Source organism: Agarivorans sp. D1326, from assembly GCF_056958115.1.
In genome coordinates this window covers 345,844-403,514 of sequence record NZ_JBTWEN010000003.1, presented here as the reverse complement: position 1 = coordinate 403,514, position 57,671 = coordinate 345,844, and the positions used below count along the sequence as shown (strand labels likewise).

Genomic DNA, 57,671 nt, shown 5'->3' with positions numbered 1-57,671 from the left:
CTCCATACAAAAGAACACTGCAGCACTGCAAAGCGCTTTGGCTAACATCAACTTACAGTACCCAGAATTGCAAACCGCCAACTTAGAACAAAGCGTGCAAAGCGAGCAAGTAAAAAACCTTTGCTGGCGTTGGTTAGAGCTGCTACCACTGCCCATTTGCACCAAACAGCGCTTGCTTAAATCACCTTCTGCTTCTTTGTGTATTCGTTATTTAGGATTTATTTTGCGACAAAGTGATCGTTTTACACACCTTGCTCGTTAACTTGTTATCAATCCGCAAACGATTTTGGCAATATGGAAATACACAGTTCAGTATCAAAAATCGGTGGACCCAAATCACCTATGGCTAGTCAAGTAGCTCAGCCCAATAACGACGATGATATCGCTTTGTTATTGGCAAACATTGCCAGTGAGCAATGTCGAAAAAGTTATGACTTATTGTTCCGCCAAGTAGCACCACGTTTATTGAATTTGGCCAGGAAGCAATTTGTTGATGAATCTCTCGCCCTAGAAATGGTTCAAGAAACCATGCTTAAACTTTGGCTTAAAGCGGGTCTTTACGATTCGTCCAAAGGTAATGCAATGACTTGGATATTTTCGGTATCAAGAAACGTTAAGTTTGATTTGATGCGAAAAGGCAAACATCAACAGAGCTGGGTACAGGGCGATGACTTATGGCCGATTCTTAGTGAAGAAGAAGACGCTGATAAAGTGTCGACCGAAGACCAAGAGTTGGTGACCAACGAGCTAAAACACTTAATTGCCAAGTTGCCAGAAGAACAAGCAGATATCGTAAGGCGGGTTTACTTACACGGTGAATCACAACAGCAAGTGTCTGAAATATTAAACCTACCGCTTGGCACTGTAAAAAGTCGCCTAAGATTAGCGCTGAAAAAAATGAAGGAGGCATTGGATGACTAACATTCAATTTCATCCGGCTGATGAAAGCCTTGAACTTTACGCCGCCGGTCAACTGGATCCAGCCATGAGCATTATGGTTAGTGCTCACTTAGAATACTGCCCAGAATGCCGCCGCCGTGTAGAGGCTGCAGAGCAAAAGATGGCCACTCAACTTGAGCAAGCCCAGCCCGAAGCCATGAATGGCGAACTCGATTCGATGTTAGCGATGATTATGCAGCAAAGCCCTGACAGCGTGATTGAAAGCCCTCAGCCCGCCTTGCAACAAGAAATCACCCTCGGCAATAAGCGTTTCCCAATGCCGCGAGCCTTGCAAGCTCACCCGCAACATATTGGTCCTTGGGGTCGTTTACCGGGTAAAATTCAACGTGCTCGAGTGGATGCGGTAAGTGACAGTAAAATGAACTTCATTTACATGGATCAAGATAGCGCACTGCCAGAGCATACTCACCAGGGGCAAGAAATAACCTTGGTACTAGCAGGCACCTTCATTGATGACGCTGGAACCTACGTACCGGGTGACTTCATCATTCAAGATGCGCAAAACAAACATACGCCGCGAACGGCCGCTAACCAAGATTGCTTATGTTTAACTTTGTTGGATGCACCTTTGCATTTCACCTCGGGCTTAGCATCGCTACTCAATCCATTTAGCCAACTGTTCTTTAAATAAAGAATGCTAAAAAGCAAAAAACCAGCCTAATGGCTGGTTTTTTATTGGCTGTTATTTTAAAGATTCGCGCATTCGCTGCTGCACTACGTCGACTAACAAGTCTGGTTGGAACTTAGAGATAAAGCGATTACAGCCCACCTTTTCCACCATGGCGTCGTTAAAGCTGCCACTAAGCGAGGTGTTTAAGGCTATAAACAGTTCGCTCATGCGTTCATCACCACGTACTTCTGCGGTTAAGCGATAACCATCCATCTCTGGCATTTCGGCATCGGTAATCATTAGTAAGATTTCATCGTAAACTGATTTACCTTCATCGGCCCAAGCTTTTAGCATGTTCAAGGCCTGTAGCCCATTCTCAGCTTCTATAATCTCCATGCCGAGCTGGCCTAGAGTGGCTTTTACTTGACCGCGGGCGGTTGAAGAATCATCCACCACCAATACCCGTTTTCCATTAAGCAGATGTGAGACTTCTTCGTCTAAGGCTTCGTCTGAAATTGCGATGTTGTAACTAACGATTTCTGCCAGCACTTTCTCTACGTCAATAATTTCTACAATTCGGCTGGCTTCTTCATGCTCGATACGGGTGATTGCGGTGAGGTAGTTACTGCGCCCTACCGAGCTTGGTGGAGGTAAAATATCTTTCCAAGATGTATTCACAATGTGCATTACTTCGCCCACCATGAAACCTTGCACGCTGCGATTATACTCAGTGATGATCAAGTTACAGTCGACTTTGGCTTCTTCTTTGGCCGGAGGCATTTTTACTGCAGCACGTAAATCGATAACCGGAATGGAATGACCACGAATGGTTACTACCCCACTAATGTGCGAGTGAGAACCCGGTAGTTTGTTCATGCGAGGTAACTTAACTACCTCTTTAACTTTAAATACATTTATCGCAAACAACTGCATAGAGTTGAGTTTAAAAATCAACAGTTCTAAACGGTTCTCGCCGACAAGTTTGGTACGTTGATCCACTGTGGCTAAAACACTAGACATACTACTCAACCTATTCCATGTTAGATAATTACTTCATTATAGACATCTCATACCACTGAGCAAAAACGCAAGTAGCTGTAGAGACTTGATTTAGCGGGCTAGAACACAATTTTAGCTGTTTTTCTGGAAAAAGCTCACAACAAAAGCTCAACAAAGCACCACAAGATTGCTGCATCTTTTAGCATTTTCATTACAATGGCCTTCTTTAAAAATCATGCTCTGGGATTACGCCCCAAAAGGCAGGAAGCTAAGTCTATGAAAGAAATAACTATTTGCGCCCTTTATAAATTTGTTCGCCTAGATAATTATAAAGAGCTTCAAGAGCCCTTGTTAGCTTTAATGAAACAACAACAGGTGCGAGGCACATTATTACTGGCCGAAGAAGGCATAAATGGCACCATTGCCGGTCCAGACGCTGGCATAAGCACGGTGCTAACTTGGCTTAAAAGCGATAGTCGATTAAGCCAACTTACCGACAAACGCTCGTACAGTGAGCAGCAGCCCTTTAACCGCTCTCGGGTTAAGCTTAAAAAAGAGATTGTAACCATGGGTGTGGAGGGTATAGACCCAAACCATGTGGTGGGATCTTACGTTAAACCTGAAGACTGGAACGCCTTAATTGCTGATCCGGAAGTGATGGTGGTTGATACCCGCAACGACTACGAAATTCAACTGGGTAGTTTTAAGCATGCGGTTAATCCACATACCGATACCTTTCGTGAATTTCCAGACTATGTCGCTGAAGAACTAGACCCAGAAAAACACAAAAAAGTAGCAATGTTTTGTACTGGTGGCATTCGCTGTGAAAAATCCACCGCTTACTTAAAAGAGCAGGGTTTTGAAGAGGTATATCACTTAGAGGGAGGCATTCTTAAATACTTAGAAGAAGTGCCTGAAGAAAACTCCTTATGGCAAGGTGACTGCTTTGTATTTGATGAACGCGTAACAGTTGATCATCAATTACAACCAGGTGACTACGAACTATGCAGTGGTTGCAGAATGCCCATTTCACCCAGTGATAAGCAAAGCGCCAAGTTTGAACAAGGCGTTAGCTGCCCGCACTGCCATGACAAGCTAAGCGATGAGCAAAAAATGCGTTTTAGAGAGCGTGAAAAACAAGTTCGCTTAGCTAAGCAGCGTGGTGAGCAACATGTGGGAATGGAAGCGGCAGAGCATAGCCAACAGCGCCGAGAGCAAAAGTTGCAACTGCGCCAAGCGCAACGAGCCGACAAAAAATAGCGAGTAGTTGGGGCTTGTTAGCTATCGACTAACAAGCCTGACTTTATCACTTAGCCTTTAAGCGGTTGTTCACATCGCGGCTGCTACGAATAAGAGCCTCGCCACCGCTGGCTTTATCTGATTTTGCTAAGCGATCGTAGAGCACCACATTCACCGTGGCGGCCAAGTTCAAACACCCTTTGGTGGGAACATAAACCACCTCATCAGCTTTATCGACTAACGCTTGGCTAATTGAGCCATCTTCAGGACCAAACACATATAAAGCCTGCTCTGGGTGAACAAACTCCGGTAAAGGCGTAGCCCCTTCGGCTAGCTCGATACACACTAGTTTTACCTCATCGCCAGCTTGCTCAGCAAGCTCATCAACCCCGGTTAGCGGTATGTTCAAACTTTGGTTTTTAGTATCGGTATTAAAGCGGGCTGCACGCGCATAACGCTGGCCAGTGTAATACACCGCCGCAGCACCAAAACACCCAGCGGCACGCATTACCGAACCCACATTGCTAGGGCTTTTAGGATTAACTAATCCAATTTGAACAGACTTTTGAGACATATTTATCGATAAAACCTATAAGAGAGCGCAGTATTAATTACAGCAAAATCAACGAGGCGAAATTGTAACTGACTTTACTGCCTCGCCCCACTCACTAGAGCAAACTATTTAATCTGAGATCAGCTTATTTAGGCGAATTAGCCCATGGGTCTGCACTATCAATCGGATTAGATTTCTCAGCTTTAGGTTTTGCGCTAGGAGCTTTAGCAGGACGGCTAGGTCTAGCTTTTGGCTTCGGCTTGTTTTGCACTTGAGGCTTGGCAGTAATATCTATCACTACTGGTGCCCGCGGCTTTTGATCTAAAGGCACTAAACGGTCGCGAGGCGGCAGCGCATATTGAACATCATCGGGACGCGGTAAATGCTTAAAACGATAGAGATAAAAACTCTCTACCTTTTCGCGTGCCCAGTCAGTTTTGCGCAGAAACTTTAGGCAAGATTTAGTATTTGGGTTATTGCGAAAGCAATTCATATTCAAGGCAAACGCTAAGGTTTCCCAGCCGTAATGCTCAACAATTTCATCGAGCAGCACTTCCAGCTTTAAGCCGTGCAAGGGGTTGTTTTGTTGCAAATCTTTCATCAAGTTTTCCAATATATAGCGCTTGAATTAAACGGTAATTGTAGCAAAGCCATGCCAGTCACATTTAGACCTTAGCCATTCTTCGCTTTGCCCAACGCTCATTAATCGCCAGTGCTGCTAATATAATAGCGGCACCAATGCTTAAGCGCATAATGTCGGCATCGTGATTCCAAATCAACAGATTCACCGCAATGCCCGCTGGAATAAGCAAGTTATTAGCAACGGCTAATGCACCAATGTTGACTAAGGTAGCCCCCTTATTCCAAGCAAAATATCCCAAGCCAGAGGCTATTGTGCCCAAATACACCAATACTCCCCATTGGGTTGCAGTGGTTGGCAAACGCTCTGAATTACCCATCGCCAAATAGGCAATCACAGCCACTACCAAAGCACCGACAAAAAACCAAGCAAACACGGTTTGCTGGGCTAAGCGCTTAGGCTCATTAGCCATGATCCGTTTGTAAGCAACTTGCCCGGTAGCAAAACATAAGTTGGCCCCTTGCACCAATAAAAAGCCAGTCACAAAACCTTGGTCTATCCCTTCATAACGGATCGCCACCGCACCTAAAGTAGCGATAAAAGCACTTAATAAAAACTGCCAATTAAAACGTCGCTCAAAAGCATCGTTCACCAAGGTGACGTAAATTGGAGTCATCACTGTAAATAGCAATACTTCAGGAACCGACAAGAACAAGAATGACTGATAATAAAAGCCATACATGCAGCCTAATTGAATAGCTCCCACTAACATTAGTTTTAAGGCTAAGCTCCGGCTAACTTGTTTAGGCTTCAAAAACGGCAGAAAGACCAGTGTTGCCAGTGCAACTCTCATTAACACAGAAAACCACGCGTCTACTTGGCCAGCTAAATACACGCCAATTAAACTAAAAGAAAAAGCCCACAATAAAGTGATAGATAGTAAGTACTGCATACAAATCTTTGATAATAAACAAAGTCTAAAGTGTAATGGCTATTGGCTGTAAACCAAGTAAAAGATCAAACAATTCAGCGTTAATATAAACCTAGTTCTTTCAGTAGTTTTTTGGTTAGGCCAAGAGAAACAATGCGATGAGACTCTGTGAGGGACTATCTTAGCTGCTCATCTATTGTGGAGGTTCTACATTAGGTGTTTTAATTGAAGAATGACTAAATCCATTTACCCCTCTCTCAACAGCAAGGCAAAGAAACCATCCCTTGCCGTGAAAGAGCGTAGCGACTCAAGCTAAATGCCTAGAACCTGCATTAGCTAGCAAATAGCAATTAGATCATTACCTAGAAGCGATAATCTAAAGAAACAGTGTAAGTATTGCTATAAGGTAAAGATAGCGATGTAGATTCTCCACTTTCTCTAGTGAAGCCTTCAGAATAACTCTCAAACATATGACGATACTGAACATCTACAGATAGGCTTTCAGTTAACTTGTACTGCATGCCAAGCTGTAAGCCGTAGGTAAAATCGGTTTTACTTGATTGATGAGAATAACGCGAGCTTGGATTACCATCTTGCGGCTTGTGTTCGATCGATAACTTAGCCTTGTTATTCACTAGCCCCACTGTAGCGCCACCAAATAAAGAGAAGTTTTCACTCAATGGATGAAGATAGTCATACGAAAGTAAGTATTCGTTCTGCGCCAATTGGGCTTTAGAATCAAAATGGCTTGGGTACTCTCCTAAAGCATTGCGATAGACAGTAGCGTCGCTCATGTAGTTTATCGTTGCAGTAACACGGTGGTTCTCACTTAAATACACACCACCACGAACGTGGATAGCAGCTCGCCCAGCATCAGCCGAATAATTACTTAACAGTGTGTCTGAAGCATCAACTTTCACATTTTGATAGCCAGCACCACCACCAATGAAAAAATCATTGGCCAATACAGAATGGCTGGTCAAGCCGCCAATTACTAATGCCAATAACGTATTTTTCATAATGTTTCCTAATTAACTCAGTAAATTGGCGACATTATTATTTGATACATTTTGCAGTTCTAATTAGTAAATCAAATTAAGATCATAAGCTATACTTATCACAAAACTAAAGCTCATAAGAGAACCTAAGTTCCGGATGAAATGAAAATGAATAACAACCTTTACCAGCAATTAGACTTAAACCTACTGAGAACTTTTTTGATCTTATATGAAGAATTAAACATGCGTAGAGCAGCTGAACGCTTGTTTATATCGCAACCGGCCGTCAGCCAAGCCTTAAAAAAATTACGCTACCACTTCAATGATGAATTATTTGTAAAAGTATCTGCTGGCCTTGAAGCCACTGCATTTGCAGATGAGCTAAAAGCTGATATTTATCCACACCTGTCGGGCTTAGAGAGTGTTATAAACAAAAACATCGAACTTGATCTTCAATCACTAAATCAAACTCTCGAAATAGCTCTTTCGCCAGTTGTAATGGCTTGCCTTTCTGGCTCTCTGTATAAAGCCATAACCAAGCAAGCCCCAAACGCCAAGCTAGTATTAACTGCGTGGTCTAGCTCAACACTTGAAGATATAAGAAAAGGAAAAACGCTACTTGGTGTGAACTACGATCTAAAACATCCCAAAGAGCTATATAGTAAGCGCCTTGTTCAACTCGAAGGACGAGCAATTGTTAGACAAGGTCACCCCTTAGCAGCTCAAACTGTCACCCTAGCTGAATTAGCAAAGTACGACATTGCGTCAATGATCATCCCAGGCTGGAACGATAATTTTGTTTGGTTACAAAAGGTTATGGAAGAAAAAGGCTTAACTAGTAGGGTCGGCTTTCGTTCTGAAATAATGATGGCACTGATTGATGTTGTACTACACACGAACATGTTTTTACCTCATTCAAACTTATTTCCTCAGGAGTTTTATCCCAACTTAAGAGTCTTAAAGATAGAACAAAGCCAGTTGATTTATAATGAAAGCATACAAAGCTTGTATCACATCAAGAACCGTAACAACCCAGTACAACTATGGTTAAGCCAACTCATTAAAAAGGTTCTCGAAGAACAATTGCTAGCTAACAAAGACTAAATTTGATGGTGAATAATTGATGCTGATTAAGCTCAAATTCGAGTTTTAATTTAGTTAAAAACCTGCCAAAGTAGCGCTCTAATTTTTGCTGAGGTTTTACCATGTTTTACAGCCCATCTGAGGCATTTAACGCCTATTTAAGCATTCCTGAGCGTATGCCTAAAAATGTTCCGGTAGAGAAGTGTCAAACCATTAACAACATTACTGACATCGTAGACGATATTGATGTTTTCTTATTTGATGCCTACGGCGTATTAAATGTTGGTGGAACAGCGATAGATGGGGCTAAACAGCAAATCGATAAGTTACGACAAGCTGGTAAAGTAGTAATGGTGGTCACCAATGCCGCCACCCAAAACAAGCAGCAACTGTTTAACAAGTTTGTTCGACTTGGTTTTGATTTTAGTGACCAAGAGATCGTAAATAGCCGAGAAGTATTGTTGCAATACATGGATTTACACAGCAACTCACGCTTAGGGGTAATCACCCTCCCTGAGTTTCGCTTAGATATTCAACGCCCTTGTTTATACCCAGAGGACCAAGAGTTTTGGCAAGCCGAAGAGTTTTTGTTTTTAAGTGGGCAGGCTTGGAACGAAGGCTTGCAACAGCGTTTTATTACCGAGCTTAATCATAACCCCCGCAGAGTGTGGGTGGGCAACTCTGACCTAATTGCGCCTCTAGAAGATGGTGTATCACAAGAGCCGGGTAGTTTTACCCTTACCCTGCCTAAAGAGCTGTACCCTAACGTTCGTTGTTTTGGTAAACCTTATGCGCCAATATTTGAAGAAGCACTCAGCCGAATAAAACAAAGCTATGGTGAAGTAAATCCGCAGCGCATAGCGATGATTGGCGATACTCTGCATACCGATATACTGGGTGGTAATGCGATGGGCTTTAAAACCGTACTGGTCACACAGCACGGCTTTTTACGTGGTTTAGATGTTGCCGAGCATATAGCAAAAAGCCAAATTACCCCGCACTATCAGTTAGCCTCTATCTAAGTCTTACTGCCCGTGAGTGCGAATTGGCTAAGCGGGCCTTACTCTCAACTTAGTGAACAGTAGCCTCTGCTTGAGTAAGAAAAGCCTGCAAGGTTTGGCATTTTTGCTGACGCTGTTGGCTATCAAGCTGGCCCCACTCCTGCTCCGCAACGTGAACTAGGTTAGACACCACCGAATCCATCGGTTTATCCTGCTGTTTAGCCATAGCGGCAACTTCTTCTCGCCCTAATTTAATTGCTTCTCGATTACCCAATCGCCAGGCTTGAAAGTCACCTGTTAAACTTTTGTTTCCCGGTTTTGCTGCGCAAAGGCCACTTAGTGAATGATAAATAATCGACTGAGCAAATAATTGCTGATTTGAAGACACCGAAGCTTGTGGAAATGCTGCCGCTGGCAAACTCACTAGCACACAAAGCATTGCAACAACACTTGGGCAAAATGGCTTAATCATTGGTTTATCCTTTTCCAAACGCGATTTAGCTAGACTAGGTGAATAATCGAGCGCTTGCAGCAGAAACACTGGTTCTCATGATATGCATCAACTGAGAAGTGATTTTAAGCGCTGCAACTGCTCACTCGCAGCTTCAAAGTCATACTCAGCTGCGGCCTTGTTAATACCCAACAATTGCTTTTTCACCTCGGGCGGAAAAGCAAGCTCTGCTAGTTCGTCGATTCGCTCTACTGCATCAACGTCGCACTCTTCCAACTGCGCTTCTAGGGTAGTCAGTTCAGCCTTAAGTTGCTGCAGGTTGTTTTGCTGTTGGCTGTCGTCTTCAGCTATCTCATGAGTAGTGCCTTTAGGCAATAACAAGTCTATTTCTTGAAAGACCAGCTCTAGCAAAGTACTTACATCTGACAATAAAGACTGGATCCGCTCGTGACTGTTTTTATAGCTGTTGCTGCCCTCTGCCGACAAGATACTGGCAGCAACTGCTTCAAGTTCGGCAGCTGCGGCTTGCAATGAAAGCGCTCCAATATTCCCAGCGTTGCCTTTTAGAGTATGAATTAACCGGGTAGCTAATACCCAGTCGGACTCACCGCAAGCTTGCTCAAATTGTTCAGCAAAACTGCGCTGGTTAATACTAAACTTATTCAGCAGTTTGAAGTACAAGTTGGCGTTGCCATTACACGTTGCTAAACCGGCAGCCTGATCAATAATCTCAGGATTTAACCCTTCGGTAATCCCCGAAGGCACTGGCTCTTCTTGCGCACTAACAGGTGCTGTTTGTTGCAAACCAGAAGCGCTAATCCACTCGGCCATGGTGTTTATCATAGCTTCTACATCAATAGGTTTGCTGATGTAGTCATTCATGCCAGCGCTTATCACTCGCTCTCTATCGCCACTCATGGCGTTAGCGGTCATGGCGATAATCACCAGTTCTAAATCAAACTCTCGGATCTTTTGAGTGGCAGTGTAGCCATCCATAACCGGCATTTGGATATCCATCAATACCCCATCAAAAGCGCTTTGATGCAGCTTCTCTATAGCTAACTTGCCGTTTTCTGCTAACTCGCAACTTACCCCTATGCTGTTAAGTAGCTCTATAGCTAAGTCTTGATTTAACTCGTTATCTTCCACCAGCAGCACATGTGCGCCCTGCAACTTCTGTTTGGCTAAAGTGAGTTTGTCGCTAAGTTTGGCCAACGGCGTATACAAGGCAACATCACGCCCACTTACTTCAGCTATGGCGTTAAATACTTCCGAAGCCGTAATCGGTTTAGCTAAATATGCGCTAACGCCAGCGTCTTTACTTTGCTCTTTAAAGCGCGCATGGTCATACGCCGACACCATAATAAATTTAACCGGATGGCTGCCCGCTTCTTGGCGAATTGCTTCACAAGTGGCCACGCCGTCCATATCTGGCATGTTCCAATCAACAATGGCTACATCAAATTTATTAGGGTGTTTCGCCACTAAGGCCTGCGCTTCTGAGCCAGCATGTACCACGCTAACTTCTGGGCCAAAAGACGACACGATAGAGGCCATAATTTCAGCCGCACTTTCATTATCATCCACCACTAAAATGCACATATTTTCCAAGCTGGTTGGGCTAATTGCACTGCGCATGGCAGGCCGTTCATGGTTTAGCTTAAACCACGCAGTAAACAAGAACTCGGTGCCTTCACCCAAGGCGCTCTCTAGCCAAATGTCACCTTCCATTAGCTCAACTAATCGCTTACAAATAGTTAAACCTAAGCCGGTTCCGCCGTATTGACGAGTGGTAGAGGCATCCGCTTGAGTGAACGATTGAAACAGTTTTTGTTGTTGCTCGGGCGAAATACCGATGCCCGTGTCGCGCACCGAAAACTGCAACTTGGCACGGTTGGTTTGCTGTTCCAATAATTTAACTGAGAAAGCAATTTCGCCCTGCTCTGTAAACTTAATCGCATTACTGGCCAAGTTAGTGAATATTTGCCCTAAGCGAAGCGGATCGCCCATTAGGTTATGCGGCACCGAAGGCTCGACCACTGTGAGCACCTCAACCCCTTTATCCTGAGCCTTTAACTCGATTAAGTTGAGCTGATTTTGCAAGATATCTTGAATGCTAATATCTAAGCATTCCATGTCTAGTTTTCCAGCTTCTATTTTCGAGAAATCGAGAATATCGTTAATGATCCCAAGCAAAGAAGCCGCAGCATGGGAAACTTTATTTAGATAACCGCGAGTTTTGCGGTCCAGCTCAGCATTTAGCGCCAAGTGCGTCATGCCAATAATGGCGTTCATTGGGGTACGAATTTCATGGCTCATATTAGCCAAGAAATCTGATTTAGCTTTGTTGGCATTGTCGGCTTCATCAATGGCCAAGCTCAGCTGATTATTCAGATCTTTAAGTTCACTAATGTCGTAACACCAAAACAATACCGCTGGTTGGTCTTTAAACTGGGTATTTAAGTAGTTAGCCGAGCCGATAAATTGGCTACCATCGGTGCGTTTAAAGTTCATTTCGACATTGGCAACTTCCTCTCCCAAGGCCAATTTTCTGTAGCATTCATCGCGCTGGCTAATATCACAATAAATATTGGTAACTTGAAAATCATCTAGCTCGTTTGCTTCCACGCCAAACATGTCACGGCAGGTTTTATTAGAAAAAACGGTTTTGTTATTTTGTACAATGGCTACCCCAATCGGCGCAGCATTGAGCATATCGAACAGCAGCTGCTCGCGTTGTTGGATTTTTTGCTCTGCTAACTCTCTGGCTTTGATATGTGAGGCCAGCTTTCGGTTCCAGAACAGCGTTAAAAATATTAATACCAAGGCACCCATAGAAATTTGAGTAACCAAACCGTAGTCTACTTTTTCAACCAGTTTGTTAGGTACCCAGCTTAAAGTAATGTCATCACTTTGCTGTTGGGTTACTGCATCAATCGCTTTATTAATGATGCTATGTAACAAAGGCTCTGACTTAATCACAAACAACGTAGATACAATCTCTCGGTCAAAGTCAGCCGCGATCGCCATCTGGCTGTAACCACGTGTTTGAATCAGGTAGTTAAGCACCAACAAGCTATCGACCATGCCGTGATATTCACCATCGGCCACAGCGATAAAACCTTGCTCGGTGTTCTCTGGGTATTGCCAGTCAATATCGGGATAACGATTAACAATACTGCGGGTTTGCGAAGCTCCTTTTATAATGCCTATTTTCTTACCCGCCAACTGCTCAGCTGAACCAAAAAAGCCATCTCGCTCTAAGCCCATGTAGGCCAACTCGCTTTCCACCAAAGGCAGCGCAGGGTGATAATCTAACTCTAACCACTTATTATTAAGTGCCGCAGATACCAGCTTTACCTCGCGATTTTGAATCAACTTAAGAGAATCTTGCCAACTCTCGACAGGCACAGGTTTAAGCGTTAAACCAGTGCTCACACTTAATAGCTGCAAATAATCAGCCACTATCCCAATGTAGTTGCCATCTTCATCAAAGGCTTCATAGGGCAAGGCAGAAGGATCAACAGCTACCGCAACTTCAGGATTATCAGCCATCCAGGCTAACTCTTCTTTGGTGAAATTTATCTGCTGACCAGACAATTGATGGCGCTCGTAACTATCTCTTAGATCGGCTGTTTGCTCTTCGTTTAATAAAGTAAATCGACTGATATTTGGAATGCTGGGGCTACCAATTTGCGAGGAGCTTGTGGCTTCAAAATACAGAATAACCTCTCCCACTTTATCGGGGTTGTTGTTATGCACAAAGTAGCTCTCTTTAGACAGCTTACTCAGGTGGCTAATCTGCAGCACGTCAACCTCTTTGAGTTGACCGTCTATTTCTTGAGCTTTAAATATCACCTTAGGTGGGGAGTCTGAGCTAACAACAATGGCTTTTATATTCGAGTTCTTCTGAAAAACACCCGCGATATGTTTAATGATTTTAAGGTCATCATTAAAAATGTATGGCGCAAGCACATCACTCAATAAACTGGCGCGCTTTATTTGATTACTAAAGTCTGATTTAGCGTATAAGTCATTCAGTTTGGAGTAATCAGCACTTTGCTTAAACTCCTGTAAAGCTTGATTAAAAATGTCGCGATAATATTCATTTCTAAAAGCAACGGCATAACCCACGTCGGCTTGCTCAAAAATGTCGTGAACCACAAAATCACTTTGCAGTAAGGCCGTTAAGCCCGAATGTTTTATCGTCCACTCCAGCAAGCTTTGGTCTGCGATAATCACTTGAGCATTTCCAGAAAAGAACTGCTCCAAGGATTGCTCTTGAACACCATATTCTTGATAGCTCGAGGATACCTTAGCAACGCCGGCTAACGACTTACCTAGCACCTCAGATGCGCCCTCAAAGGCGGTTACGCTAAACTCAGCAAGCTGAGAGACCTTAGTAATATTGAGCTGATCGGTTTTACGGGTTAATGCCACATTGTGAAACTGCACAATGTTATCTGAATAAAATAACTCATCATCCTTTTTTGCCACCAAGCCGGCCGAAAAATCTAAGCTTTGATCCTCACTTAATATTTCATGAGCCCGCACAGTAGGAATTTGTTCTATGTCCCCTAGTTGATAACCTATAGAGGATAAGACTTCGCGAACAATTTCCAGCTCTAGGCCCACTTCAGAGCTTTGATCATACATGTAGGGGGGGCGACCAAAACCAAATGCTCCCGGCAGCAATTGCTGAGACGAACTGTCTGTTAACCAACGCCCACGAATTTTGTTGCGGGTAGCTATGTCTATTTTTTTGATTGACTTGTCGATGATGGATAGCAATACAGGAGAGTGTTTAGCCAAGCCCATATGAATAGGAATGTTTTTCCGCCCCAACACCACAGAGTTATTTTTAATGTTGCTTAAACGCAACTTGTTTTTGATATACAGCGCGGAACTCAGCTCGGCAATAGCAGCATAGGCTTCACCGTCGGCGACTGCTTGTAGTGTATGTGATAGCTCTGGATAGGTTTTAAACTTTAGCTGGGGAAAGTTTGTTTTTAACCAATTTACTTGCTCAAAGCCTTCAACAATGGCAACCACTTTTCCGGCTAAATCATCAACACTGGCAATGGTAGGAACGTCGCTTTGGGTAAAGACATATTCGGTATGTAGCAAAAATGGATGTGAGTAATTAACAAAGTCTTGTTTGGCTGAGTCTAAGTACATCATTGGAATCAACGAGAACTCGCCGCTTTTTAGGCCTTGCAACATGTCTTTCCATTGCATACCCAATTTGTAATCGAAACGAAGCCCAGAAATTTCTTCAATAACATCAAGGTACGAGCGAGTCACTCCATCAAAATCACCTTGAAGGTTTATAAATGCATAGGGGTAAAAGTTTGCATCGGGGGCTACTGATACAACCGTATTCTCAGCAATCCACTGTTTTTCTTGTTGAGTAAACTCTTCAACTTGAGATTGAGACCAAGCGTTAACAGTTAGCAGTAAACTTAATATCGCTCCAATTGCAGCGGTGATTCGGCTCAGCATATTCCTTTATCCAAGTCTGATGTGTAATTTCAACGGGCATTTAAGCTGATGATTTACTGTAAGAAGTAGAGAGCTACTTGGCTTAAATACTCACTAAAAGAGTAGTCTATTACTTGGAAGCTGCCGAATAGAAAGTGAGATTTGCGGCGATACAATTCACATTAATGATAAGTATAGAAATATGGCAGCTGGCGCTGCCATATCAGTCAATATCGTTTAGTTTGCGGGAGAGATTTTAATCCAATTTAGATTAAAGTTACCCTGCAAAACATTAAAACGAAGGGTTTGGGCACCACCGCTTAGCGCTATGTTGGTTTTGTTCTGGCTCACCCAATTTTGCCAACCACCGGTAGCCGCCACGTCACTAGCCGAGACTACAGTTTGACCATCGGCCTCTAAGCTATAACGCCCGCCACCTGGATTAGAAGCTACTCTAAACTCGATGTTATAGCGGCCTGCAGGCAAATCAACCGAATACTCGAGCCACTCCCCTGCTGCGGTCCAACCAAGGTTATAACCGCCACCTACATCGGAAGTGATTTGTAGATCTACATCGTCACTACGGTAACTGCCACCCGCATTGCCACTAGTGGTATCGTAATATTGGTTATAGTTTTCTGCTTGAACGAGCACTTCACTAGGAGTGCTTGGATTACCTCCACCAGTGCTGCTGCCGCTATATAGCTGGTACCAATCGAGCAAGGTATCGTTTTGCCCAACATCGGTTTCTAATACAAATTTAAGTGAGCTTGCTGCACTAGTTAAACTAAAACCAATCGTTTGCTCGGTTCTGCTGGTACCAATAAAGCTAGCTGTCCCTACTTTTACATTGTCGGCATAAACACTAATACCCGCAGCTGTGTTATTGCTGGATGAGCCATTAATCACCAAGCTATAGTCGCCTGCTGCTAAGTTGCTGCTGCTAACCGTTACCGCTTCACCATTTCCGTAAAGAATAACGCCAGCGTATGGTGACGTAATAGGTTGGCGATAAGACGGTGTAATCACTCCAGTTTCCAACTCAACTTGCTCAAGTAATTCTCCCTCTGTAGGCGGTGTGCCTCCATTATCATTAGCTGTAACAGTTATAGTCACCGTTGCGCTAGCGCTGGCTTGGCCATCACTAATGGTGTAACTAAAACTATCGCTGCCAACAAAACCACTGTTAGGAGAATAATTTAATGAGTCACCAACTTGGCTAACGCTACCGTTGCCCGCTTGGGTATAGCTGGTAATAGATAAAGCATCACCGTCGGCATCGCTATCATTTTGCAGTACCGCAATGCTTACCGCGGTATCCTCGGTGGTCGTGCTGCTGTCGTTATTGGCGGTTGGAGGGTTATTTCCTCCGGATGGTGGAGGGGTAACTACATCACACTCACCCGCTGGACAAATAATTCGATAGTTGCCGCTTAGTGCTAACATGCCAAACATATACAAGGTACCGTCGTAGTAGCGGTATTTTCCGCTAGGTACTGGGGTATCCCAAAAAGCTTGAATAAACTCCCATGAGCGTTGGTTGTTAGAGGCCAAACTCGCCATCGCATTCATGGCTACTAAGCCTGGGGAATGATCAGAATTGTTTTGATAAGGCGTTCCATCTAATTCATACAAACTCGCGTAAGAGTCGATGCCTTCACTCTTAAAGAAGCTCTGCAGACTATTTACGTAGGTAGTTTGCCAAGGGTCGGCTTGCCACCAAGCGAAGTCCATTGCTGCGTTGCCCACGGTGCGCCAAGCATCATATTGGAAGGTATCTTTCCAGTTTTGGAAATCACCATGTGGCGTACCATCAAAGTAAGCATAATCGGGGCTTAAACCGTTAGCAGGGTTAACCGTTGTTTTTAAGAAGGCGCGACTGGTCACCGCTAAATCAGCCCAAAACGCATTGTTATTGTCGGCCCAACGCGCCCACAACTCATAAAATGCTGGCAGATGATATGAAGGATCGGTCCAGTTTCTGTCGGTTGGTGTAGCCGGAGAAAACACTATTTGTTTTTCCGCATGGTTGAACAAACTAAACTCTTCTAGCTGACCTTGATTGTTGTAGCGGGTCTCACCGTTACCATACATGTCTTTTAAGATTTGATTCGCTTGCGCGCTGTAGTTGAAAATACCGCTGCCATCTCCCCATAAGTGAGAGGCAAAAAATAAGGCGGTTACAAAATACTCTTCACCATCGGGGGCCGGATTCGCATCTTGAATATTGCCTGAAGTGCTCACCTTCCAAGCAAAGTAACCTTTGTTGTTACCCGATTTATTGAGCGAATAGGTGTGCGCCCACTTCCACAACTTGTCAAAGTCATCCTGACGGCCCATTTGTACTGCCATCATCATGCCGTACGACATGCCTTCACTACGCACATCGTTGTTGCCCACATCCCAGATATAGGCCATGTCGTTGCCAACCGGAATAAAAATCGCTTGGTTAGTCGTATCACTGCTATGGAATAGCTGATCGTAGACCGCTTGTACTTTGGCATCTACTTCAGCTTTGGAGTAACCAAGCTCTTGGAACATGTTGCGGTATACACCGGTGTCGTAAGCGCCTGCGCTAGGTAAAACGGGTGCATCGGGCAGCGGTGCAATGTCACCAACTCGGTGTAACTCATACCAGTCGAGAAAGGTGTCATTACTTCCGTTATCGGTTTCTAGTCTAAATTGAAGATTAGCCGAACTTGGCTGAGTTTCGAGCTTAAAATTGATGCTATTTACTGAGGCGCTCGTCCCCGAAAATTCTGTAGCACCGATTTTTTGGCCGCCGAGATAAACGCTAATACCAGCAGCATTATTGGCACTACTTGCTCCTCGAATATCAAGGCGAAACTCGCCCGGAATATTTGATATTTGAGCCGATGTTTCAAGCCCATCATTATTGGCATAAGCAGCTACACCATTAAATGGGCTGTCAATTAGCCCCGAATAACCAGGCAGTAAACTGCCATTCTCCATTTCGAATTTTTGTAGTACTTCGGCCGAACATACTGGAGATAACACCCCAATACTTAACAGCGTTAATACTGTTCTTTTAAAGATCATTCCTTTTATCCTCATCTATGCAATAACGCAGTTCAGCCATCGAATATTATTTGGTTTTTAAACGATTAAATCACCCATATTAGTATTGGTAACTAGAGCAAAGGCTGAATGCAGCACAAACCATAGCAGCGCTCAAAAATTATCCAAGGCAGAATGAAAGTGATCATGAAAGAGAAAAGAAATAACGTACAAATTTCATACAGAACTGTGAACAGGGTTAACAAAAAGTTAACGTTAACATCCACAAAATTATGATAAGGATTTTTACATTAAAGCGCTAAAAACCAAAAGAGAGGCTAATGCCTCTCTTAAATTGTTTTGCTTTAATCAATTGGCTTAATTACAGCTTGAGCCACCAAGTGTGACTACTTCAGCTGGTGTGTTTACTGTGCCTTTAGAGCCTTGAAAACCAAAGGTCACCGATTGCCCAGGTTGAATGGTCGAGTTCCAAGATAACGAGCTAGCCACATAAGGCTGGCTACCGGTTAGCGTGCTATTCCAGCTGCTAGTAACGGAAGACCCGTCACTGTATGCCCAGCTCACTTGCCAGCCATTTATCGCAGTTGTGCCTTGGTTGCTAATAGTAATACTGGCCACAAAGCCACTATTCCAATCATTATCTACCGTGTAGCTACACACCGCACCGCCAGGGCCATTATCTGAGTTGCTAACATCAATGCTTACACTATAAACATCACTAGCACCCTTACCATCGCTTACCGTTAAGCTTGCTTGATAAGTACCAGCAGCACTGTAACTGTGGCTAGCTGTAGCCCCTGTGGTGCCGTTGCTATCACCAAAGCTCCAAGCATAACTCAGCACATCACCGTCTACATCGTTTGCGCAACTAGCGTCAAAATCAATTGACTGACCAACTGTTACCGCGTCACTGCTCACAGTAAAACAGGCACTAGGGGGATTATTCACCGTAGTGTCTGTTACCGTAACAGACACAGTAGCACTTGCCTCTAGTTGCCCATCGCTAATGGTATAGCTAAAGCTATCGCTGCCCGAGTAATTGCTTTTTGGCGAGTAACTTAAACCGTCACCTACTTGGCTAACACTGCCGTTGCTTGCTTGGGTAAAACTCACAATGCTAATAGTATCGCCATCCGGATCACTGTCATTTTGCAAAACACTAACCACTAGCGGCGTATCTTGAGCAGTTGTAACACTGTCATTTACCGCCACCGGAGATCGATTCTCGGTAGGTGGAACTACCGCATCACATTCTCCAGCAGGGCAATAAATCTGATAGTTACCACTTAATGCCAGCATGCCAAACATATATAAGGTGCCATCGTAATAACGCCACTGACCACTAGGCACTGGAGTATCCCAAAGGGCTTGCACAAACTCCCAAGCTTGTTGATCGTTAGCCGCTAAGCTAGCTAAAGCATTCATGGCCACTAAACCAGGTGAGTGGTCGCTATTGTTTTGATAAGGCGTACCATTAAGCTCATACAGGCTTGAGTAAGAATCTATCCCTTCGCTCTTAAAGAAGGCTTGCAAGCTATTTACATATTGAGTTTGCCAGGGATCTTTTTGCCACCATGCAAAGTCCATTGCGGCATTACCAACGGTGCGCCAAGCATCATATTGGAAAGTGGTTTTCCAAGCTTGAAACTCGCCATGCGGAGTGCCATCAAAATAAGCATAATCGGGGCTTAAACCATTGGCTGGGTTAACGGTGGTTTTCAAAAATGCGCGACTGGTAATAGCAATGTCCGCCCAAAATTGATTGTTGTTGTTCGCCCAACGCGCCCACAACTCGTAAAATGCAGGAAGGTGGTAGGAAGGATCTGTCCAGTTTCTGTCATAAGGTGTGGCTGGAGAGAACACAATTTGTTTTTCATTGTGATCAAACAGACTAATTTCTTCTAACTGACCTTGATTGTTGTAACGCATCTCGCCGTTACCGTACATATCATCAAGGATCTGATTAGCTTGCGCGCTGTAATTGTAAATACCTGTGCCATCACCCCAACGGTGAGAAGCAAAAAACAGAGCTGTGGCAAAGTATTCTTCGCCATCGGGCGCTGGGTAGGCATCTTGTACATCACCGGCGGTGCTTACCTTCCAAGCAAAGTATCCTTTGTTAACACCCGATTTGTTTAGTGAGTAAGTGTGCGCCCATTTCCAAAGCTTGTTGAAGTCGTCTTGACGGTTCATTTGCACCGCCATCATCATGCCGTAAGACATGCCCTCACTACGAACATCGTTGTTGCCTACATCCCAGATGTAGGCCATATCATCACCCACCGGAATAAATATCGCTTTATTGGCGGTATCAGTATTATGAAATAGCTGGTCATATACCGCTTGAACACGTGCTTCAACCTCAGCTTTTGAGTAGCCAAGCTCGGCAAACATATTGCGGTATACGCCGGTATTGTATGCGCCATCACTTGGCAATACTGGCGCCGCAGGCAAGGCAGCTATATCGCCTACGCGATGCAGCTCAAACCAATCTAAATAGGTATCGTTACTGCCATCATCGGTTTCTAATTTAAACGAAAGGCTCGAGTTAAGCGGCATCGTGTCTAGTTTAAAACTAATGCTAGCAAGCGATGCAGCAGTGCCCACAAACTCTGTTGCACCTATTTTTTTATCATCAAGGTAAACACTAATACCCGCTGCATTATTGGCGCTACTTGCGCCGCTAATATCTAAACGAAACTGGCCGGGTGTATTACTAATTTGCGCTGTTGCTTGCACCCCATCATTGTTTGCATAAGCTGCAACACCGTTAAACGGACTATCAATTGCGCTTGAGTAACCGGGTAACAAACTTCCATTTTCCAGCTCAAATTTTTGTAGTAACTCTGCTGAACTTAATGGCGACCATAGCGCTAGGCTCAATAAAGCCAGCACGGGTTTATTTGAGATCATTCCATTTATCCTCTTACATAGTTGGCCCTGAGTGGCAGGTGTTGGCTAAGGCTATGAACACCCCTCACCTAACAGCTCAAGTTATTGTTTGTTGTTTGCTGTAGTTGCTTTTATATGCAGCGCAACCATAGCAGTAAGAGGAAAAAGCCCAAGTTAAAATGTAATCTATCATTATGAGTGGTGAAAAATTGTACGTTTTTATGTTTTTTTTGTGAACAAGATAAACATATGTTAACGCTAACATAGCCTATATATAAGGGTTAAACTAAGAAATAGATATTACTTAATGGATAATAAAATCTGCCAATTACGCGGTTCAGGCACTGGGCAAATCAAACCAAAGCGCTTCTAGGGCGTAGCTTTCCGTTTTTATACTTAAGGCTTCTTCACCTGATACACCTACCCCATCGCCGGGCCGAACCGTATAAGCACTGCCAGAAGCTTGCTGCAAGTTTGCTGCACCGCTTACCACATGCAAATAGCCACACGCTTTCATCACTTCTAATTCAAACTGGCTATTCGGCTTAAGTGCAAGACGATATAGAGCGGCGTCTTGATTCATAATTAGCGAACCATCGCGGCCATCAGGAGTAACAAGTGGGGTTAGTAATTCCCCTTGGCTAATCCGTGCTTGCTGGTAGGCAGGAGCCAAACCAGTTTGCTGCGGTTTTATCCAAATTTGCAAAAACTCTAAGTCATCAACATCAGAGCAATTAAACTCGGAATGACTAAGCCCAGTGCCTGCACTCATGACTTGAATATCACCGGCAGGAACTTGATAGCGATTACCCATGCTATCTTTATGTTCAACGGCGCCATGGGTTACGTAGGAAATGATTTCCATATCTTTATGCTGATGGGTGTCAAAACCCTTACTGGGCGCAACACTATCTTGATTAATAACTCGCAATACTGAATACCCCATGTGTTTGGGGTCGTAATAATTGGCAAAGGAAAAACTGTGCTGGCTTTTAAGCCAACCTAAATCAACAGATCCGCGTTCACGTGCGGGTCGAAAATAATGCATACCCTACTCCACTTCTCTTGCTCGTGTTAGTAATTAAGCTTTAATAAGCTATACGCAGTTATTCATAAGATCGTTTTAAACAGTGTGGCTGTTAAGCCTTAAAGATCCAAGACCTGATTTGTCTCAATAGTTATTCAAGTAATTGTGGGGTTCGCCCACATCATTTGCTATTATTTAGCCGATTTTTAGTCAATAGCGAGGATACAAAATGATTGTAATCACACCTTCTCGGGCTCAGGAACAAGCGTAACTCTGTTACTCCTGCTCAGCCCGGTTATTACCGGGGCGTAACAACGACCCCTATATTCTTTTTATAGCACAACTGTGCTTGGGGTAATCTCAAATGGGTATTTCTTTTTCTCTATCTCAACTTGGATGGAAACCCTTTTTTCAACAACAACTTAATTTAAACGAACTAAGTTCGTACACTGCTGCGCGCGTATTTGAACAGCACCGCAGTGAATATTTGGTCGCCAGTGAACTTGGCTTACAACGCATCACCATTCACCCCAATATGCCTAAAATGGCCGTAGGTGACTGGTTATTGTTAGAGCAAGCCAATACACCCGAGGCTAAATTTGTAAAGCATCTCGAACCCGCTACCTTATTTAGCCGTAAGGCAGTAGGTACCCGTGCAGAACTACAGCTAATTGCCGCCAATGTAGACACGGTATTTATCGTATGTTCATTGAACAATAACTTTAATCTAAGCCGTATTGAACGTTATTTGGCCTTAGCTAATGAAGCTAAAGTAGACCCAGTGGTGGTGCTAACTAAAGCCGATACTTGTGACGACGTACCCAGCTTTATCCAGCAAGTACAAAAGCTTGATCCCATGTTAATGGTTGAAGCAGTCAACTCGCTGGATGCCAACGAGGTGGCCAAACTTAACCCTTGGTGTAAGCAGGGCCAAACGGTTGCTTTTATGGGCTCTTCAGGGGTGGGAAAATCTACCCTAATTAATACGCTGTTAGGTGAACAAACTAGCCAAACAGGGGAAATTAGAGAAGCCGATAGTAAAGGTAGGCACACAACCACGGCGCGCTCAATGCATCTAATGGAGAACGGTGGCTTACTGCTAGACACTCCCGGTATGCGTGAGCTACAACTCAGCGATTGTGAAGAAGGGGTAAATGCCACCTTCAACGATATTACTGAGCTCGCCGAGCATTGTAAGTTCGCCGATTGCCAACACAACAGTGAGCCCGGCTGCCAAGTGCAACAAGCCATAAGCCAGGGCCTACTGGATGAAAGGCGCTTAGTGAACTACCACAAACTAATGCGTGAGCAACAGTTTAACGCCGCCAGCGTAGCTGAGCGACGAGCCTCCGATAGAGACTTAGGCAAGTTTTATCGACGTGTTCAAAACAGTGTTAAACAGTTGAAACAACGCGGGTAAACCTTATAGGCGATAGCGTATTGCTATCGCCTATCTTTCAACCATCCTATCTATCAATAAGTCACCTAAAACTGTGTACTAACACTGATTTTTTCTATCGATGCTCAGATAAACTCTTAAGCGATGGCGTTTTAGCTTGAGGAAATAGACTGTGAAACGAGTATTACTCAGTGTGTGTTTAATTGCTAACGGCAATGCCCAAGCGGGCGATTTGCAAATCCCTTCTGCCCAGCGTTGGCTTGATAGCGTAGAGAACGAGCTGGCTCCTTTTTGGTTACACCAAGATGCTCATGGTTCACCGATAGGTAACTTTCCAACTTATCGTTGTAACGACGGCTCCGCTTTTACTCAGGCTAGCCCCTGTTCTGAGCTCAACGCGGCTCCCAGCTGGATGAAGCCCCATTTGGGAGAAAGCTACACCCGCATGCAGGCTAGGCACACCTTTGTTTATGGGGTGATCTTTCACCTCACTGGTGATAAGCAGGCCTTGCAACTCGCCAAGGCTGGCGTTGACTACTTGCGCACGCATTTATTAGAAGAGCAAGGCTCGGTAGTGAGCGTGACCGAAAACGGACAATCAAAATTTTCAGCTAAACAACGTACCACTCAAGACCTTGCCTACGCTCAATTAGGCATGGCCTTTTACTACTACTTAACTGGCGATAAAGCAGTACTCAATGACTTACTAAAAGTTAAAGATTACATATTTGATAAATATTGGGACGAGCAACAACAGCGCTTGCGCTGGGTAAATGCGGCATCCACCAACGGCACTGGAGAAGAAGTTGAGCTTGTGGCACAACTCGACCAAATAAACGCCTATATGTTGCTAATATCGCCATTACTACCAGAACCTCACAAAAGCCAGTGGGATAATGATCTTTCTAAACTGCTTAACACCATCACGCAGCAGTTTTTGCGCCCCGATGATTTTCGTTTTTGGGGCACCAAGCATGGCGATAATTACCAACCAGACTCTGCTCGGCATAATGATTTTGGTCACACGGCTAAATCTTGGTGGATGAGTTGGTTAGCCGCCGAGTATTTAGGCCAACAGCAACTTGTTAGCCAAAGTAAGCAAGGCCTTCAGGCTACCTTGCAAGCCGCCTTTATTGAACAAGGCGAAGGCGGATGGCGTCGCCTGCCCAATGGCGCTCCAGCTATTTGGTGGGAATATGCAGAACTCGATCAGGCGGCGGCAAGCCTAGCTTTAGTTGAACCTAAGGCTAAACGCTACTTAGCTAATACCTATCCACAATGGTTTGAGCGCTTTATCGCCGAAGATGGCGGCACCTATCCGGTTGCCAATCAGGGGCTCAAAATTCATCTTTGGAAAAGTGATTACCACGCGCTCGAGCATGCACTCGTCGCCTATCTCACTAGTGCTCAACTAAATGGCGAAAGTGCCCGTTTATACTTTGCCATGCCCGCAGAGCAAGCCGCTTTGCGCCAACCTTATTTTTATCAAGCAAAAACAAGCCAAGCCAAAGCCTTTGGTAACTGGCAAGGTTTAGCCATTAGCCAAGTTAACTACCAAGATATTGGCATTAAGCGAGCGAAATAAACTGTTAAAGCACTTGGCCGACTAAAACTGTTCGGCCAAGTGTTTAAAGTGCTCTTAATAATAACGCCCTCTTCTACAAGCACCTCGTAACTCCACCTGTCCTTAACTCACAAAGATGCTGAAACCCGATGAAACAAAACATCCCCAAGCTACGAAGTGTTACCATCGATAAGGGTTTAATGAGATGAGATAATCCCATTCAGTGGGCATGTGTAGCAAAGGAACAAGAATGTCGAAGCAATATACTGTGGAATGTATTTGGCAAGCCGAAGCGCGTTTAGGCGAAGGCGTTGTATGGATAGAGCAAGAGCAAGCGCTCTATTGGGTAGACATTCTTAAAGAAACTTTACACCGCTATCAGCCAAGTTCAGGAGGGCAACAAAGCTGGTCGCAAAAGCCAATGATTAGCGCAGTTTTGCCCACCCAAATACCCGGAGAAAGCACCACCTTTGTCGCCACCTATGCCGACGGCGTTAAACTATTACGCGACGGAACAGTTTATCCTTTACTAGACCCAGAACCTCAATTGCCAGACAACCGCCTTAATGATGCTTGGGTTGCTCCAAATGGCGATCTTTGGTTAGGTTCAATGGATTGCCAAATTAAACAAGACTCAGGAAAATTTTACCGCTTAACGCCAGCGCTTAGCCTTAGCTCATTAAGTGAAAAATACTGGGTCACCAATGGCCCAACGTTCTGTGATAAACAAGGCTACGGCTATTTTGTAGATACCGAAAACTTTACCATTCTTCGTAGCAAGTTAACTGATGATGGTGATGCATCAACATTGGAGCCTTGGCTGGAGATTGACCGTAGCTTTGGTAACCCCGATGGAATCACTATCGACGCAGAGCAACACATTTGGGTTGCCCACTATAACGGTGCTCAAGTAAGCCGCTATACGCCAGAGGGAAAACTCGAACGGCAGATTGCCATTCCAGCACTTAATGTCACTAAATGTGCCTTTGGCGGGCCAAACTTAAGCACCTTATATGTAGTGAGCGCTCGTGAAGGCATGAGTGAACAACAGCTGCGTGATTACCCACTAAGTGGCGGCGTTTTTGCCGTAGAGCTTGAAGATATTCAAGGTGTAGCAACACCGGCATTTGCGATCAAAGAATATCCGGCGCCTTAAAGAAAGACTAACCTCAGCTCATAGGCTCAAGCGCTAAGGCTGAGCCTATAAACTATTTGCTCTTACTGTTCCGTTTCCGCTTGCAAGATCCGCTGATAGAGCGAGTCTTTTAGCAGAGAACGATCGTGCTTCAACTGGTGCATGGCTTGATCGTCAATCGGCGAATTACTGAGTTCTAAATCTCTAATTTTATTGTCTAAGTCTTCGTAGTGCTGAGCATCTTTAGCAAAATTTTCGTCGCTGTTAACTAAGCTTAAAATACTTGCTTTAGACTTTGGGAATTCGTGCAGTAATGAATGGCTTTCACCTAGCATAGTGAACCTCTTATTTTGTTGATTGGAGTGAATAAACTATTCGCTTTAGCGCTTGGCTTGATGAGCTATAGAAATAAGAAAGCTCCTCGTTTCTCTTTCGAGTTAACACAGTAGGAGCTTTCTTGTTAGCTTGTTCTAGTTAATATCTTGAACATTCATAACTAACTGTTCCCAGTTACGTTGGTTCTCGATATCGTGCTCTAAGCCCTGCTCGTCGGCAATTTGGAAACGCTTAACAGCCGGTGTTTTACTAGTCGCTTGGTATAGCCAATAAGCTTCTGCTTTAAGCGCTTCATCTATCGGTTTATCGATTGACTCGTACACCATCTGCTTACAAGCGTTAATTGATTCTGCAGGGAACTTAGATATACGTTGCGCGAGCGCATCAACATAAGGACCAATTTCATCGGGTTCTAAGGCCTTATTAATGGTGCCGTAAGCTTCAGCTTCGTCGGCACTAAAATCACGTGCGCTTAATACAATTTCTAAAGCGCGGCCCAAACCCACTTGGCGAGCCATACGTGAAGCACCGCCACCACATGGCAAGATGCCCATGCCCACTTCCATTTGCATAAATTTGTATTTGCCGCGTGCCGCAAAGCGCATATCACAAGCTAGGGCAAACTCATGACCGCCGCCACGGGCAAAGCCTTCGAGTTTAGCAATGGTCGCTTGAGGCAACTTGCTAATGCGCTCAAGCACTGCTTGTAAGTCGAGTAGTTTTGCGTCTTCGCGAGATACCGCCTCAGTCGACATGTCTTTAAGCAAGTCCGTATCATAATGACATACCCAAATTTCTGGATTTGCCGATTGAAATACCACCACTTTTACGCTGCGATCGCGTTCTAAACGCAGCGCCAAACCATTTAGGTCAGCTAGCATCTCCTGACCTTGTACGTTAACCGTTCCAAAATCAAAAGTGACATATAAAATCGCGTCATCTTGTTTTGCGCTAAATGTTGTGTAGCCTTGGTAAGCCATATTCAGTTCCTTCCATTTTATGATTGTTTCGTTATCAGCCCGTGGATAACTAATTACAAAGTATTCCTAGCTCATTGTTTAAACAATCAAAGAAAAAACGAAACTAAATAAAGAAAAGATTAACAATGTAAGCTATTGAATTTAATGATTAATATAGAAGTTAAACATAAGAGAAACCTAATTAATGAATGGCTATAGCAAGGTCGAAAAGTGTTTCTGACCTGAACACACAAAAAGCAGTTCATCACTACAAACCGAAACTCGCTTAATAAGAAAAATCTTGAGAAATAACCGGTGGTGGTGAATGGCAAACTGGCATTAAAGAGTCACTTTAAGCTTTATTTAAACCAACAAAAAAGCGGCTCTAGTGCAGCCGCTTATTAACTTGATATTGAATGTTTTAGACTAAATCTCTGGGCAACTGTCTACCATGCATAGGTCTCAATCGCATTTTTCTTCGCCATTGGATTATGCGCGATATGCTGATTAATGTTCTGCAAGAAAGATTGGCGAACCTCGGGCCAAACACCGCGCATAGACGCTATGTTGTTACCATGGTCACCCCAGTAATAACACGGGAAATCATCCATGTTTTCCAGCAAATACTTTTCCTCTTCTAAAATCTGTAGCGGTGTGGGTAGTGCAAACTCTCCCCGGTGTAGCTCCCGCTCCAACTCGCTACCCGGTTGAATAGCAAGCGCCATTGGCGCAATCGCATCTGGACGCATAATATTAAGCAAACTAGTGGTGTTTTTCGCATGTTCAACAGAACGCTCTTTGCCACCAAGACCAAAAATAAACGAGGCAAGCACTTGAATGTTAGCTTCACGCGCCATCTCCATACCTTTAATGGCATGCTCACGTGTCATGCCCTTTTTAATCCGCTCCAGCACAATAGGATCGCCAGACTCTAATCCAGAATAAGCTGTAGTAAGCCCCGCCGAACGCAATTCTTTTAGCTCCGACATACTCTTACGGCGAAAATCGTTAAAGCCCGAATACAGCGCCAAGTGCTTTAGCTCAGGAAAGGTCACTTTAATTTTATCAAGGATCTTTAACAGCTTGTCGGTGCGCATCGCCATTACATTGCCGTCGATAAGAAATATTGACTCGACCTGGCGATGTAACAATCTCGCTTCATCAATGTCTTTAAAGATCGCCTCAAGCTCACGCACTTTAAAACGTTTGTCGTCGAACATAGTACAGAAGGTACACTGGTTATTGCTGCAACCTAGCGTGGTTTGAATAAGTACACTCTTGGCTTCCATCCAAGGACGATAGATTTTACCTTCATAATGCATATTAGGCTCCTCAACCTAGGGCGTTTATTGCCGAGAAGTCTACTGCTAAGTCTGAGCAGGAATAAGAAAGTGAAACGCATAATCAGTGTTAATAAAAATTTAATAATGCAGCTAAGGTAATGTCGCTAATAAACCTGCTTCAAAAATGTTATTAGGCCTGATAGGTCTCACTTTTCCAAGTGACACTTAATTATTAACAAAAACTTAAAACTGATTTTGTATTTGTCCTTCTTATCAAACTAAGCATGCTGCCTATACTGAACCCCAATCAATGACAAACAATAACGGATAGAGGTTCATCATCATGAAAGCAACTGTGATTCGCGCATTCGGTGACAGCAAGGTATTTGAAACAGCAGAAATAGCCAAACCAGAGCTTAAATCAGGTCACCTGTTAATAAAGGTTGCGGCGTCTAGTGTTAACACCATCGACATGATGATTCGTAACATGGGTGAAGCCTTACCTTTTCACCCTAAGCTCCCAGGTGTTTTGGGAATGGATTTCGCAGGTACAGTTGAAGCGGTTGGTGAAGGCGTAAGCAACTTTAAGGTTGGAGATGAAGTTTACGGCTGTGCTGGTGGTCTTGGTGAACTGCAAGGCTCGTTAGCAGAATACATGCTGGCAGACGCGAATTTAGTGGCTCACAAGCCAAGCAACATCTCAATGCGAGAAGCTGCTGCGCTACCGTTAGTGGGTATTACCGCCTACGAAGGTTTGATTAGAGCTGGCATTACAGCAGGCCAAAAAGTACTTGTTCATGGCGGCGCCGGTGGCGTGGGACATGTTGCACTACAACTTGCTAAACATTTTGGTACTGAGGTTTTTGCAACTGGTGCCGCTGGCGAACAAACTGATCTCATCGCAGCGCTTGGCGCAACAGCTATCGACTTCAAAACCGAAGCCGTTGCAGACTATGTTGAAAAGTACACCAAGGGTGCTGGTTTTGACGTAATTTTTGATTCAGTGGGCGGCGCCAATATCAATAACTCAATTGAAGCGGCCAAGCTAAACGGTCAGATTGCCACCACGCTGTCTATGCACGAACAAGACTTAACCATGGTGCACATGAAGGGCTTGTCTTTACATGTTGTGTTTATGCTTTTACCAATGATCTATAACCAAGGTCGAGCTGCACACGGTAAGATCCTAGAAGCACTGGCAAAAGTTGTTGAGGCCGGTGAACTAAAACCAGTACTTGATAGCGAACAATTTGCCCTAGCCGATGCCGCGGCAGCGCATAATCGCCTAGCCAGTGGTCAAGCAATTGGCAAGGTTGTCGTTGATATTAACTAAGGTCTGTTGATCTTTGGTGTTGAAATTTTGTTCGGGCAGCATTTCTTAGCCATTTATTCAGCGTTAGCGAGTGATTATTAAGCCCACTTAAATGCACACTCACTGCCTTGCCTAAATGGCTAATAAATTGCTGCAAAAACCATCAGCAAAGGCCAACAGACCCTAGTCGCTACCCATAACGCTTAGTGGCTTGCCGTAAAGTAAGCCACTGCTGTTTCTGCCCTCACCGAAACCAAGGTTATCTAGATGTTTGCCGTATCGCCAAGCTTAACACTTATCATCAAGCGCACACTGCCACTCACCGTGGGTTTGTTTGCGATTATGTTGGTGCAACTGGTTGATTCAGTATTTATCGGCATGCTTGGCCTTAACCAACTTGCGGTTCATGGCATTACCTTACCCTTTCAAGCAGCGTTTATTGGAATTCAAGTAGGTATTGGGGTTGCGGCAACGTCTATTATTTCTAAAGCCTGTGGCGGCCGCGATAAGCTAAAATCTCAAACCGTTGCCACATTAGCAGCGGCTGGCGGCACCTTGTTTATCACCTTACTGGGCGTGGTGTTGTGGCTGTTACAAGAGCCAATATTGGCGACCTTCATTGCCTCCGATTTAAGCTCGGCAAAACAACTTGCCTTGGCAGCGATCTTTAATCGCTATTGGCCAGTTTGGCTGCTAAGTGCTATCTCTGTTGCCGCGCTATACTTGGTATCTTGTGTCTATCGAGCAAATGAAGATACAAAAACCACCGGACAGATGTTCCTGTTGGCCAGTATAATCAACCTGATACTAGACCCTTTGCTTATCTTTGGTTTTAACATGGGCATAGTAGGGGCAGCCCTTGCCTCTACCTTAAGTTACGGCATTTGTACTCTGTATATGCTGAATAAAGCACGCGGCAAACAGTGGTTTGCTGCTATAAACTTAAGCTCACCCAGCAGCAGTACTAAGCAGCTAGCCATACAAAACTCGCCCTATTTTTACTATGGCAAAGAGTTAATTCGCACAACGGTGCCAACCATATTGAATCAGTCGCTGCCCTCATTAAGCGCCTTTATTTGTATGCTACTAATTGCTCAGATTGGCACTGAGGAAATCGCCTTCTGGAGCTTATTATCTCGACTAGAAAGCTTTCTTCTGGTTTTTACTTTAGCTTTAACTATGGCTATTCCCCCAATTGTTGGCCGCTACCTTGGTGAAGGTAAGCTAAACGAAATTGTTGAGGTGTTAACGGTTACCGCTAAGTTTTTACTGATGTTTCATCTAGTAATTGCTCTTACCGCAGCGATTAGCTCGCCCTATATTATTCCGCTAATAAGTGCTGATATGATGATGCAAAACTGGTTTAGCATCGCTCTTTGGATCATTCCTTTTAGCTATGCACCTCTTGGCCTTTGCATGCTAGTGGTTTCAGCATTTAATGCCCTAGGGGAAGCTCGCCGAGCCTTGTTTGTATCTATGGTTCGTTTATTGGTTTTATATGTTCCAGCCATTTGGCTTGGCACAGCAACACAAAGCATTATTCAAACAATTGTCGCGGCTTGTATTGCCAATACACTTGCAGGCGCTTACGCATGGTTTAAGCTAAAACAGTGCACTGCGCTTCACTTTACCCGTTCACAACTTGCCTAACAAAAAGGTCTAAATAACACGATGAATATTGAGCACCTCCGCTTGTTTGTAAGAGTCGCAGCCACCCATAATATTAGCCTTGCGGGAAAAGAACTTGGCTTGTCTGCACCAGTAGCCAGCATGCATATCAATAAACTTGAAGAAAGCATTGGCGCTCGACTTATTCATCGCACCACCCGTAAGGTTTCACTCACCGAGGAAGGCGAAGCACTTTTGCCCTATGCCGATGAGATACTGGCCAGTGTTGATGCGGCCCGCTCAACAGTGGGAACAGGCAAAGCCCAAGCAACGGGTACAATAAGAATTACCGCTCCCGCCTCCTTTGGCCGAATGCATGTTATACCTGCTCTAAAAGGCTTTTTAGATAAGCATTCAGAGCTATCTGTAGATATTCGTTTGACCGACTCCATGATAGATATGATTGAAGGTGGCTTTGATGTCGCCATCCGAGATGCAGATCTGAAAGATTCAACCCTTATTGCCAAAAAGCTAGCTACCGATAAACGGATTATCTGCGCCTCACCGGATTACCTAGCGGCTTACGGAAACCCAACATCCCTCGAAGATTTAAAGCATCATAGCTGTATTAAGCAGATGGGTTTTGATACTTGGAGCTTCAATACCTCTAATGGCCTGCAAAACATAAAGCTAAAAAGCAGAGTTCGAGTCGACCACGGAGAAGCAGTACGCGACGCAGCCTTGCAAGGTTTGGGGGTTGCCATGTGTGCAGAGTGGTTAGTCTACAAGCAGCTAGAAAATGGCAGCTTGGTCGAAGTGCTACAAGATTATAGCCTTAATGATGCGGCCGCCATTTGGGCGGTGTATCCCAGCTCTCGGCTTTTGGCACCTAAAGTGAGAGCCTTTCTTGATTACTTCGCAGAATACTATGGTGCTCCCCCTTATTGGGAAAACTAGGAAAGATTATTACTCTCCCCCCTAATAAAACACTTAGGCGATGCCTTAACCGGATAATTGGCAGCCAAATTTAAGTTCATTGTTGAGCGTTATATCGCCTTTAAAGTGCCCTACAAAACACCTTACAACTTAACCCTAGGCTTAATACAAAACCGCTAATTAATTGTTTAGTCACTTATTAATTGAAGTGCATTTTTATCAATGATTTAATAGCCCCTTTGAACCTGTAAAGTTGAAGCTAAAAGCGTTTCATCTGAAGGTAGTTAATCAAATATACACGGAGTTTTAGATGAAGAATGTTCTTATCGCAGGCGGTTTGTTAGCCATTGGGGCCGGAGCGGGTGGCTACTGGTATTCTCAGCAGGCTACAAACCTTAATAGCGAAGCGGGTGCACTCGCGTATATTCCTGCCGATACTGCGGTATTTTCTGCTCAACTAAAACCGTTCCCAATCAAAGCCTATGTTGATTCAATGGCAGGTTCATACAACAATTTACCAAGTGACGCCTTTGCCGAAACAGATGTAAGTGACCCACGCGGTAAGTTTTTCATTGCCTTATTCGAAAGCTACAACGAAGCACTAAAAGACGGGCAAACCTTTGTAGATACCTTTGGTTTAGCCAACGATATTCACAGCTACTTTTATACCTTAGGCATCATTCCGGTGATGAAAGTAGAAGTAAGCAAAGCCGATGCTATTTGGGCTTGGTTAGATAAAGCCGAACAGCAAAGTGGTTTTAGCCATACTAAACAAACGCTTAGCGGCGTTGAGTATCGCGCTTATCGTTTGAGCGATGACAGTGACTCAGAAACCGCAGATTTAATCGTAGCCGTAAACAATGGCCTACTTACCATTACTTTAAATACCTCGCTTAATGAAAACAGCTTGTTAGAAACGGCATTAGGTCTTAAACCAGCAGAACAGCCAATCAACGCCACCACATTAATCCAAGACAGCCTAACCAAGCATGGCTTCATGGAAGAAGGCATTGGCTTTATTAACCACCAAGAGATTGCTAAAGCAATAACCACAAAAGATGGAAACCTACTGGCAAAACACCTTACTAAGTTAGCCCAAATGGATAATAGCAACGAGCTTACAAGCTTACGGACTCCAGTTTGTGAGCAAGAGTTTGCCAGCATTACCGCTAACTGGCCAAAAACGGTAATGGGTTTTGATAGCTTAAGCATTAACGACAAAGAAAGCAGCTTTGGCGTGCGCATGGTGGTAGAGAGCAACAACAGCGTATTACTTAGCGCCTACCAAGCGATGAGTGGCTTTATTCCTTCTTATGCTTCTAACACCGAAAATGCGGTATTTAGCATGGCTTATGGCATTGATGTAAACCAACTGGTGCCTTCATTGCTATCAGTTTGGGAAGAAATGCTTACCCCTGATTACCAGTGTGAGCCGCTACAAAACGTGCAAATGGCTATGCAGCAACAAAACCCAGGCATGGTTGGCATGATGACCGGCATGGCTAACGGCCTTAAAGGCATTGGCATGGCAGTATTTGATTACAAACTGGCTGACATTAGCCGCCCAGAAGAGCTAGAAAGCTTAGATGCCATTATCAGTGTCTCTGCCGATAACCCAGGTGCCTTGTTCGACATTGCCAAACAGTTCTCACCAGAGCTAGCCAGTATAAGCTTGCCAGCCGATGGCACACCGATTGATGTTAGCCATTTACTGCCGCTACCACCTACCACCAACATACAGCCCCAGCTAGCACTTAAAGGTAACCACCTAGTGTTGTTTAACGGCCACCGTGCTGCAGAAGTGAGTCAGCAACTAGCGTCAGAGCCAGTGGCGAACAACGGGCTTTTAAGCATGTTCATCGACTACCAGCAAATGTTCGAGCCGATTATTAGTGGTATTGAATTAAGTGGAGAAGAAGTGCCACAGGAATTGATGGACTTAAAAGACTACCGAATTAAAGCGCAAATGAATATGGCCGTGAATGACCAAGGTATTTCTTTTGGTTCAAGCATGACTAGCCAAGCAGACAACGCTGTAAACTAAGCAAGTCTTTGCAACCAATAAGCAATGCTCTGTAACTAAAAGGCTCGCAATAGCGAGCCTTTTTGATTTTAAACTCAAATGTTTGATCCTTAGTTAACCCGATGATAGACCCGCTCTGGCCGCCCTACTGCACCATAAGCCACCTCTGGCGTGAGCTCATTACAACTGACTAAATACTCCAAGTAACGCCTTGCTGTAGTGCGGCTACTGCCAATTTGTTTGCCAGCTAACTCAGCCGTTAGTGAAGCATGTTCACTAAACAGTGCGCGCACTTTATCTAGCGTTACCGCGTCCACGCCTTTGGGTAAGCGCTTTTTGCTTTCGGCTACCGCGCCTTCACTCATTGGCATTAACTTATCTACATCTTGCTGCTCAAAAGAGCTGTTTTGATCAAGTCTGCGTAAGTAGTTCTTATAGTTGTTCAAGGATTCTTGTAAACGCGGAAATACCACCGGTTTTAGAATGTAGTCAAATACCCCATTACGCAGCGCTTCTTGCAAGGTAGAGGCTTCTTTAGCGGCGGTGAGCAACATAACATCAATGGCAAGATCTTGGCTGCGAATGTGTTTTAGTAACTCTAGGCCGGTGCCGTCGGGTAGGTACACATCTAACAGCAAAAGTTGTGGAGGTTTAGCCTTAATGTGGATCATCGCATCGGCAATGCTCAAGGCAATGCCAGATACTTCAAAATCACTCACACGCTGTAAGTACTGGCGATGGATCTCGGCAATCCCCGCATCATCTTCAACAATTAATACCTGAATCAAATGGCTACTCCTGCTTTAACTGCTTGGGAATATACACCGTAAAACGGGTGCCCAAATTGTCACTACTAAATTCAACGTTTCCACGCAAAATTTGCACGGTTTCTTTTACTAAGTACAGGCCAATGCCGTGGTCGCCTTGGGTTTTGGTGGTCACTCCCTGCTCGTAGATATTGGCTTGTAAGTTATCTTGAATACCACCAGCAAAATCTTCCACTTCAATAATTATGTCGTTGCCCAAATCGGTCATTGAGAGATTAATCGACTCGCGGCCATTGCTAGCGCGAGTTGCCTCAAATGCGTTATCTAACAGGTTAGCCACTATGGTAACGATTTGCTCCGAGCCACAGTGCGCTGGTAAGTCGCTCAAGCTGCTGTCGGGGTCAATATTTAAGGTTAAACCAAGCTCCCTCGCCCGGTGAAACTTACCCAAAATACAGCCTGCTATTACCGAGTCTTCTACTGCTTCAATCAAAAAGCGAATCAGTTCTTGGAATTGATCATTAGCTTGGCCAATAAAAGATAAGGCTTTATCACTTTCGCCTAATTGAATTAAACCAGCAATGGTATTTAGCTGATTAGAGTGCTCATGGTTTTGTACCCGCAAGGCTTCTGAATGCGCCTTAATTTGCGATAACTGCTTAGTAAGCAAGGTGATCTCATCTTTCCTCCTAAAGCTAGAAACCATGCCAATAAAGTTCTGTTGCTGGTCTTTCATCGGCACTCGGTTAGCAATCACTAAATGCCCGTTAAGCAATAACTCCACATCACTTTGCGCTTGCGGCTGATCGAGTAGTTCAGCCATATCACTATCGGGTAGCCAATCTCGCAGCGGTAAACCAACCGGATTAATCGATTTTCCTTGCAGGTCTTTGCCTAATAAGCGAATCGCATTAGCATTCACATTAGTAATAATGCCTTCTCGGTTAATCGCTATCACCCCTTCACGAATGGTATTAAGCGTGGCTTGCAGTTCAGCATATAAGCGAGTCATCTGTTCTGGTTCAAAACCCAACAATGTGTCCTTAATCCGTTGAGCCAGCCACCAACCAATCAGCATATTGAGAGACAACACCGCCATCACCAACAGCACCATAAAGTGCAAATAGGGTTGCAGTTGTACGTCAATTTTCTCTAGCAAATATCCAACCGAGACAATACCAATGATCTGCCCCTGTTGATCTTTAACTGGCACTTTACCACGCACAGATACCCCCAAAGATCCCTTGGCTTGTGACACATACTCTTGCCCTAGTATCAGAGCCGCATAGTTATCGCCTCCCACCATCGGTTTGCCAATACGTTCGCTTTTGGGGTGAGCCAAGCGGATCCCATCAACATCCCCTACCACAATAAAACTTGCGCCCATGGTGCGGCGTAATTCTTCTGCTAAAGGCTGTAAGTTTGCGCTATCTCGGCGCTCTACCGCACTCACAACATCGGGCAGCTTAGCCACTACTCGCGCTACATCTAAGGCCCGCTCCCCTTTGTCTTGGTATTCAGAGTCACTTACGTACCAATAGCTGGTCACTACCACAATGCTTAATTGAATAAGGCTGTAAATCAGCATTATTAGCAATAGGCGAGCACGGTAGCTTGGTAAGCGAGCTTGTTGATACATCTAAACTTTTCCCTGTTTGTTTCAATTTAGCTTAGCACGAGCTTAGCGAGCAGCTCCCGTGAACAATATGCACTTAATTACCAATATGGACTTTAAAGCCATTACTTGGCTTACATTTCAAAATCTCAGGCTTCCATTAACATTAATTTAACTTTATTCGCCAGCTAGCGGTATTTAAGCATGGCAGCAACCACTTTCAGCCACGCTGAAAGCCCTATGCAACAAGGAGAGCAAACATGTTAGCCAAGATTAAATTGGTCAAAACATTAATAGGGGCCGCAGTATTGGCCGCAGGCCTAAGCGGCACAGTTCACGCAGAAGAAGTGCACTTTTTAATTCCCGGAGGCGCAGGAGGAGGCTGGGATGGAACCGCCCGTGGCACCGGTGAAGCCTTAATGAAGTCAGGTATTATCGATAAGGTGTCTTACCAAAACATGAGTGGCGGAGGCGGCGGTAAAGCCATTGCTCACTTAATTGAAACCGCTAAAACCCAAGAACATACCTTAATGGTGAACTCAACGCCGATTGTGGTTCGCTCATTAACCGGCGTATTCCCGCAGTCTTTCCGCGATCTTACTCCCATTGCTGCCACAATCGCTGACTACGGCGCGCTAATTGTTAGAGCCGATTCCAAATATACTCATTGGGACCAAGTAATTGCCGACTTCAAAGACAACCCCAATAAAGTAAAAGTTGCTGGCGGTAGTGCACGCGGCAGCTTAGATCACTTGGTAGCAGCCGCAGCCATTAAAAACGAAGGCTTAGACCCACTAAGATTACGCTACGTAGCTTACGATGCCGGCGGTAAAGCCATGGCAGGTTTGCTTTCTGGCGAAACCGCACTGCTTTCAACCGGCTTGGGCGAAGCGCTAGAAATGGCGAAGAACGACCAAATTCGTATCTTAGCCATTACCGCAGAAAAACGAGTTAAAGACGCTCCCGAAGTACCAACCTTAAAAGAAATGGGCAACGACACAGTGTTTGCTAACTGGCGTGGCTTTTTTGCGGCACCGGGCACCAGCAAAGCGCAAGCTGAGAAGTTCTCAGACATGCTTAAAGAAATGTACACCACCCCAGAATGGGAAACCGTGCGTTCACGTAATGGCTGGGTAAACAACTTTGTGCCTTATGGCCAGTTCTTCGGCTTTTTAGAACAACAAGAGAAAACAGTAGGCAGCCTAATGAAAGAGCTAGGTTTTCTAAAGTAATCCTATTAGCCAGCAACTCCCTTGCTGCTTTATTTGCTTATCGGTAGTACTCAGTTAAGCACCGGTGCCTAGGCACCGGACTTTTTTTACATTTGGAGCTAACAATGCAAATTAGCAATCAACGAATTGGCGGCCTAATTTTTTTGCTGCTCTCTTTGTTCTACGGCTATTTTAGCTACGACATTCCGCTATTTCCCGGCGCGGAATATGAACCGTTCACCCCGCGCACTCTGCCGCAGTTTTTAGCGCTGTGCGGTATTGCTTGCTCAATCATTTTGATGCTCACCGGCGGTAGTGATTTTAGAACCAGCGTAAAACATTTGGTATGGCGCCCCGCCGCCAAATTGCTCGTTGCTATGTTCGCCTATGGCCTACTCGTCAATTGGATGGGGTTTGTATTGGCCACCATTATTTTCCTGGTTGTGAGCTTTCGCATCATGGGTGAAACCCACCATAAAAAGGCACTGGTAGTAGCCATATTGTTCACCGTGGCTTTTTGGGCGCTATTAACCCAAGTATTAGATATTTATTTAGAACCTGGGCAACTGTGGCACTGGTTTAATGGCTAGCAAAATAAGGACACGATGATGTTAGATGGAATTTTAGCTGGGCTTAGCACCGCCGTTATGCCAATGAACTTAATGATGGTAATAGTAGGCTGCTTAGTGGGTACCTTCATTGGCATGTTACCCGGCCTTGGGCCAATTACTGCTATCGCTTTGATGATCCCACTTACTTATAGTTTAGAGCCTTCATCAGGTTTAATTTTAATGGCGGGTGTTTATTACGGCGCTATATTTGGCGCATCATCCTCGTCGATATTAATTAATGCACCAGGTTGTAGTGCTACTGTAGTGACCGCTTTTGATGGCAACCCCTTAGCTAAAAAAGGCCAAGCGGGTAAAGCTTTAGCCGTTGCTGCTTATGCCTCGTTTACTGGCGGTACTTTGGGCGCAATTATGCTGTTAATTGCCGCGCCTGCTTTAGCCTCTGTCTCTTTGAGTTTTCAAAGCGCCGACTACTTCGCCTTAATGGTGCTTGGCCTTTCTGCCGTGGCTGCATTCTCAGGCAAAGGCCAAGTATTAAAAGCGGTAATGATGACCATTGTGGGCTTAATGTTAGCCACCGTAGGCACCGACAGAAGTGAAGGTGTAGAGCGTTTTACCTTTGGCCAACTGGATTTAATCGACGGCTTTAGCTTCTTACTGTTAGCCATGGCAACCTTTGCCCTAGCCGAAACCTTAATGTCGGTACTAAAACCCGAGAACCCCAATAACAGCGCTACCGAACAAAAAATGATGTCGGAGCTGGGTAGCCTTAAGCTCACCAAACAAGAAGTTAAAACCGTGGCAGCGCCAACTCTTCGCTCGTCATTTCTAGGTTTTTTTGTTGGCGTGCTTCCCGGTGCTGGCGCGACCATCGCCTCTTTTCTGGCATACGGCGTAGAGCGAAATCTGGCCAAAGGCGACGCAAAAAAAGAATTTGGTGAAGGCTCATTAAAGGGCTTGGCTGCGCCCGAATCGGCCAACAATGCAGCATCGACCGGCTCTTTTGTTCCCTTGCTTACCTTAGGTATTCCAGGCTCGGGCACTACCGCGGTATTGCTCGGAGCCTTAATAGCCTACGGTATTCAGCCGGGGCCAAGAATGTACATCGAGCACCCCGACCTATTTTGGTCGATCATCATCTCTATGTATTTTGGTAATGTGATTTTGCTAATTTTAAACTTGCCGCTAATCCCCTACCTCGCCAAGTTATTAAGCATTCCTCGCCCTTATTTGGTGCCGATGATTTTGCTGTTCTCGATTACTGGGGTGTATCTGGTATCGTTTAATAGCATGGACATCATGATCATGGTGGCGATATGTATGGCAGCCTTGGGCTTACGTTTACTCAACTTCCCTATGGCGCCGATGTTGTTAGGTTTTATTCTTGGTGGAATGCTCGAAGACAACCTGCGGCGAGCACTATTAATTGGCGATGGCGAGCTAAGCTTTTTATGGGAACGCCCATTAACTCTCACCTTTATTAGCATTGCAGCACTGGTGTTATTTAGCCCACTCTTAAGACCTTTGTGGGAGCGTAGCAAAGCCAAAGCCGAGTATGAACAAGCCAAACAAAAGGCGGCAGCTAAGTAATAAAAAAGGCGCTAATTTAGCGCCTTTTTTGTTCTCATTAGATTAGTTAACCTGAGCTCAGGTTAGTTAAGATATTGCTTGTAGCGTTGATAGCTCGCTGATTTTAAGTATTCCTCACCCCTATCAAAGGTCAGCAAATCTGTTTTGCTATAGCGCGTATCAAACCTGTCGTAGAGCACTTTTAGAATAAGTTCTGTTTGCTGATACTGTTTGGTATCAATAGACAGGCCCAGCAACCAAATATAGCCAAATGGCTCTGAAGGTGCCTTCAATAAGGCATTCACTAGGTAGTCTTCGGCTTTCTCGGTTTGGCCACTTTCGTACAAGGCATTACCAATCTCTACTTGCACTCTTACGTCTTTAACAACGGTTTCTGGGAAGCCCTTTAAGCTTTCAATCGCTAGGTAAAATTGCTGGTTGTCGTAGTAATAAGCGTAGAAACGCGGATGAACCGGCTGGTGCTTCTCCATATACACAACAAAAGATCGTGGCATCACCAAGCTGGGTTGGTTGATATAAGCTTTCATTAAGCCTGCCAGTACTAAAGGCTTTTGCTGAAACGGCTTAGGAATCTCGTTGTAGGCAAACAGCATCTCGGTATAGTTAGCTTGTCGAACCGCCTCAAAGAAATCACCCATTCGCTGAATACCGCTATTGGGGTGGGTTTTACGATATTGCTCCATATCGATAACCAGGTCGAAGCTGTCTGAGATCCCAACCCCCGTAAACAAATTGAAAATATCAACGATGTGGCCATCTAACCAGCTTATTTCGTAGTAGGCAAAGGTGCCATCTAGGGTAAAACGGTAATAGCTAGTTGCTTGCTGCTTAGCATGAACATCACTGTCTACATATTTCCAGCTACCGCCAGGCTGGGCCAAAATGGCTGCAATAGAGGTATCCGTTAAGCTAGACAGAAGTTGAGTAACGTTTGCTCGCTGATTGGCATTGAAGGTAAACGCTAAATCAGTTTCCAGTTTTTCAACCATTTTAGCTTCAACAATTTTACTTCTAAGCGCATTTTCGGTGTGTTGATTAAGCGCATTAGCATAGTTAACAAAATATCTATCACTGTATAGCTCTGCCGGCTCTTGGTTTTTAACCACCGGGTTATTCGTTTCAGATACAGAGGGAACTGAACGGCCGGTATCGTTACTTGCACAAGCACTCAGCATTAGGCTTAAGGCTAAAATATAAAAAGCTTTCATTACAATGCCTCCTGCTGGTTATTGGTTTGCTTTTCAAGCAAGAAGCTCACTAGTTCGTTCATCGAATCGTAGGCTTGGTCTTCGGTCACTCTGGTCACGCTGTAATTAATTTCTAAGGCCTTTCTGGCTTTCCTCATTAACTTGGCATATTGCTTTACCTCACTGGCGGCAACGGCCATTTGCTTATTCTGATATTGCTGTTGATAGGTGATCACTTTGTTGCGGTAGTCAAAACGCGTATACAATTTAAAGTGTTCGTCTTCTAGCGTTTGTTCTTCATTAGCCCAACTAAAATCGATGTCGTAGGGCAAATATAGTTTTGCTTGTTGCTGGATGTTTATCGGACGCCCCAAGGAGTAAGGCTGTTTACGTTGAATTTTCTGCGGCACTTTTAAGTAATGCTCAACCGCATCAGAAACCAACACAAACTCAGCGTCGCCTTCAACTTCATGCCAAAACTCATTCACCAAATAGTGCTCTTTAATTTCAATACGATTGCTAATTTTGTCATCACTAATTTGCAAATCTTGTTTTAGGCTAATCGAAGGATAAAAACGCTGGTAATAAGACAAATACGATTTTGTCATGCGTTTAGCGCTCTGGCCTGCAATTTCATAACGCATTCTGTCAGCTTCTGCGCCGGTAAAGGTATTAACAACCGTGAGTTGCACCGGCGAGCGAAAATCAGAAGCAATAAACTCCTGGGTAACTTCAACAAGGTTATCTTCAGCGACAAAATCAGGAATACTGCTTAAACCTTGATTGTCTGGCGAAATAACCAAAGCTTGTCCAAAAGCCGCTGGCACTATAGTTTCTAACAGGTTTGACTGATATGCGTTAGTTGGGTCAACCCAATAGTCTTGCCCCTTATAATTCAAATACACAATCGCATGATTAAAGGCGTTGTAACCCGGCAAATGCTCAGCCAAGGTATTGTGTTTATAGCTAGACACCAAAACTGGGTAAGCATCTACTCCCAACTCGTTTAATGCACTTACCAACAACAAAGACTTGTCTTTACAATCTCCATAACGGTTCGCTAACACCTCAGATGGAGAATGAGGACGATGTGAATTCTCGCCAATCTCTACCCCTAAATAACGAATGTCTTGTTGGGAGAAGCGTATCGCTTCTTCAATGGCTAATTTGGTGGGTTTAGCTTTAAGTTCACTAAGCCAGTCGTCGAAGGCAGCAGAATGCTTAGCCGAGGTTTTAAATAAAGACTCAGCCCAACTAGATACTTGCGACCAATCTTCAAAGCTAGTGATTTGCCAAGTAGGGTAAGCCGAATCCCAGTTTGGAGCTTGGCCATCTTCATAATAGGCCGGCGAATTTTCGATAAGCACCGAGTAACGAACCTTGTTCCCCTCGGTGTTTACCCTTACTTCGGTGTCTATATCGGCAAGTTGATTGCTAAGTTTTCTGCTTTTGTGCGCCACGATACTGGCATGAGTTATTCCCACCGGAACGCCCCAACCTAAACCAAAGGTATGGCTAAAGTGGCCATCAAATACTGGGTTTTCGCCAATTACGCTAAAGCTGTAATCTACAATGTCACCCGCTCTTACATCCTTTAACCAAAGCTGTAATTGCTTTTGTCCTGAATACAGTTTGCTATGTTGCTCGGGTTCAATGTCCACTGCTCGAATATCATCAGCAACCAAACGGTTAAACGATTTATCGCCTCGTATAATGTTTATGTGGTGCAACTCAACCCGCTGAAAATCGGGATTAAAAGTGATGGTTAAATCTGAATTGTCTTCAACGCCAGCACTGTCATTCACTTGAAAACGGATATAACGATAGTAATGCGGCTGCTTGCTAAGCAAACTTACTTGAGTATCCGACACCAAATAATCTACAGACTCTACTCCAAGATCAGCTTGGTTTAACTTGCTTAAATCCGCTTCTACAATCCACTTAGGTTTATCCCCTACTCGCCACAAGGCGTCGTTAGCAGCTAATGAAATGGTGGAGTAAAAGAGATTGGCAAACAGCAGAAAGAATAAAAAGAATGGTCGACTAACTAGCACTGCACTTCCCTTGCATCAACATCAAAAAGCCATACTAGTAATAATTATTTTAAAGTTAAAGCTCAACACGCGGCTTATTAGAAAAGAACTGCAATATATTGATGTTGTTTAAATAATTTTCAAATTTTAAGGTAATTACCAATAAAAAAGCAGCGCCTAAGCGCTGCTTATAAATACTCATTGTTGCATAACTACTTTTCTTCAGCAGCCTTACAACAAGCAGCCGTAAACAATACATCGGTAGAGCTGTTTAGCGCGGTTTCGGCAGAGTCTTGCAATACGCCGATAATAAAGCCTACTGCAACCACTTGCATGGCCACATCGTTAGATACACCAAACAAGCTACACGCTAATGGAATAAGCAATAACGACCCACCAGCAACACCAGAGGCACCACAAGCAGACACCGCTGCCACTACGCTCAGCAACAAGGCAGTAGCAAAATCGACTTGAATACCCAAGGTATGCACAGCCGCTAGCGATAACACGGTAATGGTTATCGCAGCACCGGCCATGTTAATAGTGGCACCAAGTGGGATAGACACCGAGTAAGTATCTTCATCTAGCTTTAAGCGCTGAGCTAAATCCATGTTTACTGGAATGTTCGCAGCAGAGCTACGAGTGAAGAAGGCAGTTACGCCACTTTCACGTAAACACTTAAATACTAATGGGTATGGGTTGCGACGAATTTTGTAGAAGACTAGAAGTGGGTTCATCACTAAGGCAATCAATAACATAGAGCCAATTAATACCAACAATAGCTGGCTGTAGCCTAGCAATACCGAGAAGCCTGTTTGCGCAATGGTGTTTGCCACCAAGCCAAAAATACCAATTGGCGCTAAACGAATAACAAAGCGCACAATGCTTGATACACCCGCAGCTACGTCATTAAACAAGGTTTTGGTGGTGTCCGATGCGCTATGCATGGCAATACCTAAACCAATTGCCCACGCTAAAATGCCAATGTAGTTGCCATTCATAATGGCGCTAATTGGGTTATCGACAATTTTAAACAGTAAGGTGTGTAATACCTCGCCAATGCCTTGCGGAGGATTAGCCGAGGTTTCGGTGCTCACTAGCACTAACTCGGTAGGGAACATAAAGCTCATGGCTACCGCCGTTAACGACGCGGCAAAAGTACCAAATAAATATAAATAGATAATCGGACGAAGCTGAGTATTTTGGCCACGTTTATGGCTAGCTACCGAGGCCGCCACCAACACAAAAACCAATACCGGTGCTACGGCTTTTAAAGCGCCAACAAAAAGGCTACCTAACATGCCAATAGACGTAGCCGCACTAGGTGCTAAAACGGCTAAAATACTACCGGCGATAATACCGATAAGGATCTGCAGTACTAAACTGCCCTGGGTAATAAATCGTAATATGCTGTTGTTTGATTGTTGTTTCATGCTTCTTATGGTCCTTTCGTGAAGCTATATAATTGGCGAAGGCGTAACCTTATAGGATGAAACACCATAATCACAGACAATAACCACATTAAATTGACACATCGCAAAAACTTTTCACTCATCTAGATTGTATAAGCAATATACAAGTAAGGTTTACACCTAAAAGCCCAACATTTTTAGCTATTGCTCAACTAACTTAGTGTTGCAACTTGCCCTTAAGCTCAGTATTTACTTACACTTTGATCAGCTGTTCAGGTTTTTGTGGCAATTTTGCAAGTCGTGATTGGCTAAATAACCAGGCGCTTAAACTAAATTAAGCACCAAAAGCAAAACATCAAACATAAATAAAACTTGAACAATTAATTATCAAGGCGTATAACTTGACGAATCGTCACATTGTGACGAAGTGTCAATAACGAGAAAAAATGAATACCAAAACCAGAAAAGCCCAAGAAATTGCCAACCGCGAAGAGCTGCTGCTAGATATAGCATTGGAGCTGATGGCTGAAACCGGCTTTGCTGGTCTTACGATGGATAAAATTACCCAGCGTTCGCAGTATTCAAAAGGCACTGTGTATAACCACTTTGCCTGTAAAGAAGATGTACTGTGTGCCTTGTGCTGCCGCTCTATGCGTTTACAAATAGAGCTATACCAGCGGATTAATGATTTTGCTGGTAGCACTCGAGAGAAGATGATTGCAATGGCCTATGGCTATCGCTTGTTTAATCGTCTTTACCCCACTCTGTCGATGGTAGTGTTAAGTATGAAAACACCTAACATCATGGAGAAAACCTCGAGTATTCGCAGTACCAGCGTAAGTGAACACGAAAACAAAATTGTCGGTATTGCGGTTAAGTTGATTGAAGAAGCTGTTGCTTTAGGTGAAATACCAGCCAGCCAAAATGTAGATGCCAATGCCGCTACATTTGCCGCTTGGTCGATGGCCTTTGGCACCAATGCGCTAAGCAGCGCAGTGGTAAATAAATCCAGCAAGTTTTGCTCTGCTGGTTTCGACAGCCAATACGCATTGCTATACAACGTAAATTTGTTGTGTGACGGGTTAAATTGGAAACCCTTGTCTAATCAACAAGATTACTTAGCCACTTGGCAGCGAATAGGCCAAGAGCTATATGCCAAAGAGTTGGCCATGCTGGAGCAAAACGAAACGCTGTATTAAGCGCTTTACGCAAACCAGCAATTAGCGAATAAAGATTTGTAAGTTCTAAGAGTAAAAGTGCCAAGTTGTTCTACTGTTGTTAAGTGGAATAATAAACGCACGCATTTAGATTCAAAATAAGCCGCCGATTACTGCGGTTTTTTAAGCAAAGGAAGTGACGATTCGTCAATTTTAGACAAATCGTCATAATTCACTCTAAACCAATTGAATGGTGCAATTGGTAAAGGACAGGGCTATGGAAAAGAAATTTTTTAATCAAGTGATTGCCAGACCTTGGCTAACACTCATGTTATTAATGTTAGCCGTTGTAGCAATGAGCTCTGGCGGACGCTTTCTTACCTTTGTAGGCGATTACCGCATTTTCTTTGGTGAGGATAACCCTCAGCTGCAAGAATTTGAAAGCATGCAAAAGGTGTTTAATAAAACTGATTCGGTCACCTTTGTTATCTCTCCCAACGAAGGCGATGTATTCAACCCGCAATCTCTCACTCTCATTAAAGAGCTTACCGACGACTCTTGGCTTATTCCCAACTCTACTCGGGTCGACTCCATCACCAACTTTCAACATACCGAAGCCGTAGAAGATGACCTTTGGGTAGAAGACTTATTGCTAGAGCTAGATATGTTAGATGCAGAAAAAGTATCTAAAATTGAGCAAGTTAGCTTAAGTGAACAACTGCTAGAAAACCGTTTAATTAGCCTAGATGGTCGCGTAGCAGTAGTGGCTGCAACCATCACCATCTCTGAAGACGATATGCAGGCCGAGGTACCTAAAACCTCGCAGTTTGTACGTGAGCTACAAGCCAAGTATCAGCAAGCCTACCCAGAACATAAAATCTTGCTCTCTGGCATGATCATGATGAACAACAGCTTCATCGAACAAAGCCAAAAAGACATGTCCACTTTAGTGCCGCTAATGTTCTTGCTAATTTTAGTGATGCTAGCCATTTTACTGCGCTCGGTATTAGGCATGCTAGCTACCTTAGTGGTGATTGTAGTGACTATTGCCAGCACCATGGGCATGGCCGGTTGGATGGGCTTTGCACTCAATACCGTTACGGTAAATGTGCCCACCATGGTAATGACCTTAGCAGTGGCCGATTGTGTGCACGTTATCGCCTCAATGCTCTACGAGATGCGCCAAGGTAAATCTAAAAAAGAAGCCCTCGCCTTTAGTTTAAAAATAAACAACCGCGCTATCTTCCTTACTAGTGCCACCACTGCGATTGGTTTCTTAACCTTAAACTTCTCAGATTCTCCACCGTTTCAAGCCTTAGGTACCATTGTGGCAGTTGGGGTAATGTTGGCCTATGTGTATGCACTTACCATTTTGCCTGCTCTGCTAAACATTCTGCCCATTAAACAAACACCGAGCATTAGCAGCCGTTCAAACTACGACCGCTTAGCAAACTTTGTGATTGATTCTCGCAAATGGTTAATGCCAGTTACGGTAGTCATGATTATTGGCTTCTTAGCCATGATCCCGCGCAACCAACTAAACGACGTAGCTACGGAGTACTTCAGCAAGCAGGTGGACTTTCGTCAATCCACAGACTTTATGGAGGAAAATATATCCGGGATTACCACCATTTCTTATGAAATAAGAAGTGGCGAAAGCAGCGGTATTAACCAGCCCCACTACATGCAAAAAGTGGCAGACTTTAGCGCGTGGTTACGCCAACAACCAGAGATCGACAACGTAAATAGCATCTCCGACATTATGCGCCGTTTAAACAAAAACATGCATGGCGACGACCCAAGCTATTACCTAGTGCCCGAAGAGCGCGAACTCTCTGCTCAGTATTTATTAATGTACGAAATGAGTTTGCCCTACGGCTTAGATTTGAATAACCAAATCAACGTAGATAAATCGGCCACTCGCTTAACCATTACCACCAAGAATATGGGCTCTATCGGCATGATAGCGCTAGAGCAACGCTCCTTAGATTGGTGGCAACAAAATGCGCCCGAGTATCGAGTAATCGCCGCCAGCCCTAACCTAATGTTTGCCCACATTGGTGAGCGCAATATGCCGCAAGCCCTAAAAGGTGCATTTTGGGCACTGGTGCTTATCTCGGTGTTAATTGGTATTTCACTACGTTCACTGCGGCTCACCTTTATTAGCTTGCTGCCCAACTTAGTCCCCGCAGGCATTGGTTTTGGTATTTGGGCACTAATCGATGGCAACATAAACCTTGGTTTGTCGATTGTTATTAGCGTTACCTTAGGCATTGTGGTCGACGACACCGTGCACTTCCTTACCAAGTACCAATATGCCCGCAAGCAAGGTAAATCTGCCGAAGACGCAGTACGCTACGCCTTTGTCACCGTAGGCAAAGCACTGGCTATTACCACCGCGGTATTGGTGGTTGGCTTCTCAGTATTAATTGGTTCAACCTTTACTATTAACTCCAATATGGGGCTACTTACTTCTATTATTATTGCCGTAGCCTTAATCATCGATTTCTTACTACTACCATTACTCTTGATTAGTTTTGACCGTGCAAAGGGAGCAGAAAATGCAGCAGCACTTCAACAAAAAACCGCTTAGTATGTGGCTTAATCGTGCCGCAGTTATCTGTATTAGCCTGTTGTTTAGCCAACAAGCTTTAGCAGAAACCGCAGAAGAAAAAGGCTTACGCATCGCTCAAGAGCGCAAAGCCTTTGATTTAGGTTGGGTTGATTCGAAAGCCGACACAGAAATGGTGCTGTACAACGCGCAAGGCGATAAAAGCACCCGCTCTATTCGCATTCAGTCTTTAGAAGTAGAAGGCGACGGCGATAAAGCCTTAAGTGTGTTTGACCACCCAGCCGACGTAAAAGGCACTGCCTTTTTAAGCTTTTCTCACGCCCTAGAGCCAGACGAGCAATGGTTATACCTACCCGCCTTAAAACGGGTAAAACGCATTGGTTCACGCAACAAGTCGGGCCCTTACATGGGCAGCGAGTTTGCCTTTGAAGATCTAAGCTCATTTGAAGTTGAAAAATACACATACACCTACTTGCGCGACGAAACCATTGCCGGCTTCGACAGCTATGTAGTACAAAACGTACCGGTAGATAAGTACTCAGGTTATACCAAGCAAATTACCTGGATGGACAAAGAAGCCTACCGCGTACACAAAGTAGAGTTTTACGACCGTAAAGGGCAGCTACTTAAAACCCTCACCATGAGTGATTACCAAGTGTATGCCGACAAACATTGGCGTCCGTCAAAAATGTTGATGGTGAACCACCAAACCGATAAAAAAACCGAAATGTTCTGGAATAATTATCAGTTTAAAACCGGCGTAAAAGAATCAGACTTCAACAAAAACAAGCTTAAGCGAGCCCGCTAATGAACGCACAATACACGAAGCTAGCCCTAGCGTGTAGCCTAACGGCGCTTAGTTTAAGCAGTGCCGCCATGGAGCTGCGCGGCAATGTGGCGGGGCAATATCGCGGCTTTTTCGAGCAAGGTGCTTTTCCGGGCCAAGACCAGCAGCATCAAGGCTCGATAAGTGCCGAGCCCGAGCTGTACTGGGAGTGGAACGATGGCATCGACAGCATCACCTTTACGCCCTTTGCACGGGCCGATTCCATGGACTCTGAGCGCACTCACGCCGACATTCGCGAGCTTAAATGGCTACACCTAGCCGACGAATACGAGCTCGAAATAGGCATAGCCAAAGTGTTTTGGGGCGTAACCGAAACCCAACACTTGGTGGATGTGATAAACCAAACCGACTTTATCGAATCGCCCGATGGCGACGAAAAGCTTGGCCAACCCATGCTGCACTTTAATACCTATCAAGACTCCGGCATTTGGGATGTATTCATTTTACCTGGCTTTAGAGAACGAACCTTTGCCGGCGTAGATGGCCGCTTTCGCCCGCCATTACCGGTAGACCAAGATAATGCTCAATATGAATCGGGCGCTAAAGACAAACATGTTGATCTAGCCCTGCGCTGGGCGCAAACCTTTGGCGACTGGGACGTAGGCACCGCCTACTTTCGTGGCACTAATCGCGACCCACTGCTAATTGCTAGCGCCGACGGCACAAAACTTACCCCCTACTATGAGCAAATGGACCAACTTGGCGTAGATCTACAAGCCACCATTGGCGATTGGTTATGGAAATTTGAAGGCTTATATCGCAATACCAGCAGTAACAGTTACACCGCTGCTGTAGGTGGTTACGAATATACCCTAGTGGGTTTATTCGACAGCATCGCCGATTTAGGTTTACTTACCGAATACAACTGGAATAGTGACGGCAAAGAAGCCACCTCTACCTTTCAAAACGACCTCTACTTAGGCGCTCGCTTAGTATTAAACGACGCGCAAAGTACCGAGTTTTTATTAGGAGGCGCGATAGACCTCGACTACAACACCAACGTCGTCACCCTAGAAGCCAGCCGCCGCTTTGGCGAAAACTGGAAAGGCGAGCTAGACCTTTGGTACATAGATGCCGATGACCTTGCCGACCCAACCTATGCCTTTAGCAAAGACAGCTTTGTACAAGTAAACATGGCCTACTTTTTCTAAATGCTAAGCAGGAAAGGTATTGCAAAAAGCCCTCTTCGTTGAGGGCTTTTTGTTGGGAGAGAGTATATGGGTTAGTCGAAAAGTAATGCCCAATAAAGGGCTGATAAATGATTAGCTAAACTGTGTAGCACAGTGGAACTGAGTCAAGCTTTAGCAGTCACGCACTTAATTGGCTTGTTATATGCTTTTACTCGATAATTAATACTACATCACAGAAATATTCTGCCGGTTTCCAGTTTTTTGTAGTCTGTGAAGTAATAATGTCTACTTTTCTGCCTTTGTAGCCGATACACTTTTCTTTAACCTCAGGAATTTGCCTAAACCATCTTTTATTTTTATCTGACATTTTCACTTCACGATTGTTTTCGTTAGTAATATATAAGCTTCCATCTTCATCACTGCGAATATTAGTAATAACTCCAAAAGCTGTCCTTATCGTATATTTTTCTAACATTTAAGCCTCAAAATTGGGGTGGCATATCGCTTACATAAGCGGGAAATTATAGTTGGCTATGAATGTGCGAGGAACGAGCGTAGCTAACTATAATTTTCCGTTTGATGTTCTTGTTAGGAGTTTTCCATATACGGTAGTTGACTATTTTCATTTAGCCACGCTTTTGAAAATATTGAAGATGATTCGCTATCTTCCCTTTCATTCCACTCTAAATAAAAAGAGGCAAACCCAAAAGATTTAGTTTTATCTAATTCTTTTGTAATTTTTTCTACATCAAAGTCTATTTGGGGTATGCTACCTATAGCCATTAAAACCCATGTTTCATTACTCCATTCACATTCTAACCTACTCCAAAAGGTCCTTGGAACATAACCTGGGGCTACGACTTCTTCTACATCAGATTTTTTAATTAAAATCCGTCTCCCACATATTGGCAATGCTGCCACCCCAATTTTCTTCATCCAATAATTTTCTTGAAATTCAAAAAATGTCCTAATAAAAGATGAACGACTTTTCTTTGAGTCAGTAACTTTATCTACGAAAAGATAGGACTTACACTTTTTCATAAACTCCTGCGATGTAAATGAACCTGTATTCTTCCCTAAATTTACCGCATCAACATAAATAGTATTGATGTTATTTTTAAAGAGAAGTTCATAGTCTAAAGGAACCAACTTATTGTCATTAATGAGCAGCTTACTAACATCAATGTTCTGGTAATCATTTTTCTTTTTTAGACCTGGCACTGAAAAATTAGCGAGTTCACTTACCAAATCTTTATCTAACTTAATAGGGCCAAGGTTTTTAATAAATGAAATCATGTTCTTAACCAAGTGCCTAGACAAATCTTTTGATATTTCATCTTTAAATGGTAAAGAGCGGCCAACAAGACTAGAACGCTCCAAATTAATAGGTAGACGGCCATCTTGATCAAATACATTTATTGAAGGAGGGTTTATATCAATAACACCTAGCCTTTCTGATATATCAAAATCATTCAAGTACATATGGTCAGTTATAATTATTCCATTACAAAATAAAGAAGTATGACTATGTCTATACCTGCTCTTTCTAATTACATCATATGTCCATAAAATATCATCGTACCCATCAGCTAATGTCCGGTTCCATGGAGTACCATCAATATTTGAATCTGAATCAGGTACAACTCTGGATTGTTCCAAGTCCACCTCTTCTAAATCACCTATTATTTTTCTTTTAACTTTAATAGATGAAAGAGAGAACCAATCCCATAACTCTTCGTCGGCAGCCAAAATCTCTCTCACTTTATCATTTATATTTATTGTTATTTTCGTTCCTATATGGAAATCAGTATGAGATACAATAATATTATCGCAGCCTTTTCTACATTTGAATCTAAGAGCTTGGTTTTCACCTTGACTTACATGCCGAGTTTCAACTTCAAGTTCTTCACCAAGCAGATATGCCGCCAATAAACCTATACCAAACCTTCCGGTTCTATATACATTGGAATGACCATCAGTTTCATGATCTTTCTTCCATCTGTCACTATTTCTAAATGAGGCTCCTATGTTTAGAAAATAATTCTCGATTACATCAAGAGTCATTCCAATACCAAAGTCCTCAATTACAACTTTACTAGCCCCATCTATGTCATGAAGTGTTATACAAACATCGAAGTTTGAATCGATATTATACGGACGACCATTTTTAACTAAAGTATCCTTAAGTTCTGAACAAGCATCAATTGAGTTTTGTACTAATTCCCTGATACCAATTTCTGGCTTATCGCCGTAGAGGGGAGCTATTAACAACTCCATCATTTCTGAATCTGCTGTTTTAAAACTTAGAACTTTAGGGATGTAATTAGGTTTTTTGTTTCTTATAAAGTCATCAAATGAATCTAAAGATGTTCTAATTCTTCTAATTTTTATACCTAAATGTTTAAGGTGTTCTGATTTACCGTATACCTCCCCTAAAACTGACCATGAAAGATCTAATTCAGATTGAATACCAGCAAAAAGATTTTTTAATTCTTCATAAACAATTGCATCTTCTGGTTCTGCATCAACGTATATAGCTTCAGGATCGTCATGCTCTTGATGCATATCTACAATTGAATTGTGCTTTTTCCACTCTCCAATTGAAGTTGGGCTTACTAGTGTTTTTAAGCTTAACAACTGATTTGGTGCTCGTTCTGCATGAATTTGGATATAATCAGAAATCCTTAGAATAAGCATTATAAATGGCACGTGAGTATTTAGATGAACTCGTCTCGTATTTTTCTCAATCATATCGACGGCTTGACGCAAACCTAAATGATGACTTCTAGCAATAAACCCGCATAAATCAAGAAAGATACTCTGTTGCTCATCGCTTAAATCAATAGAAGCTCCATCAATACCTGGTACGCCATAGAATGCTATTTCGTGAGCCATTCTAGCATGGTGCCTACGAATGAACTCTCCAATTAGTAACTTATCCCTATCTGTCCAATCAATCTTATTTGAAGGGATATTTCTAACAGGAACCTCGTCACCAAAAATAGAATACAATTTCTTTGCATCGAACCTTTTAGCTTCAGCAAAGTAATCACTCCAAACATCACTCCAGCTTTTCTCCTTACCCGTATAACGTGAAGTAACTGAAGGGAATTTATCATTAATTAAAGCGTCGAAAGCATCCACAGTCATGTGCATTGCACAGTCGTGTAATAAAACAGACACGACCATTGCAGCTGCATCTTTAGGTGTAAGAATAGCCCAACTTTCATCTGAAATAATACCATCTGCTGTTAATAAGACTTCGTTTAAGTGAGTAAAACCATGATCTGTATATTCGGGAAAAAAGATGGGTTTATTGTCATTAATCCAAGGGGTTAACTTGGCAATACAAGAGTAAACAAAAGCTTTTATTATAGGGTCAGTTTCAAGAAGAGTTTTAGTTCTACTGGGCAAATATAGCAATTCATTTCCTTATTATTTATTGTTTATTGTTTGTTATGTAGAGACTAACAGATTAAATTGTTAATCTACTGATGTGGGTAACACTGATGGCTAACAGCTTATTAACAGGAAAAACCTTGTTTAAACAAGGCCCTTCTTTTCATATATTTTATAATACAAAGGCTATCATCTTTCTTGGGCTACATCAGCTACCCAGATCTAAAGTTAACAAAAATATCAGTATTAGAGGTTGCAAACACTTGCAGAAAGTAGGAATCACAGAAAATACCTGCTTTTTAAGCCTTTAGCTAAGCACTCTTTCTACCGTTGTATTCGCCCAAAATGCAGATGTGGGGCGTAAACTCAGCAGAGCTAAGCGCTACTGAGTTTACGCTGCAGTTGTCACTAGAAGTAGACACTGGCTTGCAGCCACCCTACGGTGTCTTTTTTCGAGATTTTGCTCTCTGCTGTGTGGTCAACTTTAAAGCCTACCGACATATTGCTATTAATCATGTAACCCCCACCCACTTCAATTTGCGGCACAAAATCTTTAGCTCGGCTTACGTAAGTGGCTTTTGGGTTGGCGTAAAGCCAATGGCCGTCGTCGAAGGCGTACATGGCGTATAAGCCGCCCTGTACTAAGGACGAGTCTTTAAAGGTTTCGCTACTGTCTTTAATTGGCATATCTAGCTTACTTTTCATGTAGCCGCCATAAAGCATGGGGAACAGTGAGATATTTTTGGTGATATCAAATTTGTACATCCCCCCTACCAAAGCGGTAGTGGTATTTCGATCTCCCACCACATCAACCGAGTAACCCAAGCCATCGTTTACTTTGAAGTAACGAACGCGATAATCAAAATCAATTTTGCCTTGTTCATCTTTTTTATCGGCAGCGCCTAAATCAGCAAAAATCATATTACCCGCTCCCCAACCATAGGTGCCGTTTAGCTGAGTACGTTCGTTGCTGCGAGAAATACCTAAAGAGCTAAAGGTGGCGGTTGGATCGCCATAGTTCACGTCGGCTTTTGCCTCGGCAGCTTGCTCTGCCATTACGCCAGATGAGATCGCCGCCAAGCTTATTGCTAATATTGTCTTCTTCATTTTTTTACCTGCTAATAATGAAATGCCCTTTAGAAAGAGCGGCATTCCATAGCCGCAAATAATGGCCGCAAGTTTAACCTTGCCTAAGAAGGCTACTAAACGAGTACCTGTTAGCTCGTCTTACAGGTGAGACAGTGCCAATACAGTTTGTGCCGTTGTTAAGGCTGTAACGCTAAGCGCTTAACTTGAATTGCTCATCAATACTGTTAATCTTCGCTCAGTTTGTATCTAATTTGGTGACAATATCGTATGCGAGTAGAAGATCTTTCTTTATTCATAAAAGTGGTGGAATCGGGCAGTTTTAGTGCTGCGGCCCACTCTCTCGATTTACCTCGCGCTAATGTAAGCCGACGCATTAACGAATTAGAACAAAGCCTAAGTACCCGTTTGTTTGTTCGCACCACACGTAAGCTAAACCTTACCACCCAAGGCCAGCAGTACTACGAAAGCATGCAAGACATTATTCGCCGCCTTAACGACGCAAACAGCGCTTTGCATAGCCACACAGCTAGCCCGAGTGGTTTAGTAAAAATGGGGGTTAATGTAGGTAGTGATCACTATGTGATCGACATACTTAAAAACTTTAAACAGCGCTATCCCGATATTAATGTTGAGGCACGTTATTCTAACGAAAGCTACCAAGGTTTATTTGAGCATGGCCTGGATATGGCTATGTATGTAGGCTCGTTAGACGACTCTAGTTTTATCGCAAGAAAGCTAGGCGGCTTTAGCAAAGTGATTATTGCCAGCCCCGAATATTTAAAACAAAACCCAGTGCCTGTTACTCCTCAAGATTTACTGCACCATAGCTGCATTATTTACCGAAGCTATAGCCAAAAATTAGAGAATCGCTGGCAATTTACCAACCAAGAAATCGAAGTAAGCCATCACCATATTAGTAATAACTACGCCCACATTGCCCAAGCTGTAGAGGCGGGTTTAGGCATAGCCTTAGTGCCCTATATTTTGGCTTATCCGATGATAGAAAAAGGCACGGTATGCCACTTAATGAAAGACCATGTCTCTTCTTCTGAAGACGCATGGATGGTCTACCCAAGCCGTAACGGTTTAACCCATACGGCACGGCTACTGTTAGATTATATTGCTTCTCGTGTACCGGAGTATTTGTAATTGTCACGTTTTTTGTGACACATAAGAACAGATTAGCTAGCAGATAGCCTTAATGAAACTGTTTACCATGCGTGCAATTAATCCTTCCACCGGAGCACGCAATGAAATACTCCTATCTCGCTTTAGCACTAAGCGCTACTTTGCTTAGCGCATGCAGTACCGAACAAACCGCAGACATTAGCAATGTAAAGCTGCGCCCTGTTAAAGTAGTCAGCCTAAGTGCCGCCACCCAAGCTAATAACAGCTATTACAACGGTGTGCTGCAATCGAGTACCAGCTCTAAGCTGGCCTTTCGTGTTCCGGGCACCATTCAAGAAATACTGGTAAGCAATGGCCAAAGCGTGACCAAGGGGCAAGTGCTTGCGCGCTTAGACCCACACGACTACCAAGTGAGCCTGCTTGAGCTAGAAGCCAAGCTACTTGAAGCAGAGTCGGCCCAAGCCCTCGCCCACAACGAATACCAGCGGGTTGAGCAAGCCAGCCAAGACAATGCAATAGCACCGGTTAACCTAAACCGCGCACTTAGCGGCAAACAACGCGCCGACGCCAGCGTTGAAGTGGTGAACCAGAATATTCAACGCGCTAAAGATGCACTGCGTTATACCGAATTACGCGCGCCTTTTGATGGGGTAATTGCTCAGCGTTTCGCCGAAGAACACGAACAAGCAGTACCTGCGCTACGCGTGTTTACCTTACACCAGCCCGAGCACTTAGAAGCCGTGATAGAAGTGCCAGAGAATCAAATTAATGCCTTTAGCATTGGCCAAGCTGCGCAAGTTAGTTGGCACGATAAAACCGATAGCATAAACGCCAAGGTGAGTGAGATTGCCACCGTGCCAGATCTCATCAAGCAAACCTATACGGTAAAACTTAAGCTTGAGCAGACTCTCGATGAGGTGTATCCGGGCAAATCGGTTCAACTAAGCTTAGCGCTCTCGCAATCTGAACAAGCTCGCTACTGCTTGCCGCATTCGGCACTCATTCTTAATGGCGCAGAAGCCAAAGTTTACCGCGTTCACAATCACAAGGTTGAAGCCGTAGCCAGTGAAATCGTAAACCAAACCCAGCAACACGTATGCGTAAGCGGCGACTTTAAAGAAGCTGACAAAATCATTGTTGCTGGTAGCCGTTACCTAAGCGAAGGACAGCAAGTAGGTGATTTATTAGACGCGAAGGAGGGTTAAGATGAACCTCGCAGAATTCGCGATTCGCCAACGCACCTTTGTATGCTTTTTTACCGTGTTATGCATTATTGCAGGCATTGGCTCTTACATTGGATTAGGTAAATTAGAAGACCCTTCGTTTACCGTAAAAAGTGCGGTAGTGGTTACCTTGTACCCTGGGGCATCTGCCCAGGAAGTAGAGCTGCAAGTTACCGACAAAATTGAAACCCGCTTGCAAGAGATGGGCTCGGTGTGGAAGCTACGCAGCCTTTCTCGCCCTGGCAGTTCAATGATTTTTGTTGACCTAAAAGAGAGCACTACCTCAGAAGAGCTTCCTCAGCAATGGGATTTATTACGTCGCAAAGTTAACGACGTAAAACTA

General features: G+C 43.9%; 44 protein-coding genes (2 of these 44 only partly in view). 23 read left to right on the top strand and 21 right to left on the bottom strand.

Translation table 11 applies throughout. The features are described 5' to 3' along the window. The 3 genes from ACYFDN_RS08360 to ACYFDN_RS08350 all read left to right on the top strand — a co-directional run. Positions 1-262, top strand: the 3' end of a protein-coding gene (locus tag ACYFDN_RS08360) for a hypothetical protein (protein ID WP_406609263.1). 353 nt of this gene lie to the left of the window's left edge; only the last 262 of its 615 coding nucleotides appear in the window; the start codon falls outside the window, past its left edge; its stop codon occupies positions 260-262. An 80-nt stretch (positions 263-342) separates the two neighbouring features. Beyond that, positions 343-921 (top strand): sigma-70 family RNA polymerase sigma factor, encoded by a 579-nt coding sequence (locus ACYFDN_RS08355; protein ID WP_016400942.1) that lies wholly within the window; start codon positions 343-345, stop codon positions 919-921. After that, positions 914-1,591 carry a ChrR family anti-sigma-E factor gene (locus ACYFDN_RS08350; protein WP_483510733.1) on the top strand — a complete coding sequence of 226 codons (678 nt, stop codon included), beginning with the start codon at positions 914-916 and terminating at the stop codon, positions 1,589-1,591. The genes ACYFDN_RS08355 and ACYFDN_RS08350 overlap by 8 nt, the downstream gene beginning before the upstream one ends. Before the next feature lie 51 nt (positions 1,592-1,642). Here the strand turns inward: ACYFDN_RS08350 and ACYFDN_RS08345 are convergent, their stop codons facing one another. Continuing rightward, positions 1,643-2,590, bottom strand: coding sequence for a chemotaxis protein CheV (locus ACYFDN_RS08345; RefSeq protein ID WP_016400940.1), 948 nt, complete (start codon positions 2,588-2,590; stop codon positions 1,643-1,645). A gap of 255 nt (positions 2,591-2,845) precedes the next feature. Between ACYFDN_RS08345 and trhO the strand changes: the two genes are divergently transcribed. Then, positions 2,846-3,829: an oxygen-dependent tRNA uridine(34) hydroxylase TrhO gene (gene trhO / locus ACYFDN_RS08340; RefSeq protein ID WP_483510732.1), complete on the top strand. Its 984-nt coding sequence runs from the start codon at positions 2,846-2,848 to the stop codon at positions 3,827-3,829. Positions 3,830-3,875: 46 nt separating this feature from the next. Here trhO and ACYFDN_RS08335 read toward each other — a convergent pair whose 3' ends face one another. The 4 genes from ACYFDN_RS08335 to ACYFDN_RS08320 form a co-directional block, all read right to left on the bottom strand. Continuing rightward, positions 3,876-4,382, bottom strand: coding sequence for an RNA methyltransferase (locus ACYFDN_RS08335; RefSeq protein WP_483510731.1), 507 nt, complete (start codon positions 4,380-4,382; stop codon positions 3,876-3,878). Between the two features lie 124 nt (positions 4,383-4,506). Then, positions 4,507-4,962, bottom strand: coding sequence for a VF530 family DNA-binding protein (locus tag ACYFDN_RS08330; RefSeq protein ID WP_483510730.1), 456 nt, complete (start codon positions 4,960-4,962; stop codon positions 4,507-4,509). A gap of 64 nt (positions 4,963-5,026) precedes the next feature. Beyond that, positions 5,027-5,893, bottom strand: a complete 867-nt coding sequence (locus tag ACYFDN_RS08325; protein WP_483510729.1) for a carboxylate/amino acid/amine transporter — start codon at positions 5,891-5,893, stop codon at positions 5,027-5,029. A 341-nt stretch (positions 5,894-6,234) separates the two neighbouring features. After that, entirely contained in the window at positions 6,235-6,891 is a 657-nt protein-coding gene (locus ACYFDN_RS08320) for an outer membrane beta-barrel protein (protein WP_483510728.1), read from the bottom strand. Positions 6,892-7,032: 141 nt separating this feature from the next. Here ACYFDN_RS08320 and ACYFDN_RS08315 point away from each other — a divergent pair, with 141 nt between their 5' ends. Then, positions 7,033-7,974 carry a LysR family transcriptional regulator gene (locus tag ACYFDN_RS08315; RefSeq protein WP_483510727.1) on the top strand — a complete coding sequence of 314 codons (942 nt, stop codon included), beginning with the start codon at positions 7,033-7,035 and terminating at the stop codon, positions 7,972-7,974. Between the two features lie 101 nt (positions 7,975-8,075). Continuing rightward, the gene (locus tag ACYFDN_RS08310) at positions 8,076-8,975 is read left to right on the top strand and encodes an HAD-IIA family hydrolase (RefSeq protein ID WP_483510726.1); all 900 of its coding nucleotides are present in this window, start codon (positions 8,076-8,078) and stop codon (positions 8,973-8,975) included. A 49-nt stretch (positions 8,976-9,024) separates the two neighbouring features. Here ACYFDN_RS08310 and ACYFDN_RS08305 read toward each other — a convergent pair whose 3' ends face one another. From ACYFDN_RS08305 to ACYFDN_RS08285, 5 genes are all read right to left on the bottom strand, one after another. Beyond that, positions 9,025-9,426 carry a hypothetical protein gene (locus tag ACYFDN_RS08305; protein WP_483510725.1) on the bottom strand — a complete coding sequence of 134 codons (402 nt, stop codon included), beginning with the start codon at positions 9,424-9,426 and terminating at the stop codon, positions 9,025-9,027. 87 nt (positions 9,427-9,513) lie between these two features. Further along, positions 9,514-14,907 carry a response regulator gene (locus ACYFDN_RS08300; protein WP_483510724.1) on the bottom strand — a complete coding sequence of 1,798 codons (5,394 nt, stop codon included), beginning with the start codon at positions 14,905-14,907 and terminating at the stop codon, positions 9,514-9,516. A 216-nt stretch (positions 14,908-15,123) separates the two neighbouring features. After that, positions 15,124-17,946: a glycosyl hydrolase family 8 gene (locus ACYFDN_RS08295; RefSeq protein ID WP_483510723.1), complete on the bottom strand. Its 2,823-nt coding sequence runs from the start codon at positions 17,944-17,946 to the stop codon at positions 15,124-15,126. 336 nt (positions 17,947-18,282) lie between these two features. Continuing rightward, positions 18,283-20,838: a glycosyl hydrolase family 8 gene (locus ACYFDN_RS08290; RefSeq protein ID WP_483510722.1), complete on the bottom strand. Its 2,556-nt coding sequence runs from the start codon at positions 20,836-20,838 to the stop codon at positions 18,283-18,285. 316 nt (positions 20,839-21,154) lie between these two features. Continuing rightward, on the bottom strand, positions 21,155-21,865 hold the full coding sequence (locus ACYFDN_RS08285) for a pirin family protein (protein WP_221076323.1): 711 nt from the start codon (positions 21,863-21,865) through the stop codon (positions 21,155-21,157). Between the two features lie 343 nt (positions 21,866-22,208). Here ACYFDN_RS08285 and rsgA point away from each other — a divergent pair, with 343 nt between their 5' ends. The 3 genes from rsgA (at position 22,209) to ACYFDN_RS08270 (ending at position 25,963) form a co-directional block, all read left to right on the top strand. Then, complete coding sequence (rsgA, locus tag ACYFDN_RS08280) at positions 22,209-23,264, top strand: ribosome small subunit-dependent GTPase A (RefSeq protein WP_483510721.1); 1,056 nt, start codon at positions 22,209-22,211, stop codon at positions 23,262-23,264. Between the two features lie 151 nt (positions 23,265-23,415). After that, positions 23,416-24,828 carry an AGE family epimerase/isomerase gene (locus tag ACYFDN_RS08275; RefSeq protein WP_483510720.1) on the top strand — a complete coding sequence of 471 codons (1,413 nt, stop codon included), beginning with the start codon at positions 23,416-23,418 and terminating at the stop codon, positions 24,826-24,828. 229 nt (positions 24,829-25,057) lie between these two features. Further along, the gene (locus ACYFDN_RS08270) at positions 25,058-25,963 is read left to right on the top strand and encodes an SMP-30/gluconolactonase/LRE family protein (protein WP_483510719.1); all 906 of its coding nucleotides are present in this window, start codon (positions 25,058-25,060) and stop codon (positions 25,961-25,963) included. A 62-nt stretch (positions 25,964-26,025) separates the two neighbouring features. Here ACYFDN_RS08270 and ACYFDN_RS08265 read toward each other — a convergent pair whose 3' ends face one another. The 3 genes from ACYFDN_RS08265 to ACYFDN_RS08255 all read right to left on the bottom strand — a co-directional run bounded on the left by ACYFDN_RS08265 (position 26,026) and on the right by ACYFDN_RS08255 (position 28,559). After that, complete coding sequence (locus tag ACYFDN_RS08265; protein ID WP_483510718.1) at positions 26,026-26,277, bottom strand: HP1242/YdcH family protein; 252 nt, start codon at positions 26,275-26,277, stop codon at positions 26,026-26,028. Positions 26,278-26,412: 135 nt separating this feature from the next. Beyond that, a complete protein-coding gene (locus ACYFDN_RS08260; protein ID WP_016400918.1) occupies positions 26,413-27,258 on the bottom strand; it encodes an enoyl-CoA hydratase/isomerase family protein in 846 nt (281 codons plus the stop codon). A gap of 425 nt (positions 27,259-27,683) precedes the next feature. Next, a complete protein-coding gene (locus tag ACYFDN_RS08255; RefSeq protein ID WP_152779946.1) occupies positions 27,684-28,559 on the bottom strand; it encodes a radical SAM protein in 876 nt (291 codons plus the stop codon). A 304-nt stretch (positions 28,560-28,863) separates the two neighbouring features. Between ACYFDN_RS08255 and ACYFDN_RS08250 the strand changes: the two genes are divergently transcribed. The 4 genes from ACYFDN_RS08250 to ACYFDN_RS08235 all read left to right on the top strand — a co-directional run bounded on the left by ACYFDN_RS08250 (position 28,864) and on the right by ACYFDN_RS08235 (position 34,420). Continuing rightward, positions 28,864-29,853, top strand: coding sequence for a zinc-dependent alcohol dehydrogenase family protein (locus ACYFDN_RS08250; protein WP_483510717.1), 990 nt, complete (start codon positions 28,864-28,866; stop codon positions 29,851-29,853). A 246-nt stretch (positions 29,854-30,099) separates the two neighbouring features. Further along, positions 30,100-31,482, top strand: a complete 1,383-nt coding sequence (locus ACYFDN_RS08245) for an MATE family efflux transporter (protein ID WP_483510716.1) — start codon at positions 30,100-30,102, stop codon at positions 31,480-31,482. Positions 31,483-31,503: 21 nt separating this feature from the next. Continuing rightward, positions 31,504-32,397, top strand: a complete 894-nt coding sequence (locus tag ACYFDN_RS08240; RefSeq protein ID WP_483510715.1) for a LysR family transcriptional regulator — start codon at positions 31,504-31,506, stop codon at positions 32,395-32,397. Between the two features lie 289 nt (positions 32,398-32,686). Beyond that, complete coding sequence (locus ACYFDN_RS08235; protein ID WP_483510714.1) at positions 32,687-34,420, top strand: hypothetical protein; 1,734 nt, start codon at positions 32,687-32,689, stop codon at positions 34,418-34,420. Between the two features lie 89 nt (positions 34,421-34,509). On the opposite strand, the gene ACYFDN_RS08230 is transcribed toward ACYFDN_RS08235, so the two are convergent. Both ACYFDN_RS08230 and ACYFDN_RS08225 read right to left on the bottom strand, forming a co-directional pair. Next, positions 34,510-35,187, bottom strand: a complete 678-nt coding sequence (locus ACYFDN_RS08230; protein WP_152779954.1) for a response regulator — start codon at positions 35,185-35,187, stop codon at positions 34,510-34,512. A 4-nt stretch (positions 35,188-35,191) separates the two neighbouring features. Then, positions 35,192-36,805 carry an ATP-binding protein gene (locus tag ACYFDN_RS08225; RefSeq protein WP_483510713.1) on the bottom strand — a complete coding sequence of 538 codons (1,614 nt, stop codon included), beginning with the start codon at positions 36,803-36,805 and terminating at the stop codon, positions 35,192-35,194. Positions 36,806-37,041: 236 nt separating this feature from the next. Here ACYFDN_RS08225 and ACYFDN_RS08220 point away from each other — a divergent pair, with 236 nt between their 5' ends. From ACYFDN_RS08220 to ACYFDN_RS08210, 3 genes are all read left to right on the top strand, one after another. Further along, a complete protein-coding gene (locus tag ACYFDN_RS08220) occupies positions 37,042-38,013 on the top strand; it encodes a tripartite tricarboxylate transporter substrate binding protein (protein WP_221076313.1) in 972 nt (323 codons plus the stop codon). Positions 38,014-38,117: 104 nt separating this feature from the next. Next, positions 38,118-38,582, top strand: a complete 465-nt coding sequence (locus tag ACYFDN_RS08215) for a tripartite tricarboxylate transporter TctB family protein (protein ID WP_152779958.1) — start codon at positions 38,118-38,120, stop codon at positions 38,580-38,582. 18 nt (positions 38,583-38,600) lie between these two features. Next, positions 38,601-40,151: a tripartite tricarboxylate transporter permease gene (locus ACYFDN_RS08210; protein ID WP_016400908.1), complete on the top strand. Its 1,551-nt coding sequence runs from the start codon at positions 38,601-38,603 to the stop codon at positions 40,149-40,151. 62 nt (positions 40,152-40,213) lie between these two features. Here the strand turns inward: ACYFDN_RS08210 and ACYFDN_RS08205 are convergent, their stop codons facing one another. The 3 genes from ACYFDN_RS08205 to sstT all read right to left on the bottom strand — a co-directional run bounded on the left by ACYFDN_RS08205 (position 40,214) and on the right by sstT (position 44,804). Further along, the gene (locus ACYFDN_RS08205; protein WP_483510712.1) at positions 40,214-41,359 is read right to left on the bottom strand and encodes a hypothetical protein; all 1,146 of its coding nucleotides are present in this window, start codon (positions 41,357-41,359) and stop codon (positions 40,214-40,216) included. Next, positions 41,359-43,392 (bottom strand): DUF3857 domain-containing transglutaminase family protein, encoded by a 2,034-nt coding sequence (locus ACYFDN_RS08200; protein ID WP_483510711.1) that lies wholly within the window; start codon positions 43,390-43,392, stop codon positions 41,359-41,361. Before ACYFDN_RS08200 ends, ACYFDN_RS08205 begins: the two co-directional genes overlap by 1 nt. A 191-nt stretch (positions 43,393-43,583) precedes the next feature. Then, positions 43,584-44,804, bottom strand: coding sequence for a serine/threonine transporter SstT (gene sstT, locus ACYFDN_RS08195; protein WP_338622003.1), 1,221 nt, complete (start codon positions 44,802-44,804; stop codon positions 43,584-43,586). A 425-nt stretch (positions 44,805-45,229) separates the two neighbouring features. Between sstT and ACYFDN_RS08190 the strand changes: the two genes are divergently transcribed. The 4 genes from ACYFDN_RS08190 to ACYFDN_RS08175 all read left to right on the top strand — a co-directional run bounded on the left by ACYFDN_RS08190 (position 45,230) and on the right by ACYFDN_RS08175 (position 50,510). Next, on the top strand, positions 45,230-45,982 hold the full coding sequence (locus ACYFDN_RS08190; protein ID WP_016400903.1) for a TetR/AcrR family transcriptional regulator: 753 nt from the start codon (positions 45,230-45,232) through the stop codon (positions 45,980-45,982). 235 nt (positions 45,983-46,217) lie between these two features. After that, positions 46,218-48,533 (top strand): efflux RND transporter permease subunit, encoded by a 2,316-nt coding sequence (locus tag ACYFDN_RS08185; protein ID WP_137672049.1) that lies wholly within the window; start codon positions 46,218-46,220, stop codon positions 48,531-48,533. Next, positions 48,502-49,320: an outer membrane lipoprotein-sorting protein gene (locus ACYFDN_RS08180; RefSeq protein WP_016400901.1), complete on the top strand. Its 819-nt coding sequence runs from the start codon at positions 48,502-48,504 to the stop codon at positions 49,318-49,320. The genes ACYFDN_RS08185 and ACYFDN_RS08180 overlap by 32 nt, the downstream gene beginning before the upstream one ends. Further along, positions 49,320-50,510, top strand: a complete 1,191-nt coding sequence (locus ACYFDN_RS08175) for a hypothetical protein (RefSeq protein WP_483510710.1) — start codon at positions 49,320-49,322, stop codon at positions 50,508-50,510. Before ACYFDN_RS08180 ends, ACYFDN_RS08175 begins: the two co-directional genes overlap by 1 nt. 187 nt (positions 50,511-50,697) lie before the next feature. On the opposite strand, the gene ACYFDN_RS08170 is transcribed toward ACYFDN_RS08175, so the two are convergent. The 3 genes from ACYFDN_RS08170 to ACYFDN_RS08160 form a co-directional block, all read right to left on the bottom strand. Beyond that, on the bottom strand, positions 50,698-50,964 hold the full coding sequence (locus tag ACYFDN_RS08170) for a hypothetical protein (RefSeq protein WP_483510709.1): 267 nt from the start codon (positions 50,962-50,964) through the stop codon (positions 50,698-50,700). A 113-nt stretch (positions 50,965-51,077) separates the two neighbouring features. After that, complete coding sequence (locus ACYFDN_RS08165) at positions 51,078-53,912, bottom strand: HD domain-containing protein (RefSeq protein WP_483510708.1); 2,835 nt, start codon at positions 53,910-53,912, stop codon at positions 51,078-51,080. A gap of 384 nt (positions 53,913-54,296) precedes the next feature. Beyond that, a complete protein-coding gene (locus ACYFDN_RS08160) occupies positions 54,297-54,995 on the bottom strand; it encodes a hypothetical protein (protein ID WP_483510707.1) in 699 nt (232 codons plus the stop codon). A gap of 249 nt (positions 54,996-55,244) precedes the next feature. Between ACYFDN_RS08160 and ACYFDN_RS08155 the strand changes: the two genes are divergently transcribed. The 3 genes from ACYFDN_RS08155 to ACYFDN_RS08145 form a co-directional block, all read left to right on the top strand. Next, the gene (locus tag ACYFDN_RS08155; RefSeq protein WP_483510706.1) at positions 55,245-56,126 is read left to right on the top strand and encodes a LysR family transcriptional regulator; all 882 of its coding nucleotides are present in this window, start codon (positions 55,245-55,247) and stop codon (positions 56,124-56,126) included. A 101-nt stretch (positions 56,127-56,227) separates the two neighbouring features. Then, positions 56,228-57,310 carry an efflux RND transporter periplasmic adaptor subunit gene (locus ACYFDN_RS08150; RefSeq protein WP_483510705.1) on the top strand — a complete coding sequence of 361 codons (1,083 nt, stop codon included), beginning with the start codon at positions 56,228-56,230 and terminating at the stop codon, positions 57,308-57,310. A gap of 1 nt (position 57,311) precedes the next feature. After that, positions 57,312-57,671: the 5' portion of an efflux RND transporter permease subunit gene (locus ACYFDN_RS08145; RefSeq protein WP_483510704.1), read on the top strand. It continues 2,724 nt past the right edge of the window; only the first 360 of its 3,084 coding nucleotides appear in the window; it begins with the start codon at positions 57,312-57,314; the stop codon falls past the right edge of the window.

Bases quoted from the DNA above. Each gene is read 5' to 3' on its own strand.
- ACYFDN_RS08290 (WP_483510722.1), bottom strand. From the start codon at position 20,838: ATGATCTCAAATAAACCCGTGCTGGCTTTATTGAGCCTAGCGCTATGG.
- ACYFDN_RS08295 (WP_483510723.1), bottom strand. From the start codon at position 17,946: ATGATCTTTAAAAGAACAGTATTAACGCTGTTAAGTATTGGGGTGTTA.
- ACYFDN_RS08300 (WP_483510724.1), bottom strand. From the start codon at position 14,907: ATGCTGAGCCGAATCACCGCTGCAATTGGAGCGATATTAAGTTTACTG.
- ACYFDN_RS08225 (WP_483510713.1), bottom strand. From the start codon at position 36,805: ATGTATCAACAAGCTCGCTTACCAAGCTACCGTGCTCGCCTATTGCTA.
- ACYFDN_RS08265 (WP_483510718.1), bottom strand. From the start codon at position 26,277: ATGCTAGGTGAAAGCCATTCATTACTGCACGAATTCCCAAAGTCTAAA.
- ACYFDN_RS08170 (WP_483510709.1), bottom strand. From the start codon at position 50,964: ATGTTAGAAAAATATACGATAAGGACAGCTTTTGGAGTTATTACTAAT.
- ACYFDN_RS08240 (WP_483510715.1), top strand. From the start codon at position 31,504: ATGAATATTGAGCACCTCCGCTTGTTTGTAAGAGTCGCAGCCACCCAT.
- ACYFDN_RS08260 (WP_016400918.1), bottom strand. From the start codon at position 27,258: ATGGCTTACCAAGGCTACACAACATTTAGCGCAAAACAAGATGACGCG.
- ACYFDN_RS08185 (WP_137672049.1), top strand. From the start codon at position 46,218: ATGGAAAAGAAATTTTTTAATCAAGTGATTGCCAGACCTTGGCTAACA.
- ACYFDN_RS08190 (WP_016400903.1), top strand. From the start codon at position 45,230: ATGAATACCAAAACCAGAAAAGCCCAAGAAATTGCCAACCGCGAAGAG.
- ACYFDN_RS08320 (WP_483510728.1), bottom strand. From the start codon at position 6,891: ATGAAAAATACGTTATTGGCATTAGTAATTGGCGGCTTGACCAGCCAT.
- ACYFDN_RS08155 (WP_483510706.1), top strand. From the start codon at position 55,245: ATGCGAGTAGAAGATCTTTCTTTATTCATAAAAGTGGTGGAATCGGGC.
- ACYFDN_RS08150 (WP_483510705.1), top strand. From the start codon at position 56,228: ATGAAATACTCCTATCTCGCTTTAGCACTAAGCGCTACTTTGCTTAGC.
- ACYFDN_RS08175 (WP_483510710.1), top strand. From the start codon at position 49,320: ATGAACGCACAATACACGAAGCTAGCCCTAGCGTGTAGCCTAACGGCG.
- ACYFDN_RS08180 (WP_016400901.1), top strand. From the start codon at position 48,502: ATGCAGCAGCACTTCAACAAAAAACCGCTTAGTATGTGGCTTAATCGT.
- sstT (WP_338622003.1), bottom strand. From the start codon at position 44,804: ATGAAACAACAATCAAACAACAGCATATTACGATTTATTACCCAGGGC.
- ACYFDN_RS08345 (WP_016400940.1), bottom strand. From the start codon at position 2,590: ATGTCTAGTGTTTTAGCCACAGTGGATCAACGTACCAAACTTGTCGGC.
- ACYFDN_RS08205 (WP_483510712.1), bottom strand. From the start codon at position 41,359: ATGAAAGCTTTTTATATTTTAGCCTTAAGCCTAATGCTGAGTGCTTGT.
- rsgA (WP_483510721.1), top strand. From the start codon at position 22,209: ATGGGTATTTCTTTTTCTCTATCTCAACTTGGATGGAAACCCTTTTTT.
- ACYFDN_RS08305 (WP_483510725.1), bottom strand. From the start codon at position 9,426: ATGATTAAGCCATTTTGCCCAAGTGTTGTTGCAATGCTTTGTGTGCTA.
- ACYFDN_RS08270 (WP_483510719.1), top strand. From the start codon at position 25,058: ATGTCGAAGCAATATACTGTGGAATGTATTTGGCAAGCCGAAGCGCGT.
- ACYFDN_RS08350 (WP_483510733.1), top strand. From the start codon at position 914: ATGACTAACATTCAATTTCATCCGGCTGATGAAAGCCTTGAACTTTAC.
- ACYFDN_RS08220 (WP_221076313.1), top strand. From the start codon at position 37,042: ATGTTAGCCAAGATTAAATTGGTCAAAACATTAATAGGGGCCGCAGTA.
- ACYFDN_RS08325 (WP_483510729.1), bottom strand. From the start codon at position 5,893: ATGCAGTACTTACTATCTATCACTTTATTGTGGGCTTTTTCTTTTAGT.
- ACYFDN_RS08315 (WP_483510727.1), top strand. From the start codon at position 7,033: ATGAAAATGAATAACAACCTTTACCAGCAATTAGACTTAAACCTACTG.
- ACYFDN_RS08250 (WP_483510717.1), top strand. From the start codon at position 28,864: ATGAAAGCAACTGTGATTCGCGCATTCGGTGACAGCAAGGTATTTGAA.
- ACYFDN_RS08335 (WP_483510731.1), bottom strand. From the start codon at position 4,382: ATGTCTCAAAAGTCTGTTCAAATTGGATTAGTTAATCCTAAAAGCCCT.
- ACYFDN_RS08255 (WP_152779946.1), bottom strand. From the start codon at position 28,559: ATGCATTATGAAGGTAAAATCTATCGTCCTTGGATGGAAGCCAAGAGT.
- ACYFDN_RS08310 (WP_483510726.1), top strand. From the start codon at position 8,076: ATGTTTTACAGCCCATCTGAGGCATTTAACGCCTATTTAAGCATTCCT.
- trhO (WP_483510732.1), top strand. From the start codon at position 2,846: ATGAAAGAAATAACTATTTGCGCCCTTTATAAATTTGTTCGCCTAGAT.
- ACYFDN_RS08215 (WP_152779958.1), top strand. From the start codon at position 38,118: ATGCAAATTAGCAATCAACGAATTGGCGGCCTAATTTTTTTGCTGCTC.
- ACYFDN_RS08245 (WP_483510716.1), top strand. From the start codon at position 30,100: ATGTTTGCCGTATCGCCAAGCTTAACACTTATCATCAAGCGCACACTG.
- ACYFDN_RS08330 (WP_483510730.1), bottom strand. From the start codon at position 4,962: ATGAAAGATTTGCAACAAAACAACCCCTTGCACGGCTTAAAGCTGGAA.
- ACYFDN_RS08355 (WP_016400942.1), top strand. From the start codon at position 343: ATGGCTAGTCAAGTAGCTCAGCCCAATAACGACGATGATATCGCTTTG.
- ACYFDN_RS08160 (WP_483510707.1), bottom strand. From the start codon at position 54,995: ATGAAGAAGACAATATTAGCAATAAGCTTGGCGGCGATCTCATCTGGC.
- ACYFDN_RS08285 (WP_221076323.1), bottom strand. From the start codon at position 21,865: ATGCATTATTTTCGACCCGCACGTGAACGCGGATCTGTTGATTTAGGT.
- ACYFDN_RS08235 (WP_483510714.1), top strand. From the start codon at position 32,687: ATGAAGAATGTTCTTATCGCAGGCGGTTTGTTAGCCATTGGGGCCGGA.
- ACYFDN_RS08210 (WP_016400908.1), top strand. From the start codon at position 38,601: ATGTTAGATGGAATTTTAGCTGGGCTTAGCACCGCCGTTATGCCAATG.